The sequence below is a fragment of the Aquiflexum gelatinilyticum genome (assembly GCF_024741135.1).
Classification (GTDB): Bacteria; Bacteroidota; Bacteroidia; order Cytophagales; family Cyclobacteriaceae; genus Cognataquiflexum; species Cognataquiflexum gelatinilyticum.
Window position 1 is genome coordinate 461,373 of record NZ_JANSUY010000002.1, and the last position, 48,846, is coordinate 510,218.

At 41.2% G+C, this 48,846-nt stretch carries 42 protein-coding genes (1 of these 42 cut by a window edge); 19 read left to right on the forward strand and 23 right to left on the reverse strand.

The window, feature by feature from the left end; translation table 11 throughout:
* Positions 1–845: the 5' portion of an AEC family transporter gene (locus tag NU887_RS05940; RefSeq protein WP_258422444.1), read on the reverse strand. Its footprint begins 61 nt before the window's first position; only the first 845 of its 906 coding nucleotides appear in the window; it begins with the start codon at positions 843–845; its stop codon lies beyond the left edge, outside the window.
* Between the two features lie 139 nt (positions 846–984).
* On the opposite strand from NU887_RS05940, the gene NU887_RS05945 reads away from it, so the two are divergent.
* Complete coding sequence (locus tag NU887_RS05945; protein WP_258422445.1) at positions 985–1,215, forward strand: hypothetical protein; 231 nt, start codon at positions 985–987, stop codon at positions 1,213–1,215.
* Here NU887_RS05945 and NU887_RS05950 read toward each other — a convergent pair.
* A complete protein-coding gene (locus NU887_RS05950; protein WP_258422446.1) occupies positions 1,212–1,586 on the reverse strand; it encodes a UDP-glucuronosyltransferase in 375 nt (124 codons plus the stop codon). The genes NU887_RS05945 and NU887_RS05950 overlap by 4 nt on opposite strands.
* A 145-nt stretch (positions 1,587–1,731) precedes the next feature.
* Between NU887_RS05950 and NU887_RS05955 the strand changes: the two genes are divergently transcribed.
* From NU887_RS05955 to rpiB, 6 genes are all read left to right on the forward strand, one after another.
* Positions 1,732–2,094: a hypothetical protein gene (locus tag NU887_RS05955; RefSeq protein ID WP_258422447.1), complete on the forward strand. Its 363-nt coding sequence runs from the start codon at positions 1,732–1,734 to the stop codon at positions 2,092–2,094.
* Between the two features lie 78 nt (positions 2,095–2,172).
* A complete protein-coding gene (locus NU887_RS05960; protein WP_258422448.1) occupies positions 2,173–4,440 on the forward strand; it encodes a TonB-dependent receptor in 2,268 nt (755 codons plus the stop codon).
* 19 nt (positions 4,441–4,459) lie between these two features.
* On the forward strand, positions 4,460–5,143 hold the full coding sequence (locus NU887_RS05965; protein WP_258422449.1) for an SGNH/GDSL hydrolase family protein: 684 nt from the start codon (positions 4,460–4,462) through the stop codon (positions 5,141–5,143).
* A gap of 136 nt (positions 5,144–5,279) precedes the next feature.
* Positions 5,280–6,548, forward strand: a complete 1,269-nt coding sequence (glyA, locus tag NU887_RS05970) for a serine hydroxymethyltransferase (protein WP_258422450.1) — start codon at positions 5,280–5,282, stop codon at positions 6,546–6,548.
* 15 nt (positions 6,549–6,563) lie between these two features.
* On the forward strand, positions 6,564–7,424 hold the full coding sequence (tatC, locus tag NU887_RS05975) for a twin-arginine translocase subunit TatC (RefSeq protein WP_258422451.1): 861 nt from the start codon (positions 6,564–6,566) through the stop codon (positions 7,422–7,424).
* Positions 7,417–7,854, forward strand: coding sequence for a ribose 5-phosphate isomerase B (gene rpiB / locus NU887_RS05980; RefSeq protein WP_258422452.1), 438 nt, complete (start codon positions 7,417–7,419; stop codon positions 7,852–7,854). The genes tatC and rpiB overlap by 8 nt, the downstream gene beginning before the upstream one ends.
* A 246-nt stretch (positions 7,855–8,100) precedes the next feature.
* Here the strand turns inward: rpiB and NU887_RS05985 are convergent, their stop codons facing one another.
* Complete coding sequence (locus tag NU887_RS05985; RefSeq protein ID WP_258422453.1) at positions 8,101–8,436, reverse strand: zinc ribbon domain-containing protein YjdM; 336 nt, start codon at positions 8,434–8,436, stop codon at positions 8,101–8,103.
* Between the two features lie 300 nt (positions 8,437–8,736).
* On the opposite strand from NU887_RS05985, the gene NU887_RS05990 reads away from it, so the two are divergent.
* The gene (locus NU887_RS05990) at positions 8,737–9,528 is read left to right on the forward strand and encodes a M15 family metallopeptidase (RefSeq protein WP_258422454.1); all 792 of its coding nucleotides are present in this window, start codon (positions 8,737–8,739) and stop codon (positions 9,526–9,528) included.
* Between the two features lie 17 nt (positions 9,529–9,545).
* On the opposite strand, the gene NU887_RS05995 is transcribed toward NU887_RS05990, so the two are convergent.
* The 19 genes from NU887_RS05995 to NU887_RS06085 all read right to left on the reverse strand — a co-directional run bounded on the left by NU887_RS05995 (position 9,546) and on the right by NU887_RS06085 (position 33,868).
* Positions 9,546–9,938 (reverse strand): hypothetical protein, encoded by a 393-nt coding sequence (locus tag NU887_RS05995; RefSeq protein ID WP_258422455.1) that lies wholly within the window; start codon positions 9,936–9,938, stop codon positions 9,546–9,548.
* A 35-nt stretch (positions 9,939–9,973) separates the two neighbouring features.
* Complete coding sequence (locus NU887_RS06000) at positions 9,974–11,056, reverse strand: eCIS core domain-containing protein (RefSeq protein ID WP_258422456.1); 1,083 nt, start codon at positions 11,054–11,056, stop codon at positions 9,974–9,976.
* A gap of 61 nt (positions 11,057–11,117) precedes the next feature.
* Entirely contained in the window at positions 11,118–12,428 is a 1,311-nt protein-coding gene (locus tag NU887_RS06005) for an ATP-binding protein (protein ID WP_258422457.1), read from the reverse strand.
* 7 nt (positions 12,429–12,435) lie between these two features.
* The gene (locus NU887_RS06010; protein ID WP_258422458.1) at positions 12,436–13,980 is read right to left on the reverse strand and encodes a contractile injection system tape measure protein; all 1,545 of its coding nucleotides are present in this window, start codon (positions 13,978–13,980) and stop codon (positions 12,436–12,438) included.
* A gap of 11 nt (positions 13,981–13,991) precedes the next feature.
* Positions 13,992–17,813 (reverse strand): PKD domain-containing protein, encoded by a 3,822-nt coding sequence (locus tag NU887_RS06015; RefSeq protein ID WP_258422459.1) that lies wholly within the window; start codon positions 17,811–17,813, stop codon positions 13,992–13,994.
* Between the two features lie 2 nt (positions 17,814–17,815).
* Positions 17,816–20,797: a hypothetical protein gene (locus NU887_RS06020; RefSeq protein WP_258422460.1), complete on the reverse strand. Its 2,982-nt coding sequence runs from the start codon at positions 20,795–20,797 to the stop codon at positions 17,816–17,818.
* Complete coding sequence (locus NU887_RS06025) at positions 20,797–24,387, reverse strand: hypothetical protein (protein WP_258422461.1); 3,591 nt, start codon at positions 24,385–24,387, stop codon at positions 20,797–20,799. The genes NU887_RS06020 and NU887_RS06025 overlap by 1 nt, the downstream gene beginning before the upstream one ends.
* Positions 24,388–24,393: 6 nt before the next feature.
* Positions 24,394–24,810 (reverse strand): GPW/gp25 family protein, encoded by a 417-nt coding sequence (locus NU887_RS06030; RefSeq protein ID WP_258422462.1) that lies wholly within the window; start codon positions 24,808–24,810, stop codon positions 24,394–24,396.
* 3 nt (positions 24,811–24,813) lie between these two features.
* Positions 24,814–25,107, reverse strand: a complete 294-nt coding sequence (locus NU887_RS06035; protein WP_258422463.1) for a PAAR domain-containing protein — start codon at positions 25,105–25,107, stop codon at positions 24,814–24,816.
* Positions 25,108–25,112: 5 nt separating this feature from the next.
* On the reverse strand, positions 25,113–26,882 hold the full coding sequence (gene vgrG, locus NU887_RS06040) for a type VI secretion system tip protein VgrG (protein ID WP_258422464.1): 1,770 nt from the start codon (positions 26,880–26,882) through the stop codon (positions 25,113–25,115).
* A 10-nt stretch (positions 26,883–26,892) separates the two neighbouring features.
* Positions 26,893–27,609, reverse strand: coding sequence for a CIS tube protein (locus tag NU887_RS06045; protein WP_258422465.1), 717 nt, complete (start codon positions 27,607–27,609; stop codon positions 26,893–26,895).
* Complete coding sequence (locus NU887_RS06050) at positions 27,609–27,779, reverse strand: DUF5908 family protein (protein WP_258422466.1); 171 nt, start codon at positions 27,777–27,779, stop codon at positions 27,609–27,611. Before NU887_RS06050 ends, NU887_RS06045 begins: the two co-directional genes overlap by 1 nt.
* Positions 27,780–27,789: 10 nt before the next feature.
* The gene (locus NU887_RS06055; RefSeq protein ID WP_258422467.1) at positions 27,790–28,287 is read right to left on the reverse strand and encodes a phage tail protein; all 498 of its coding nucleotides are present in this window, start codon (positions 28,285–28,287) and stop codon (positions 27,790–27,792) included.
* 2 nt (positions 28,288–28,289) lie between these two features.
* Positions 28,290–28,721 carry a phage tail protein gene (locus tag NU887_RS06060; RefSeq protein WP_258422468.1) on the reverse strand — a complete coding sequence of 144 codons (432 nt, stop codon included), beginning with the start codon at positions 28,719–28,721 and terminating at the stop codon, positions 28,290–28,292.
* Positions 28,722–28,767: 46 nt separating this feature from the next.
* Entirely contained in the window at positions 28,768–30,183 is a 1,416-nt protein-coding gene (locus NU887_RS06065) for a phage tail sheath family protein (protein WP_258422469.1), read from the reverse strand.
* A gap of 31 nt (positions 30,184–30,214) precedes the next feature.
* Positions 30,215–30,832, reverse strand: coding sequence for a hypothetical protein (locus tag NU887_RS06070; protein WP_258422470.1), 618 nt, complete (start codon positions 30,830–30,832; stop codon positions 30,215–30,217).
* 2 nt (positions 30,833–30,834) lie between these two features.
* Positions 30,835–31,425 carry a Pvc16 family protein gene (locus NU887_RS06075; RefSeq protein WP_258422471.1) on the reverse strand — a complete coding sequence of 197 codons (591 nt, stop codon included), beginning with the start codon at positions 31,423–31,425 and terminating at the stop codon, positions 30,835–30,837.
* Positions 31,426–31,560: 135 nt separating this feature from the next.
* Complete coding sequence (locus NU887_RS21170) at positions 31,561–32,220, reverse strand: response regulator transcription factor (protein WP_275982341.1); 660 nt, start codon at positions 32,218–32,220, stop codon at positions 31,561–31,563.
* 241 nt (positions 32,221–32,461) lie between these two features.
* Entirely contained in the window at positions 32,462–33,868 is a 1,407-nt protein-coding gene (locus NU887_RS06085) for a hypothetical protein (protein ID WP_258422472.1), read from the reverse strand.
* Positions 33,869–33,960: 92 nt separating this feature from the next.
* On the opposite strand from NU887_RS06085, the gene rbfA reads away from it, so the two are divergent.
* The 7 genes from rbfA to NU887_RS06120 all read left to right on the forward strand — a co-directional run bounded on the left by rbfA (position 33,961) and on the right by NU887_RS06120 (position 42,589).
* On the forward strand, positions 33,961–34,335 hold the full coding sequence (rbfA, locus tag NU887_RS06090) for a 30S ribosome-binding factor RbfA (protein ID WP_258422473.1): 375 nt from the start codon (positions 33,961–33,963) through the stop codon (positions 34,333–34,335).
* Between the two features lie 17 nt (positions 34,336–34,352).
* Positions 34,353–35,576, forward strand: coding sequence for an FtsX-like permease family protein (locus tag NU887_RS06095; protein WP_258422474.1), 1,224 nt, complete (start codon positions 34,353–34,355; stop codon positions 35,574–35,576).
* A 757-nt stretch (positions 35,577–36,333) separates the two neighbouring features.
* The gene (locus NU887_RS06100) at positions 36,334–38,400 is read left to right on the forward strand and encodes a S9 family peptidase (RefSeq protein WP_258422475.1); all 2,067 of its coding nucleotides are present in this window, start codon (positions 36,334–36,336) and stop codon (positions 38,398–38,400) included.
* Positions 38,401–38,475: 75 nt separating this feature from the next.
* Entirely contained in the window at positions 38,476–39,468 is a 993-nt protein-coding gene (locus NU887_RS06105) for a formylglycine-generating enzyme family protein (protein ID WP_258422476.1), read from the forward strand.
* Positions 39,469–39,495: 27 nt separating this feature from the next.
* Positions 39,496–40,809, forward strand: coding sequence for a Gfo/Idh/MocA family protein (locus NU887_RS06110; protein WP_258422477.1), 1,314 nt, complete (start codon positions 39,496–39,498; stop codon positions 40,807–40,809).
* Position 40,810: 1 nt separating this feature from the next.
* Complete coding sequence (locus NU887_RS06115; protein WP_258422478.1) at positions 40,811–41,728, forward strand: hydroxypyruvate isomerase family protein; 918 nt, start codon at positions 40,811–40,813, stop codon at positions 41,726–41,728.
* Between the two features lie 285 nt (positions 41,729–42,013).
* On the forward strand, positions 42,014–42,589 hold the full coding sequence (locus tag NU887_RS06120; protein ID WP_258422479.1) for a hypothetical protein: 576 nt from the start codon (positions 42,014–42,016) through the stop codon (positions 42,587–42,589).
* Between the two features lie 72 nt (positions 42,590–42,661).
* On the opposite strand, the gene NU887_RS06125 is transcribed toward NU887_RS06120, so the two are convergent.
* Positions 42,662–43,810, reverse strand: a complete 1,149-nt coding sequence (locus NU887_RS06125) for a hypothetical protein (RefSeq protein ID WP_258422480.1) — start codon at positions 43,808–43,810, stop codon at positions 42,662–42,664.
* Between the two features lie 319 nt (positions 43,811–44,129).
* Between NU887_RS06125 and NU887_RS06130 the strand changes: the two genes are divergently transcribed.
* The 4 genes from NU887_RS06130 to NU887_RS06145 all read left to right on the forward strand — a co-directional run bounded on the left by NU887_RS06130 (position 44,130) and on the right by NU887_RS06145 (position 48,740).
* The gene (locus tag NU887_RS06130; protein WP_258422481.1) at positions 44,130–44,660 is read left to right on the forward strand and encodes a PH domain-containing protein; all 531 of its coding nucleotides are present in this window, start codon (positions 44,130–44,132) and stop codon (positions 44,658–44,660) included.
* Positions 44,661–44,789: 129 nt separating this feature from the next.
* Positions 44,790–46,466 carry a PQQ-dependent sugar dehydrogenase gene (locus tag NU887_RS06135; RefSeq protein WP_258422482.1) on the forward strand — a complete coding sequence of 559 codons (1,677 nt, stop codon included), beginning with the start codon at positions 44,790–44,792 and terminating at the stop codon, positions 46,464–46,466.
* Between the two features lie 278 nt (positions 46,467–46,744).
* Positions 46,745–48,091 carry a PhoH family protein gene (locus NU887_RS06140; RefSeq protein WP_258422483.1) on the forward strand — a complete coding sequence of 449 codons (1,347 nt, stop codon included), beginning with the start codon at positions 46,745–46,747 and terminating at the stop codon, positions 48,089–48,091.
* 292 nt (positions 48,092–48,383) lie between these two features.
* Positions 48,384–48,740 (forward strand): hypothetical protein, encoded by a 357-nt coding sequence (locus NU887_RS06145; RefSeq protein WP_258422484.1) that lies wholly within the window; start codon positions 48,384–48,386, stop codon positions 48,738–48,740.
* Positions 48,741–48,846: the final 106 nt, after the last annotated feature.

A 48,846-nucleotide genomic window follows, 5' to 3' on the forward strand; every position in this document is an offset into this window, starting at 1 on the left:
ACCAAAAGGGAGGCAAGTTTTGGTTCGAGATCATGGGTGATGGCAATTATCGACCCGGTAATCATCGGCGCCATTGCAGCTTCCATGACAGAAACCTGAAAGATCAGACCTTGCATTTGAAACACATATTTGAAAAGGATCAGAATCACAAAAGGAATCAGGACGAGTTTGTACCCCAATCCATACCACAAAAATTTTGACCTGAAGGCATCAAAGTCCATTTTTACCTGTAATCCCACCGAGGTCAAAGCTACTGGCGTCAAAGTGATGGTGATGAGTTGAAGGATAAAATCAATGTTCGCACCAATTTCCACTTCAAAGACGTTCAGCCCTATCGCTATCAAAAAAAATATGAATGGAGGAAAGGTGAGGATCTTTCTGCTGATGTCTCTTTTCCTCTTTTTCTCAACACTATAGATTGAGGCTACTATTACAGCGACGCTGCTGACAATGATAAAGGATCCTGCCTGATCAATCAACAAAGCAATCTGTACAGCCTCCTCTCCATAAAGTGCCTGTATGATAGGAATTCCGACGAATGAGGTATTGGCCAATCCTGCTGTGATGACCAGGCAACCTGTAACGGAATTTCCCCAATTATATATTTTGCCCAGTGTTCCAAAGATCAGCCAAGAAAGCCCAAAACCAATCCAAGCGGAAGCCACAGGTAACAATAGCTCTGGATTCAGATCGATTTTGGGTAGGTACCGTAAAGCCAAAGCAGGTAGGACCACATAGATGAGGTAGTTGTTCAGGTATTTGGATGTATTGGGAGGAACGATTTTGAACCGCTGAAAAAAAATACCCAAAAGTAAAAAAACAACAATGAGACTGATGTTTAGCATGTTCTGAAGAATGTTGGCCTACAAACAGATTGACTTACGAAAGCCAAAATAGGGTAATTCTAAAGTTAATACAATCGTAATTTATAATTAACCAGTTCCGGCTGAGATTCCATTTCATTTGTAATAAAATAATTGAGAAATGATGAAATTGATCCCATTAGTCATCGAAGGAAAAAGAATCGTTCAACTCTCCCAACTCACCATCGATCAGGCCAATGACCTGAGGAGTTGGCTGCCTTCCAACAGCATAAAAAAAGTAAATTTTCAGGGAATGGAAATCAGTGACTGTATTTCTTTTGAGACGTATGAATATTGGTTCAGAACTTACCATAGTATGACCCGTGCATACGAAACCATGTTGGATTTTTAATCCAATCCAAAACCTTTCCTTTTTTCGGAAAAATATTTTTTCAGCTCAGGATAATATTTACTGTCCACTTCCGGGATTCCCAAGAGTGTCAATCCCATATTTCCATGAGAATTTTCCCAATCAGCTTCCATAGTCTCCAGCATATAAATTACCTCTTGTGTGGACAAAGGATCCAAGCTTTTGGCGGGGCTTAAGTTGATGTCATTGCCATAAAAATCTACTGCTTCAAAGTGAATCATTCCGTCTAATAAGTTGGCATAGATACTAATGACTTCACCCCACTGACTTTCGGGGAAGTCCAATCGGATCAACAAAACTGAAGTCAATCCGGATTCGAAGTATTCTTTTGGTCTGTATTTGAAATCAATCATACCGGAAAATTACTCAAATTATGTCAAAAGGTCGTTTTTTTGACAGTTCTAAAAGTGAAATCTGAAAACCAAAAAAGTATGAATGGTAATTTTTGATTAACATTCTTACTTATATTTGTGTTATCTGTCTGTATTGTTGAAATAAGTGAAAAAATTTAGAAACATAGTCCCATTCCTCAGTCATTTCAGCTTGGCCCTCATGCTCAGCATTTTGGCTAATGGGGTATTGTTTTTTCACTCTCATGAGTTGAATGGGAAGATCATCACCCACGCTCACCCCATTCTGACTTTAGAACAAGAATCCCAACCTGACCATGGGCATACAGAGGAGGAACTGATCATCCTGGATCTTCTCGCACATGCTGATTATATTGTTTATCAGTTTGAAGTTCCAGTTCCTGAATCTATTGTTTTTGATCAAAGTTTTGAATCTTCATTAAATTCTATTGAGTTTTTTACCCAAGTCCAATTGGGATTTGACCATCGGGGGCCACCTGCTATTGCTTGATTTTTACCTTGTTGAGTTCATTATAACCCAACTCAATTTCATTTTAAATTTCTTTCTTACTTTCTAGCAATTCTAGCAATGCGACTATTATTCGTTATTGCCTTTACCCTGATTTCAGTTGGTGTATTGGCAGCACAAGATCTTACTATCACAGGACGTGTCCTTGATAAAAATACCAATTCTCCTTTGCCGGGTGTTTCTGTTTTCGTTCCCGAACTTAACCGCGGCGTGGTTACCGACTTAGATGGAAACTTTAAAATCACCTCTCTTCCTGAGAAAAACATTACTTTCCAAATTTCATTTATCGGATATTCCACTCAGGTACAAACAATCAGGCCTGGCAATTCGGCCAAGTCCCTGGTCATCCAACTGGAAGAATCCACCACCAATATTGACGAAGTGGTGATTTCCGGCGCTTATATCATGAGCAAGGAAAGTTCACCGATCAGCATCGAAAAGGTGGACCGAATGGCAATTCTCAAAATGCCTTCACCAAGTCTGATGACAGCATTGACCAGAACCCCGGGAGTAAATGAAATCTCTTTGGGACCCGGCATCAGCAAACCTGTCATCAGAGGCCTTTCTTTCAGCAGGGTTTTGTCAGTATACCAAGGAGGAAGGTTTGAAAACCAACAATGGGGCGCTGACCATGGATTGGGATTGACTGAAACAGGTATAGGAAATGTGGAGCTGATCAAAGGTCCTGCTTCCTTGATTTATGGTTCAGGAGCGATGGCAGGTGTGGTCAACTTGATAGAGGAAAAAGATGCTGCCCAAGGCGATGTTGACGGGTATGTCAACTTGCGTGGATACAGCAATAACCTTGGACTTCGGTCAGAGGTCGGAGTGAAAGGAGCCGGAGAAAATGGTTTTGTATGGTCGATGAACGGGGCCTTGGAATCCCATGCCGATTACATTGACGGTGATGGCAGGACTATGGGAAACACAAGATTCAATACCCAAAACCTGAAAGCAGGTGTCGGTCTTCAAAAGAAATGGGGTGATACCCGACTCAGGTATACGTACATGAAACAGAAGCTCGGAATTTTGGATGAAAACGCCATAGATGAGTTGGCAACTTTTAGAGGAGACCGCAGTACCCAAGTTCCTTATCAAAATGTAACTGACCATTTCTTTTCCTCCGAAACCAATGTGTTTTTGGGAGAGGATAAGTTTAAAGCTACTTTTGGATTGCATAAAAACCTCCGGGAAGAATTGGAATCCGGTGGGTCAAGTGTGGATTTGGGTCTGAACCAGACCAATGTAATGTATGACCTCAAGTACTTTAAGTCCTTGAATTCACATTTGGAGGCAATATTTGGCGTTCAGGGCTTTGTACTCAACACGATCAATTATGACGACGCTTTAGAATTTCTGATCCCTGATGCCAGGAAAGACGACCGTTCTGTTTATGGTTTATTGAATTATAACAAAGACAAATGGGTAATTCAAGGTGGATTGAGGTATGATTATAGAAAAGTAAATGTAGATGCAAGTGCTCCTCATTTTATCGATTTTGGGTTTATCCTGCCTGGAGAACCTGAAGACAGGAAACTTGAGAGGACATTCGATGGAGTGACAACGAGTGGTGGGGCTACCTTTAGACCGGATGACAAATGGAGATTCAGGTTAAACATTGCGCAGGGTTTCAGAGCTCCTGATTTGGCGGAATTGTTTTCCAATGGCGTACATCCCGGAACCAGAAGATTTGAAAAAGGAAATGCGTCCTTTGAAAGAGAACAAAACATTCAGACTGACTTTGGTATCCGTTACAGCGGCAAAGGATTTGCGCTTTCCGGAGAAGTTTTTTATAACAGCATCAACAACTATATTTTCTTTGCCCCAACCGGAGAAGTGCAGGAAGATTTGGATATTTGGTCATTTGAGCAGGCAGATGCCAGGCTTTATGGCGGCGAAATCGAATTGGATATCCAGCCAACATCCATCAAATGGATCAGTGGATCGACTTCGTACGCTATGGTCATCGGACAGAGAAGAAATGACATGACATACCTGCCTTATATTCCGGCATTCCGTTGGAATCAAAATGTAGATTTCAGGTTGAAAGATATCGGGATTATCCAAAAACCATACATCAGCCTATTGGGTTCTTTGGTTTTTGATCAGGAAAGAGCAGCACCTTTGGAGGAGGCAACTCCGGGTTATTTCCTTTTGGGGATGAATATCGGTGGGAACCTAAAAATCGGAAGCAACACCATGGATATTTATGTCAGTGGAACCAACCTTTTGAATAAAGCTTACTTGGATCACCTTTCCCTTTTTAGGCCTTTTGGCGTCAATCAGATGGGAAGAAATATTGCGTTGAATGTCAGAATTCCTTTTTGAAAGGAATAAATATCTATAAATGAACAAGATTGTCAAGGTAATATTTTGGGTTTTCTTTTTGGGACTGAATGCATGTATGGAACCAAGGGAAAACCCATCTTTGACAAAATCTGATCCCAAAATACTTGCTATCGGAAACAGCATTACCTGGCATCCGCCGGCTTCTGAAATCGGTTGGAACGGAAATTGGGGCATGGCGGCAAGTGCTGGGGACAAAGATTATTTTTCTGTGTTAGGCTCTTTGGTCAAATCTATAAAGCCGGAGGCTAATCTGAAAAGGGAAAACGTGTATCCTTTTGAAAGAGGCTTTGAATCCTTTGACTTTTCTTATTATGATCATCTCCGAGATTTTAATCCCGACATCCTGATTATCAGATTTGGAGAAAATATCGGAGAAACCGAGGTCAATGGGAATGCACTTGCAGAATCAATCAAATTATTTTCTGATTACCTGGCAAACGGCAGAAAGATGGAAGTCATCGTCACAACTACTTTCTGGTACAGCGAAAAAGTGAATCAGCAACTTATTTTGGCTGCCCAAACAAACGGTTGGGAACTTGTAAACCTGACAGATCTTGGATCAAAGGAAGAGAATATGGCCATTGGGCTATTTCTCCATGAAGGTGTGGCTAAACATCCTGGTGACTTGGGTATGGAAAGGATAGCAAAGAGGATATTTGAAACTTTGAAAAAGTTAATTTGAAATAAATTCCATTTGCAACAGATCAAATGAGGCAGATGCCTTTTCGAATGGTTTTATCCAAGCGCTTTTGTATATATTCCATTGGATAATCCATCGAATAAAACTAATTTTGGCCGACCTATTAAAATACCCCCCCATGAAAAGAGATCAGGCTATTTTTGACCTAATTACCAAAGAGGAAAACCGTCAAAAAACCGGAATTGAGTTGATTGCTTCGGAAAATTTCACTAGCAAGCAGGTGATGGAAGCAGCAGGAAGTGTATTGACCAACAAGTATGCAGAAGGCCTCCCGGGAAAGCGCTACTATGGCGGTTGTGAAGTTGTAGACCAAATCGAGCAACTTGCAATCGATCGGGCAAAAGCACTTTTTGGTGCCACTTGGGCCAATGTGCAGCCACATTCCGGCGCTCAGGCCAATGCAGCTGTTTTCTTGGCTGTCCTTAATCCGGGAGATCCGATTTTAGGTTTTGACCTTTCACATGGAGGTCATTTGACACACGGTTCTCCGGTTAATTTTTCAGGAAAATTATACCAACCGCATTTTTACGGTGTAGAAGAAGAGACAGGAGTAATTGACTACGACAAAGTTGAAGCTAAAGCATTGGAAGTAAAACCAAAACTGTTGATCTGCGGTGCTTCTGCTTACAGCAGGGATTGGGATTATGAAAGGTTGAGAGACATTGCGGACCAAGTTGGGGCATTGTTATTGGCAGACATTTCACATCCTTCGGGCTTGATTGCAAAAGGACTTTTAAATGACCCTCTTGAGTATTGCCATATTGTGACCACTACCACCCACAAAACCCTCCGTGGACCTAGGGGTGGATTGATCTTGATGAGAGATGATTTTGACAATCCTTTTGGACTGAAAACACCAAAAGGTGAATTGAGAAAAATGTCCTCTCTCTTGGATTCAGGCGTATTTCCCGGAACTCAAGGCGGACCGTTGGAACATATCATTGCGGCCAAAGCAATCGCATTTGAAGAAGCACTTTCAGATGAGTATATGGACTATGTCCTGCAAGTCAAAAAGAATGCCGCTGTCATGGCTGAATCATTTGTGGGCTTAGGCTACCAGATTATTTCAGGTGGTACAGACAATCACATGATGCTGATTGACCTCCGGAATAAAGACCTGACGGGTAAACTGGCTGAAGAGACCTTGGGTAAAGTTGACATTACTATCAATAAAAACATGGTTCCTTTCGACACCCGATCGCCATTTGTCACTTCAGGAATGAGAGTGGGAACAGCGGCTGTCACCACCCGTGGGTTGAAAGAAGAGGACATGCGCAAAATCGTATCCCTCATAGACAGGGCATTGACAAACCATAGTGATGAGGCAGAATTGGCCAAAATCAAATCTGAAGTCAACGGTTGGATGGTTCAGTTTCCATTGTATTAATTATTCTAAAAAAGCGTGGCCTTAGATCAGTATAAAGAAGAAGAGGAAGAAGAGGGCATGTCCTTTTTGGATCATTTGGAGCAGTTGAGATGGCACTTGCTGCGGTCTGCGGCTGCCATATTAATATTCACCGTTGCTGCTTTTCTAGCCAAGAGTATTGTATTCGGCGTTGTAATCCTTGGTCCTTCCAAAGTTGATTTCATCACCTACAGGGTACTTTGTCAGATTTCTGATTATTTTAATGTACCTCCTTTGTGTATAGATACACTTCCTTTTACCATCCAAAGCAGGCAGATGACGGGACAGTTTTCCATGCACCTGACCTCAAGTATGGTAGTGGGATTGATCGTCTCATTTCCGTATTTATTTTGGGAAGTGTGGAAATTTATCTCTCCCGGGCTTTATTCCAAAGAAAGACAAGCGGCCCGTGGTGCGGTGTTCTTTGTCAGTTTGTTGTTCTTTTTGGGGACCGCTTTTGGATATTTTATCCTTGCACCGCTTTCTATCAACTTCCTTGCAAACTACCAATTGGATCCAAGCATCCTCAATGAATTTGACATCACGTCTTACATCGGTACCTTGACCATGCTGGTATTGGCTTCTGCCATTATGTTTCAGCTTCCTGTTGTGATTTATTTCCTTTCCATGTCAGGTTTGGTGACAGCAGCGATGTTGAAATCTTACAGAAGACATTCTATCGTGGTCATCCTGATTGTTTCTGCCTTGATCACTCCACCGGACGTAATCAGTCAGGTTTTAATTGCAATGCCGATTTTGGTATTGTATGAAGTGGGGATACAGGTAGCAAAAAGGCTAGAGAAGAAGCGCGCCAAAAAAGAATTGGAAGACAACTTGAAATACAAAGACAATGGATAAGAAAATTGCAGTCGGAGGAGACCATGCGGGTTTTGAATATAAAACCAAATTGATCAATGTGCTTGAAGCTGCCGGGTATGAGGTAAAGGATTACGGTCCGTATACTTCGGCTTCAGCTGACTATCCTGATTTCGTACATCCGCTATGTAATGCCATCGAAGCCGGGGAATTCAAGCAGGGAATCTTAATATGTGGCAGTGGCAACGGTGTTGCAATTACCGCCAACAAACATCAGGGAATCCGGGCAGCACTGTGCTGGAATGAGGACTTGGCAGCTTTGGCAAGACAACATAACGATGCCAATGTATTGGCTTTGCCTGCAAGGTTTATTTCATTTGACCTAGCGTCAAAGCTTTCAGAAATATTTCTGACCACAGAATTTGAAGGGGGCAGACATGCCACTAGGGTGAATAAAATCGCCTGTAAATAACAAATCCTCCTCATGAAAATGGGGAGGATATTTTTTTTGTTCATTGTCCATGGTTGATAGGCCTTAGACGATGGAAAAAAAGTGAATTGACCACAGTCCACGGTTGACAATCCATTGCCGCTTCAATTGGACTTCAATCCAGGTTTTTCCAAGATTCCTTTAAAACCCACCGAGATACTAAAAATGCCCAAATGCTAGAAAAATGTCCGTAAATCAAAAATCGTACTTCGTAACTCATACTTCCTTTCAAGCTTTTTTCACAAATTCAGACTTCAAGGCCATGGATCCGAATCCATCTATTTTGCAGTCGATATTGTGGTCACCCTCTACCAATCTAATGTTTTTCACTTTTGTGCCTGCCTTAATTGGATGCGCAGCACCTTTGACGGGAAGGTTTTTGATGATGGTGACAGAATCCCCGTTTGACAATATTGCCCCGTTAGAATCTTTTACTACCAAACCCTCTTCAGCTTCTGCCTCCTCAGCTTCCCATTCAAAAGCACATTCCGGACAGACAAATTTGCCATCCAATTCATAAGTATATTCAGATTTACAGGCTGGGCAAGAGGGTAGATTTTCCATGGGGTGAATTTAAGGTAAATACTTAAAAATGTATGGTGGGAATCCGAATTCTTAAATAAAATTACTTTTAGTTTTTTTTAAATAGGTTGAAAAAATTTTATCCAATGTCAAAAAAGTTTGCCTTTGTCTAGGAATTTTCGTGGGTAAAAAATTTGAGTAATTATTGGCAAGAAGAATCAAAAATACTTAATAGTCATTTTCATTTTTTACCAGAAATGCATAATTTAAAATCTAAATAACTGAAAGGCAAAGTATTGTATTTTACCTGTCGAATTTTTGGAATCTAAATTATTTTGAAAAATGAGCACAACGGAATTGATCAAATTTGTACAGACTTGGTTAACCGAAAAAGGATATTTCCAAGGCGCAGTAAATGGAAACATGGATCCCTCGACCCTACATGCCATAAGTAAGTTAACTGAAATTCCATCTGACTGGTCAGGGAAGAGAAAACTCATCGGATCTGTCCAACTAATCTGCAAAGAATATGGAGTTGATCCTGGACCTTTGGATGGATATTGGGGACCCGATACAAAACACGGTTATGAGACCGTTATCTTCATTAGAAACAAGGGACAAAAGCCTCCGGTTTGGCGCCCTGAGGAAATCACCCTACCGGTCAGTAGATGGCCCAAGCAGTTTACACAGGAGTTTGACAATTTCTATGGTCCCAAAGGAAGTAGTCTTGTTATAGCCCAAAGTGCCTATCCGCTTAAATTATCCTGGAATCCTAGCCAAATTGTAAATCGGTTTACTTGCCATCAAAAGGTAAAGACAAGTGTTGAAAAGGTTCTGAAGGATGTCCTGGCCCACTATGGAATCGAAGAAATCAAACGATTGAGGCTGGATTTTTTTGGAGGATGCTATAATGACAGGGCAATGCGTGGAGGGACTAAACCAAGTATGCATAGTTGGGGAATTGCCTTGGATTTCGATCCAAAAAACAATGACCTGCACTGGGGAAGAGACAGGGCTACTTTTGCAAGACCGGAATATGAAGCGTGGTGGCGTATGTGGGAAAATGAAGGATGGACAAGTCTGGGACGTCAGAGAAATTTTGATTGGATGCATGTCCAAGCAGCCGGGATTTGAAGTAATTGAAAGGATGCCTAAGAATTTAAATCAGAAACATTGTCAGTTTTTGTATACTGAATTAATTCACCCTCTGGGGTTAATTTGACTATTGAACTTCCGACGACACTTTGGTTATAGGATTCATACGCAAGGTTTATAGTAATTCTTACAGCTTGGCTACCCTGATGAATGGTATTGTTGAATGAAACATTTATTGTTAATTCCCCATTTTGTTCACTCTCAATTCTATCCAATTTTGCATCCGTTATCCTTAAATTTTTTCCGTTGGATTCAAATTTAAAGGAAATGCCGATTTCAATTTTATCAATAAATCTAAATCTCAGTTCAGATATATGGGAATATGACTCTCCTGAAATTTTGGTCTGAAGTTTATGGCTATCACTTACTTTAAACGAAGTTTTTATCATTTTCTTATTTGTCTTATTGATAGACTTTTCAGCCTTTACCCGATTTCTGTAAAACCAAAATAATCATGAGATGTGATACTTAAGTCACCATCGCCACCTCTCAAACGCAATTGTATTGATCCTGGCTTTTCACTTACAAACCAAGAGTTGGTTTCATTGACATTTATAGTAAATCTGAAAGAAGCACTTCCTGAGGCCAAACTTCTTGGTGTGATATTGACATTTACGCTTCCTCCCCACCCCGGCCAATCGTAAACATCCAAAATTGAAAGTGAAATATTTCCTATGGCACCGGCGTCATCATATAGAAAAGTAATTCCGAATTTTATTCCCATTTTCCTGGAATCACTAGTTCCTCCCCAAACAGCAAACCTATGTGTAGCTTCATAAATCTGGGCGCTGGGATGTGCGGTTTTATGTGCTGCAACATCACTTCCACCGCTCGGCAACAATACTCCCTCAACTTCATCGAATGTATAGGAAACATCACCCGATGCCGCTGATGTCGCATCATTTGCTACTTGATATCCCAATGCACCTGCCGCTATCCACTCTGCGGCACCCATTGCGGCAACCACAGCTGGAAGGGCAAATTGGGTAACATTGTTTTGGCTTTGCGGGGAACTTCTCTTGCGATTATTGGATAGGGTATGTGGAGATTTAATTCCTCTAACTGCATTTTTACCCAAATCTCCGGCTTGGGATTCTAAATGATTTTGGTCATTTATGGGAGATCCGAATATATTTTTGGTAGGGTTTACCATTCCTTCCCTTTGTTGTTTGACATGGGTAAATTCATGACCAATGAGGTTTTTTCCTTCTTCAGATTCAGGGTTAAAGCGATTTGGAGCAAAATGAATCGTTTCTCCTCTTGTAAAAGCAAGTGCTTGGAATCGACTTGTTTCAACAGAATCTTTAACAATATCAACTTGAGAAAAATCTTCTCCCAATCCTTTTTCTAAATTATTCTGGAGATTTTTGGGAATTACATCTTTGGATTTCCCCTGGCTTCCATTTGGCTTAAAGAAGTTTCCCTGAGAGTTAAAAAAATCATTTTCTTCGCTTTTTTTAGAAAATAACCCTGTAACCTTTCGTGAGTTTGTTGGTTTTTTTGACATCAGTTCTGAATTTTTCATGTCTATCTCAATTAATTCCTGATTACTTTATTTTTTTTGCTTTTCACTTTCCTTCTTTTTCCAGTTCTCTCCTTATTCCTTTTACCATAAGTTCTTTTGTAAGAATGGAATTTTTGGTATCTAAGGATACCAAAGAAATATATTGGATAATATTCAAAATATGGGAGCCTGTGAGCTCAAAACCATCAGCTATATCTTTTAGAATAAGATCCTGACCCATTTGAAGATTTTCAGGGATAGATTTTTTCCACAAAGCCAATCTATCCTCGGCTTTTGGGGCCGGGAAATAAACAATAGAATTGAATCTTCTGATAAAGGCTGTATCAATATTGTTTCTGAAATTAGAAGCCAATATCACCAAGCCGTTATAGCTTTCTATCCTTTGAAGCAGGTAGGAAACTTCCTGGTTGGCATATTTGTCATGGGCATCCCTGACCCCGGTCCGCTTTCCGAAAATAGCGTCTGCTTCATCAAAGAAAAGGATCCAATCTTTGTTTTCTGCTTTGTCAAATAAGGCTGAAAGGTTCTTTTCAGTCTCCCCGATATACTTCGAAACGATCATAGACAAGTCAATTCTGAAGACTTCCTTTCCTGTATATTTTGCCAGTAAAGTGGCAGTGATTGTTTTACCTGTCCCCGGTGGGCCGTAAAATAATGCCCGGTACCCCGGCTTGAGTTTTCTTCCAAGATCCCATTCTGCGTTAAGGGTCTCTTTGTGCTTGAGCCAAATCTGCAATTCCTTTACCTGATGCCATACTTGATCGGGTAACACAAGGTCTTCCCATGTCATTTCCGATTGGAGATGCTCGGCTGGGAAATTGATGCTCAGCGAAGGCAGGGAGATTTTCCCTGTTGTCAAAACTTCCACATATTCGGGATCCATGACCAATTTTCCACCTAACCTAGGTTCTCCTATTTTCACTGGTTCCAAATAAAGAATGCGATGTTTGAAAAGAAGATTGCTCTTGTCTAGTAGAGGTAAGTATTTCAACCTTTCTTGAATATCCAACCCTGCCAGTATGAAAAGAATGGTTTCTCCTGTGGGGACCATTCCCCTGTGTTGATCTAGTTTGACTCCACCGAATTCAGGAAAATCCCCACCGTGGGGAAGAAATTTTTGAATGATTTTGTCAAAAAACCCGGGAATAATATGAGGCACCAAAGTCGTTGTCAACAGGAGGAGGTTTTCTTTGGTTAAGTTGTAAAGTCTTGAAAGCTTATATAATGTGCTTTGGTTGTCTAAGATCAATGTTTTGGAATTAAAGTCTTCTATACTTTTCCCTTCAAAAAAGTTTTCAAGTCTGTTTTTCGTACTGACCTCCAAAAAATCAATAATGGTTCTGATATCTTCCATAGCTTTCTTATTCCCATTCGACAAACATCATGTCCTCCATCCAAGGCAACTTGACGATGCCCATTCCCCAAGGTAGCTTGGCCAGCAGCACATCCACAGTCTTCCTTTCCACTTGAAGTTTCCAGCCTTTTTCAACCCGGCTGATTTTGCCGTTTCGCTGCAGGAAGGTTTCCCTCAATCCGCCAATACTTGTATTTTTCAATACTGACCAATGTCCGATTACTGCCTGAAGCAATTCCTCACATTCGGTTTTCGATGATTCTGTAATTTCCAATCCTTCTCCCAAAAACTGGGAAATCCCCATTCTGCAAAGGATTTTGTTGAGTGGATAGAAATTTTCGGTCAATTCATTTTCACCATAAACCAAAAATTGAAGCACTCTTGCAGCAAGGCCTTGGTCATATTCAGCCACAAACTTTCCGTTTTCTGTCAATTGAAGGTTGCTAAAAAGCCCTGTCAAAAAAGGATGCAACAAGACCAATCCGGCATTTTCCACGAATATTTCACCGGAAAATTCTGATTCAATCTCGATTTCTTGTCCCATTTCTTCCTTGTTTGTTATTTTCTCCAATCCTGAAAGGGACTCAGAAAAGCCCATTTCAGCTCCTTCTTCGGCAAGGTTTATTCCATTATGTGTGGCTTCGGTGAGAATCTGAAAATCCAATTCTGGCAAGGAATTTTTTAGCTTTAAAATAATTTCAGGATCAATTCGCAGGATTTTTTTCCACAGAATCATTTTCTTCTTCTGAAATCCAGGATTAGAAACTTCTGTAAAAAGTGCAGTGAATGCACCTAGGAGTTTTCTATCTCTAACTAATTCCTGACCAAAATATTCCGCCAGAGCGGACAGGTTTTCTTGTGAACATTGGTTGATCAATATTTTTAGAAATTGTCCAGATGAAGCAGGGTCTGGATCGGAAAAGGTAAGTTCCAAAGTTCGAATCAGGATTTTATTTAGAGCCGTATTCCTGCTCCTATTTAGGTATTTGACCAAATCTGATTCTTGAGAATTTAATTTCTGAGACCAGGCTATGATTATTCTGGAGATAAAATCTTCTGAAAATGAACCAAATAGCCGCTGAAAGGAGGCAGGAGATTTAATTAAGATTTTTTTGAGGTTCTCTAAAAATGACATTTCAAGCACCACTGAATCTTCCAATTCCCTTGGACTCGAAAAAGGGCTGTTCCATGGGAAATATCCTTTTTCCAAAAAGTGGGTAAATACTTCCTCAGCCTTTTTTTCGACAGGGACTATTTCCTTTTTTCCGAATTGTGGGAGTTTCAAATTTTCCTCTAGTTGGACAAGGATTTTTTGTAAAAACTCCTCTTCCCAATTGGAATAGGATAAGTTTCCACAATCCAGCTCAAGCTTATCCAAGACTATTGTTTCATTGGGATTTCCATGGCGGTCAAATACCTTCTCTAAAGCCGGTTTAATTTTTTCGTAGAAGAACAATCCAAGACTATCCTGCAAACCCAATCCTTCCTCCAACCCTTCAAAATCTACCTGAAGGGATGCAGTATATATTTTATGGTTTTGCAGCACTGACATTCAATTTCTATTTAGAGGATCCCACTGATTTTTTTGAGTTGGTTGAGGTATTTCGGTTTGGTGTTTACCTCGCCATTTTCCTCGGTCTGTACAATAGCCACGCCTGTGTCGTTGGCAATCCTGAGTACAAGCTGGGACTCAAGCCTTCCGAATTCTCCGCTCGACCTCATATCGGCCCAAATAACCGCGTGTTCTTCGATGACTTTGAAAATATTTTCCATTGGTATTTTAGCCTCATCAAAATCCTCTTTTTGGATGCACACTATATATTGTGCCAACAGATTCAATATCCTATAGAGCTCAAACCCAAAACTTCTGAATTCTTTTATCTCTAAAATTAAATTTTGAAGCCCCTGAAGCCATTCTACAAATTGGGACAGCAATCCTGTGCTGACAAATTCACTTACAAAAAAATCGATTTGTTTATCAGCAGTCTCATTTGCGATGACTCTCATGGCCTTAAAAAATCCCTGTATTTGGTCATAGGAGTCATACATTTCTTTAAACCTATTGAAAAGATCGTTGGAACCTGTACTGTCAAATCTTACAAATGCATTAATAATGTCACTAAGTGGACCACAGGTTTTGGTTCTGACATCATCTTCTCCGGTTCTCGCATCTACTTTGACATTGACCGAATCGGTACTGCTGTTTCCACTTGGATCAGTGACTTTCAGTCCAAATTTGTATTCTCCAACCAATAAACCGGTCACTGTGGTCTGGACTTTGTCAGGGCTCGTAATTGTAGGTGTCATGGTTCCTCCTTCAAATGTCCAGTTGAATGAAAGTGTTTCGCCCTCAGGATCAGAAGAATTACTCCCATCCAAAGTTACCGTACCTGGAGTATTTGGGTTCCTGATGACAAGGGACTGGTCCGGACCGGCATTTGCGATTGGGGCATTATTCTCAGGAATCGTTACCATAATGGTAACTGAATCTTGAGCAGAGGCACCTTTGTCGTCTGTTACTTTAAGACCAAATTTGTATTCTCCTTGCAGCAATCCAGTAATTGTGGTTTTGGCCTTATCAGGAATTGTGATAGTTGGTGTCATTGTCCCACCTTCAAATGTCCAACTGAAGATAAGCGGGCCTCCTTCGGGATCAGAAGAATTACTTCCATCCAAAGTTACCGTCCCCGGAGTATTGGGGTTCGCAATCCTTATGGATTGGTCATCACCCGCATCAGCAATTGGTGGTTTATTATCAGGTTCTTTTTCCTCAGGAATTACATAAGCGATCGGTGGACTCTCACTGCAGCAGAGGTATGGAAGGTAGAAATCTGCTATCACCGTACCTTTGGCGATCGGCGTAGCCTGGTCTCGAATCTCTTTGTCTCTGATATTGAGCGCATCAAGAACGCTTTTGGCTGAGTCTCCAAGATTCAGTTTTTTGATCAGGTCAGAGGCAAATTCAAATTCTGTGCGCTTGGAGGCAATCGCAAGGTCTTGCACATCCTTGCCAAAGCTTGTTGAAATACTGGCTTTTTGAGGTTCAGCTTTTACTGCCAAAGTCTCTTTAGCCAACACATTTGTCAAGGTATTTCTTGTAAATAAATCAAGGTTCTGGTTGGGTATTGTCAGGTCAGGCAAAGTCAAAACCCTTTCTACTTCACCGTTGTAGACTAAAATGAATGTACCCCCTTTGGTTACCCCCGCCTTATGTTCTAATCCGGGATGCTTTTTGAAATACTCATTGAAATTGATGGCTGCGTGGTATTGCTCCAGTCTTTTGACGTATTCTTCTTTGAGGGCAAAGAGTTTTTCATTGGCACATTTGAAAAGCAGTTCGCTGTTGCCTTCAGAGAAATACCTTTTGATTTCTTCATTTTCTGAGTTTGCAGCTTCTTTGATCAGACTGGCTACGGTTTTGGAATAGGGAGTCCATAGTTTATTGTAAGCATCTTCATCGAACTTGTCAAGTTCAAATGAAAGCAGGTACTTAACTATTTCTGCCAATTGCTGCAGGAATATCAGCAACTGATCCGGTTGTTTGATGATGTATTCGAAAAAAGCTTTTTGATCAATTATGAAATTGGAAACATCCTTAGACAAAAAATCCGCAAGCTTTTCACCAGGTTCGACATCCCTCAATGCGAGGTTTTTGATAATATCAGCATTTGAAATGCTGATAGCCTGGTTTTTGGAAAGGTCCGCCTTAATGGTTTTTTGCATATCCACCAGATTCTTGGAGATATAAAAATCCCGCTTTAGGGTCAATCCTCCCAGATCTCTACTTGGTTCAATAGGTCTTTTTGGACGGAGGTTTCCGACATAGGCCATGATTTGTTGCAACTGGCAGACGATGCCAGTGATCATCACCCTATAGTCAGATTCCAGATCCTGGACATGGCAGCGGATTTCTTTGCCGTTCAATATTGCCGAAAGGTCGATGGCATTGAGTCCCAAAACATCAAAGGGAAGGTTGAAGCGCTGCTTTTGACGGATGATTTCTGTTAGGGCTATCCGGTAATTTTTTCCGATATGACCTTCGATTCTGAATGCATTGTATCTCTCAATATCATACAAGAGTGGGTTTTTGACAGGTTCAGGAGCGTCTGTTTGGAGGGCGGCACGGTAACCGAGATTGTACCTTTGGTTGCCACTGTAGCTTCGGCTAAAGTACCAGGATGGATTGACTGCCTTCCAGTCAAAGTAATAAGGAATGGCCCTGTAGCTGATAAAGTCATTTCCCAAAGAGGTTGGGGTAATGGCGATTGCCTCGGAACTTTGGAGTTTGTCTCCCATAAATCCTTTGACCATCGCTACCATTCTTTCCAAAAGCAAAGTTGCCTCTTCGGCATTTTTTCCCTGCCCATTCAAAATTGGCGATGATTCGAAATATTGTCTATGGGCATTCCTTTTTCCCAAAAGGGTATTTTCATTTGCCAATCCCAAAGTCAGGTGCATAGGAAAATCCATTTCTTCGGGGCAACATTCCCCAAAAACCTCTCTCACTTTAGCCCTGAATTCAATATAAGCCTTGAGCAGGTCGTCCACAAAATCGTAGAAATACTGCACAAAAATTCTTTGGCCGGTTTTGCCTGAAAGCTTCTTTTTGACTGTGATGAGGTTTAGGCCTTTTAGCGGATTTTCGGCAGGAAGTCCAAGAGGTACTGCAAACCTGTCCCAACTTCGAATCAGATTTTCGGAAAGCTTGGTCAGCGTATTGTCGTCTGTGATTGCCAAAAAACCATTCAGAATATCCTCAGCGGTTTTTAAATCTGCCACAGGCACATTGTAGCGCTTCAAAAGTATTGAGTTGAAAGAAATGGTTTTGCCTGAATCAAAAAGTGTTTTTTTAACCAAAAGAACCCGCAAGATAAAATCCATCCGGCTTCCTTTGTCATTGCAATCTTGGGTATCACAATTTTTGAGATCTACTTGTTCAGCTTCAAGAAATAAAACAACGGCATAATCCTGGTTATTGATTGTACTTATTGATTTTTTCCCTTCAGTGTCTTTATCGCTGTCAGGGATGAGTTGGAGGATATCCTTGGCGCCATAATAAGGGATATTACTCCTGTCTTCCTCACTACACTGGGTCAAAAAATACAGGTCATTTGGAAGCACAGGTGGAGAATAGGGAATAAAATGGGTGAAATTAGTATCGCACAACTGAATTAAAAATCCCTGCGAAGTCAGTCCGGAGCCCTTGCTTATCTGGATAGCAGCATTGGAGGTGCTGATTTCCAACCCGCAGACGATACCTCTGCCTGCGAGTTTGATACGCGTCAGCCTTTCCTGCTGCTCCAGGTAGTTCAACAAGTTGTTCAGGTGTCCGTTGGACAAAACCTGATCAGCTTCAAAAACGGGGTATGATTGAATAGGCTGCATGATTATAATTTTTGAGTTCCTAGAATTGTTTTGCCCAGCATAACCGGGTTTTTGTCGGCATCACTTTCCTCACAGTCGTGAAGAGTGGCCTTTGGATACACAGAGTTGAGTTTTGCCAATATTGCCAGCATCCTGTCATTGGCCTCCTGATACGTGGCATGGTTGTTTCCTGTAGCCTTGTAGCTTGCCAGTTCTTTGATCCATGCCTTAAAACTTGTTTCAAATTCACGGAGCTTTTCATTGCTTACCCAACATACTTTGAGTTGGATGTGGGCTGGAGCTTCCTCGCGGATTTTCTTTTCGAAATACTGACGGAATGCCATATCGTCGAAATGTTTTGGCCAATGCGGCAAGACCACAGATGCCCTAAAGGAATAAATATCCTCCTCGCATGGACATTCGCAGTCATGAAGACAGACTTCCATCAATTTGAAATTCTTGCTTTTTGGTCTCAAAAGAAGATGTTCTATAAGGTGGAGGCCTTCCGGCTCATTGCAATCCTGGGTCAGTTCCTCAATGATTTCTTGTATTATTGTAAGGGCATCTTCTTCAGTGGCAAAGGTTTTTTCACTTTCCAGAATGATGATGTTCTGCTTTTTGAGTTTTATTTTTTTGGTGGTGTAATGGTAATTTTCCGGATTGGTTCCCAATTCCATCACTTCTACCAATACCGCTTCAGCTGTTGCTTTGTCTTCGAATTGCTTTGAAAGCATTTTAATCCCGTTTCTGGAAGTCAGAGAAAATGAATGCATACAGTGGATTGTTTCTCCGACTTCTTTTTCTTCGCAAATGATCTCCACGTTTTTGATACAATACAAAAACCGTCTGGTAAAATCCCCGATTCCGGTCAGGTAGCTGATCCTTTTTTCCAAGCCGGACACATTATCGGTATCCCAAAGCCTGGTTTCATCAAGTTCAAAATTTTCATCTTGAGGAAAATAATTGAATGCCAAGGATCTTGAATAACTGATTTCGGGATAGGCTTGCAGGGTCCGGATTTTGAGGTCAACGGTTTCTTGGGGCCCGATTTTTTCAAGACTGATGTTATCGAGGTTGATCCGGTACATGAGTAAGGCATAGTCGTTAAAAGACTCTGCAAACCTTGCCAGAAGGTGGTCAAGAAACTTGTTCCTTCTCTCAAAAAATAGGTTTTGGTTTTCATAAAGTCTTTGCCACAAAGCCTGACTCTCAGGATCGAGCGGATCGTTGGCAATGGCTTTTTCAAGGTTTGTATGAAGGATACCATCGATTTCCCTGATGCTTCCAAGGTATTGGGCAAAATAAGTTTGCCTGATTTCATCAGTCGAAAAAAGACTTTTGGCATTGGTGAGCTGTGCATTGAAGTCGGCCAAAAGCTGCTCATAGAACATCAGATAGCCTTTCAGTTGCTGCTGTTGGGCTATTCGGAGGTCATCTGCATGTGGCGGAAGACCAAATTCTCCTACACCATAGACCATCGGCAAATCATATTGGACCGGCCAATAGCTCATGGTATCTCTTTGTCGTCCTTTGGGAACAGGGAGATCGGCAAAAGTGGGAACCAACTTTCCGATGGATCTTTGGGCATGAAGCAACTGAACGGTATCCCTGACTTCCTCATATTGGGAAAGAAATGGGAAGCCGTCTTTGAAGAATAAGATTTTTGAAAAACTAGTACTCAGCACAGGCTTGTGCAATGGTACAATGGGCATGCACCAAGAGATGCCTTTTTTGCCGGGAACAGGTTTTCCGTCTTTGTCATATTTGGTCATGAGAAAATTTCTGATCCCATTTACTCCTTTGATGTCCATCAGTAAATTGATGATATCGGAGGCATAGATGACCGACCTCAGCTGCGCGTTTTCTATTTCTTCGGTATCGATAAAGCCATGTGCCAGCCTTGGTCCTTCAAAAATTTCTTCCGTTGGGATACCTTTTTCCATCAGTTCTTTTAGGGTATAAAAAGAAACAGGTGGATTGAGGTAATGCTCAATGGTAAAATAGATCTCCGCCTGAACCCGCTCGATATCAGTGTCTGCACTTACATCCACATCAAAGCAAAAGGCAACTTCCTCAGAATCGATCGGCTCAACACGGATAAAATCCTCGCACAGATTCCTGTTTTCTTGAAGGACCTTGATTGCATTTTTGAGAATGCCCTCAGCTTTAGAGATTTTTTCCAGGTATGTGTCAAAAATCAATTGTCCATACGCAGGGTCTTGGAGCATAAAAGCGACATGGCTGTCAAGAATTTTTCCTTTGGAAGGGTTTTTTGGGATGCTTACCCTGAATGGGATTTCGATGATTTCCCCGTCAGGCAATTCAATTTTGAAGTTGTATACCCAATTTTTGGAAGGGTTTTTTTCTATGGAAAAATTGGAAGGGTTTTCTGTCAGCACTTTTTTATTGACTTCCTTGATACTTGGAAGCTCGAATTTGACTTGAAACTCGCCTGCTTCGATATCTGTCATAGGAGAAAGAGGGAAAGCGATGTTTTCAAGTTCAATATCCCCGGTATTGAGATCACCGAGTTCCTGATCGATGGACAGGTCCAAAAGCACTGTGTATAGGCCTTTTAATACCAGCTCTTTATTGGTTTTTTCATATTGCAGTTTGTCTTCCTCACAGTTGAGATAAATTGGGACTTCCTGTTTTCCGTCAGTAAAAAGCCAGGCGTTATTGATTCCCTGGATGTCCACCAAGAGTTTTCTATAATCCGTAATCGTCAAGGGCGCCGAAGTCAAAATCTGCCTGGCTGTGAAAAAAGTCTGGCCGCTTGCTTGAGTGAGAAGGTCTTTGATTTCAAAATTGGACCTATAACCCAACTCGGTAATGGCATAGCAAAGCGCTTCCAACATGGTAATTCCCGGATCGTGGCTATTGTAATCCGTCCATAGATTGCTTGAAAGCTGTTCGATATGAGCCAATCCTTCCTGACGTAACCGCTCATAGTCCATGGAATGGGCCAGTGTGGGATTTTTTGGTATGGTCGGAGAGGTTTTCATCAGCAGTCGCAGGTTTGGATTACTTGGATGATATGACGGGGAGCACTTGTATTGGATTCTTCATAATGTGAAACCAATACCGATCTGGAACTTGAAGCAATGATCTCTTCCAAGTCATTTATTTTCTTGGAGATTTTTCCTTCTTCGTTTCTGATGATGTGGTGGATTTTGAAGCAACTCAAAAAATCCACATAAGGTCTTTCCTCCACAAAATTGATTAGCGTTGATTTGTTGATTTTTCCTCCAAATGTGATTTTTTGGCTATTGTGCCAAGCCCAAGGACAGAGGAATTGCTCGATTTCTATATCCAAAAAATTCCTGTAAAATACCTCGTCCATAAAGTCATGAAACCTGACCTCAAACTCCAGTTGGACCTCCTCAAATAGTGGGTTGACGACATGGAGTTGCGTAAAAGGATTTTTTAATTTTTCCAGAAAAATGGCTGTATCAGTAAGTGTGGCTATGGGAGTGTAAGGTCTGAGTGGATTGGAGTTTGATTTGTTTTTGAGATCGGGAATGCAGATGACAGTGACATGGCCAGGAAAATTTTCACAGAAAACATTCTCCCCGTTTTTTTCATAAAATCCGGTATGGTTTAGGCACTTGACCTGATACAGTATAGGAAATTCCTGCAAGATGAGGTGTTCATAATCCCAGATGCTGACCGCCCTTTGCTTGTGTCTAAGTCTCTCACTGACCTTTTGGTAATAATCAGGATCACTTTCTCTTACCCGTCCTCCGATCGAATCTGCAGGTTGGGTTATGGATTTGATGGCACTGTCCGAAAGCTTAAGTTTGCTGACAGTACCTGCAGGAAGTGTACTTCGGAATTCGATTTCTTCAGAATCTGATTGAACCAATTCAGCCAAAGCACCTTGGGCTTTGATATCAATGATTTTGCAGACTGCGTCGGTGTTGCTTGCGACCGATGCTTTGATCCAAATAAGTCCGGAAGTCAAGGCAGTATGTGCCAATCCTGCTTCTTTTGGAATATTCAAAGTCACGATTCCCGTTCTGGTGAGATTGATTGTCCCGTCGATGATCTGGTTATCTTCAAATTCAGACCATTGGTTTTCTTGAAGCAAAAATGACCAAGTGATGGTTTCCTGGTTTTTCAAGGGATTGGAACTGCCATCAGCAAGAAGAAAAAGCAAATTGATAGAAACGGGAGTAGCAGCTTTCGCTATTCCTATCAAAAGCTCCCCTTCTTGGCTGAACCGGGGGACAAGCGACATTTCTCCGGGTACAGGCATGTAATACCCAAATGGAGACAGGTTAAAAAATGCATGTTTTGGATTTGGATTGCCTGCGATCGGGATATTTTCGGAGGCAGTATAATCAATGGAAAACGATTCGGAAATGATTTCTTTTGGAACAGGCACAGAATTGCCGGAGACTTTGAGCAGACCTGAAATCTCAGCTACCTTTTGAAGGTTAGCAGTCAGATTTTGGTCGAATGTCAGGTTTTCAATTTCTATGGCTTTTGCCTCGATGGCTTTGCTCTCCACTCTAACAGCTTCAACCGGCTGAAAGCTTCCCTGCTGTGAATTGATTACAATATTGTCCAAGGCTTTATTGACCTCTGCCATGTGGGAAGCCAAAGAATAAGAAGAAGAATTCAATCTGATTCTCAGGAAGCCTTCATATGACTTTGCCTGAAGAAATTCATTGCTTCCAAAGCCAAGAGAAGCTTGTTTGAGAAGATTGCCTGCTGTGCTTTTTTGAACCAGATAGCCATCCCCATCTTTGGGAAATGGATAAGATTCCCAATCGTTTCCATGCAGATACTCACAATAGATCGGGACAGAAACAGGAAGGTTGACCTTGAGGTAATCCAGTTTTTTTTGGAATATTTCTTTGGAACCTATATAAAAACTGGCATTTAGTTTTGGAAAATCACCAAAAGGTTTGAAGGGTTTGGAAGCATCTATCGATCCGCCATCACTGCTGAGCGCAAGGTCTTTTGCTCCAACAACATTGACGGAAAGATTGATGGAATTGATTGTATTATCCATCAGGTCTTCATACCAAATGTTGCTTGCACTTTGGTCGAGAAGGGCCATCATAAGCGGCAATGCAGTATTGAAATTTTTCTTGTGGGTTTTTTCGGAATAGGGGAAAATCGGTGGTTCTTCTACCCCTAAAGAAAATTTTAAAGTCAACAAATTTTGATTGTCCGAAAATGAAGCGTCAACGTCCTTTGAAACCCAGTCCTTTTCTCCGGTCAGGGAAATATTGAAAGGAATGGATTTTGAATTCCCAAACAATCCAAGTTTGGAAAAGGAAGTCTTGGCCTTCAGCGGCTTTGCAAAAGTCACTGACAAGGTGATGCTCCTTTCGCCTTCTTTGAGATAAAGTAGATTGGAAGCTATCGCAAATCCGGCTTCTTGGGTTGGGATCATTTTCCTGTCACCGAATGCATACCAGCTTTTGTCATCGCCTTCAAATTTTCCGCCGATTCCGTCGGAACTATTCAGCACTGGGTAAGCCAACAGGTTTTTGTTGTGGATCTGAAACGCCTTGATTTCTTTGACTTCAGCCTGATTGAAAACCACGTCTTCGGTCAGGCTATAGTGCATTTCTTTTCCGTTAGGGTCTTTTCCTCCTTTGAAAAGCGTTCCTTTTGTCAATAAATGCTGAGAGATGTGTTTTTGGAGACTGACGGTAAGATGGACTTGATCAGGAATCGGATTTTGGTTTTTAAGCCGAAGGACATCTTTGTAATAAAAATCAAGATGCCTGAAACCAAAGTCATTGAGGCTGATTTGGGCGGCATTGAATAATTTTAAGAATGTCAAAAACAGCCCATAATGCGGTTCATGGCTGGAATAGTCAGTTAATGATTTTGTAAAAAGATTCTTGGCATTTTGGAGTATAGCTGAAATCCCGCTTAGCAGTAAGGAAATCTGATTATTGAAAATATTGTGGTTGATTACGTGGCTGATTTTTTCGTTTATAGCTGTACCGGGAATGGTAATTTTCAACCTTTCAGCTGTGGGTGAAAAATAAGTCAGGGACAAGGGTTGGTTTGAATCAATTGTATTTACGGGCGAGGTAGGATCAGTTTGGTTGGAGCCCGAAAAAAGCCCGAGGTTGTCAGCCCTGAAATTTGAAAGCTTAGAAAAAGGTGAATTGAGTTTGGTCTCGATGACTGATTTAATGGTCTGCCGGTAATCTGTCTCCTCCTTTAAAAATCGGCATTGTTCATCTACTGTTTTGACTAATGAAAACAGTAGATCATAGAGAAATTTGAATTGTAACCTTGCTTCGACCTCATCAGAGGAAGCTATTCCAAGCTTGATTCTTTTGTAGAGCAGCTTGTTGTAATCGGACACTTGGAGCATGTCGAGAGAAAGTAAAACTGCCAAAACCAGAGAAATATCGACTTTCATCAAAGGCTCCCAAGTGCCTGCATCCGTATTGTCAAGGGCTTTGAACTTCAGGTATGCAGCATAATTTTTTGCCCAAAGAATCAAATCTTCCATAGACCTTTCGTCCACCTTGGCAAAGGTGGGAGAGAGTGCTTCCAGTTTTCTTGTCAACCGGTCCACTCCTTCTCGGGTCAATGGGTTTTTGTCGTTGCAGGCCATATTGGTCTATGTCAATTCGGTTCCTTCAGTTTTATAAAATGGAAATACAAAGTTGAACCGTGAATTGGTGGCTCTCACCTTGTATGTTATGGTGATCAATATCCTTCCTTCAAGTTCCCCGGTATCATTGAGCTCGATTTTTTCGACTTCAATCCTCGGCTCATGGTATAGGATCGAAGTTCTGATCAGGTCAATGATATAGGTTTTGAATGTGGTGGTAAGCGGTTCAAAAACCAATTCGTGAAGGTCACAGCCATAGTCAGAGCGCATCACCCTTTCCCCTCTTTTGGTAGAAAGGAGAATTTCCAGGCTGCTTTGTATATCTGCCTCATCGCTGAGCATTTTGGTTTTGCTCCCCTCACTGTCAAAGTGTGGGGGGAAAGACCAGCCTGTACCAAGAAATGAGCGGTTTATGTTTTCCATATTTTATCCTCCAATGATTACTGTGGGACATCCGATGATAATCACTCCCCCATGAGCTGTGGAATCTCCCATTCTGGCGGCGGGTTTTCCTCCGATCAATACCGTCCCCGAACCCGCAATGATCGTATCAGGCGGGCCTGCACATGTTGCCATATCTCCGAGTCTGGCTGCAGGAAGTCCCCCGATCAAAACAGTTGGCTCGCCCGCCGGCAAAATCGGTCCACCGACGTGTGGCGTTCCTCCCGGCGTGAGCATCGGGCAAATATGCATATCTGTGATTCGCGCGGCTAAAGGCATAATTTCTAATTTATTTTGACCAGACTTCCTTTGATATTGACCATTGCTCCCTCGAGGTCAGCAGTGCCGCTGCTTTTTAAACTTAATCCTGCAGATGCCTCCAAACTGAGATTCATATCTGCTTTGATGGCAATCTCGGGAGCGGCAAAACTGATTTTGGTTCCTCCCTTCAGGGAAATCTCTTTTGGAGATTCCATTGAAATCCCATTGTCATCCATCACCATGACATTACCGATCGGATCTTCCACCTTAACAGTGCCTGAGGTATCATCCATCGTAAATTTCCTTCCCCCTGGAGTTTCTATCACTATGCTTTTGTCGCCGTCATGGATTGTAATTTTGATTTCTGACCTGGAGACATAGCCTTTTTTGTCATTGGAATCTTCAGGCTCCATGGGTGTAGGCTTAGCACTGCTGTGTACCATGCCCAAGACGACTGGATGGGAAGGGTCTTCATTGATAAAACCAACAATTACCTCATCATCTATTTCGGGTCTGAAAAATGTGCCCCTGTTGTTCCCGGCATCCAAAGTTGCCACTCTGGCAAAAATCCCTTCGTCATTTATATTGACCATGGGAAGTCTGACCTTGACCCTGCCCTCACCCAAAGGATCCATGATGTCTGTGACGACTCCGACTTGCAATCCATGGATTCCTGAGAATTGTCCACTTCCTGAACTGGCTGAGTGTGAATTGAATTTCTCGGCATAAAAATCTTCATGCCAGCCTAAAGTCGCTTCTGTTTCCCAATTTCCGTTTCTTACCTGATGCTGAACAGCACTTACAAATGCTTTTCCGCTAAATTGTTCACCTACTCCATTTAACTCGACCCAATCGCCGGGATTAACTTCAGAATTTCCCATAAAGGTCGCTTTACCCTTTATTTTGGAAAGAGCCTGTTTCTGTTTTTTTGCATCAGCCAGGGATTGCAAGGCTTCGTTTGAAAGTTTAACAGCAGTTTTGATTTCAAATTCCTGACCGTTGATTTCAGCCAAATCCGATGTCTGAACATTTCCCGGAGATGCCCCCGCGAGATCTTCCCCTTCTGATTCTAGTAAAGATTGATTGGTATAATCCCATGAAAATGCTCTTACCGAAGTGGATTGGGTCCTTACATCTGTATCCATTTTCATGGAAATGATGTCTTCTCCATAGGTAAGTGATAGGACCGCTTCTAGAGAAGGATCAGGTTTGAAAACAGAAAAAGTACTTCCGTTCATTCTCATTACCATACCATTGGTGTCAATCCTGGAGAGAATATAATCCCAATCACTGACTTTGGCCTGAACCAATTGCTCATGTTGACTCCCGAAAGTTGGAATATCCAAATCGGTCAGACCGTTTTCCTGGAGGATATTCTCTACAATTTCATTGTCACGGAGTTCATTGAAATGTCTGCTTTTCTTTGAAACAGTCATTTTCACCGATTCATGCTTGCAGGTAACCTGGAGCAATGTCTGACTTCCATTGATCACATGGGAGTTTCCGATGATGATTCCTTTAAACACAGATCGGTCCTCGGTATTGTAACCAAATTGGATATCAATGCTTTTTCCCAGTGCAAACTCAGCGCTGTTTCCAATCAAAAAATCCGAATCCGAAGCCGAACCATCTACGACCCTGATTACGGCAAATGGTATTTTGTTCAGTTCCTTGTAGACAGTCATGTCAATGACCTGGATCTGACCGGATACTTCCTGATCAGTCGGCGCACCTGGACCGTTGCCCAATAAGATTTTTGAGGTCACAAGTTCATGTCGGTCGGTTGAGATCATTGTCTTGGGTTTATTTTGCTAGTGGTGGAAAGAAAATCTTTGAGCCGGTTTTGATATTTCTAAAACTGTCAAGGGAGTTGAAACTGGCAACATTGATATAATGGATATCACGTTCATAGATTTTTTCGGTGAGAAGGTCGATCCTGTCTGTACCTTTAAAAACCCGTTCATGGGTAATGTCAGGACTTTCCCGGTTTTCCTCTGCTGCCCTTTCCACATCTGCAATACTCTCCGCAAACTGGCATTTTGCAATGGCTCTGATAGGTTTGCCATCGGGAGCAAAGACTTTGTATTCAATATCCATCTGCTTCAAGACACCTTTGAAGAGAAGTTCTCCCCAATGGATCTTCAAGTAATAAGGTCTGTGTTTATCAGACTGGTAATCAATGATTTTGTGCTTGAATGCTTCAATCTGCTCTGTGACATTGGCTGGCTTTTCAAAGGGATTGGCGATCCCGAGGCTCAATACCGACATGTCTTTGACCACTCCTGTCGCATCAAAAAGAAAATCAAAATGGAAATCACCAGGAAGAATCCTGTTGAATTTCATGTTGGCGCCTGATGTGCCCGGAGCCTGAGTAGCGTCAAATTCAAACTTATACGAAACGTTATAAGTGGCAGGATTTACCAATGCACTGAACTTGTTGTCAGGTACAGGATTTTGGAATTCTGCATCCGAATAGGCCTGTACGTATAGTTTTTCGGCTTTTTGGCCAAGATCGATCATTACCTTTCGAGTTTTAGCTGTATCATTCTCAAGACTTCTTCTGTCACTTCTTTGATTAATTCCTGCTTCATCTGATTCATATCAGGTGGACTGGAATTCTGAGGAGTTGAATTCCCGGCATTGTTTCCCACTGCTGCTCGGATCTGGAGTTCTTTGATTTCTATTGGCATAAGAAAAGGATTAAATTCCAACACTTCCTGAAGCGCTGATATTGCCAGCCATAGAAAGAGCAGAATCCAAGCTGATTATATTGAAATACTGGTAGCTCAAGGTAATGGACTCAATGACTATGGAACTTTGTTCCGCATTGAAACTCGAAACAGACCATTTTTTTGGGATGGCATTGACCACATACCATGATTGGATAGGAATGTGCTGTTCGTTAAGCAGGCTGATGATGATGTTGACCGGTTCAAAGACAAAGTTTTCAAATGCGTTTTTACACCACATCAATATTCCCGAACCAATGAACATGCCTCTTTTCAGCACCAAATCAGAGTATTTTGCACGGACTGGTAATTCCCACGTAAACCTGTTTTGGCCGCCTTCGATGACAGTTTCCATCATCATTTCCATATCAAGGCCACTGACTTCCTGAAACCTGAAATCATTTGGCGTTTGGGGAAACAGTTGGAATACAACTGAAAAATGGAAACCTACCGGTGGATATGAAAACATGGCTACTCGTTTATCATGGTGAGACCTTCATGTGCTATTTCCAGGGTTTCAATGGCTGTTTCATTGCCGGTAGCATTGAGGTCCGTAGATTGGACCTTGATGGGCCAGGCATTTTTTACCCGCCAAACGACTACCGGCGCATGGCTTTCATCCAACAAAGAAATGATCAGATCCCTTCTCTCTATGGTATTCAAAGCCACGGTATTCCACCATTGATAGAATTGGTTGTCGCCTTGGAAGGTGCCACGTTTCAGGGTAATGTTGGAGAAGCTTTGCATCCCCGGCATTTTGATTTTGGAATATTCGGGACTTGCGCCGTCTCTGTATTCAATTGGTTCGATGGTTACTTCAAGTCCGGTTACTTCTGTAAATCCGATTTTGGTTCCGCCCCAGTCAACCTGGAAATGGAACTTTGGAAGAGGATAATTGGCCATGATATTTTAGGTTAAATGATTTTAGAATTTTTTAAGTGAAAAGCCATTAGGATTCCTGCATCTTGTGAGAGAAGCGTAGGATGATGAATTCTGCAGGACGGACTGCAGCCATGCCGATTTCGACTATCAGCCTTCCTTCCAGGATGTCCTGTGCCGTCATCGTTTGTCCCAACCCGCATCGTACATAAAATGCATGCTCAGGTTTTGCACCTGCCAAGGCCCCCTGTCTCCATAGTAGTGTCAGGTAGTTTTCAAGCATGGCCCGAAGCTTGACCCAAGTGTTCGCATCATTAGGTTCAAATACGAATTGCATAGTGGCTTTTTTGGACGATTCCTCAACCATGATAAAAAACCTCCTGACATTAACATATCTCCATTCGTTGTCATTTCCTGCCAATGTCCTCGCCCCCCACACCAAAAATCCTTTTCCTTGAAAAAATCTGATGGCATTGACTGATTTCCCGGAAGTTGGATCTATGTTCATACTGCCTTGCTCTGCTTCACTGATTTTGGCAGTCAAGTCATATACCGCGTTGAGAGAAACATTTGCAGGCGCTTTCCATACACCCCGGGACCCATCCACTTTGGCATAAACCCCCGCCATAGCAGAAGAAGGTGGCAATGTTGGGCTTAATTTTTCTCTGATTTTAGCCAATGCAAAATTATATATCGCAGTTTCGGTGTTGACCAAAGTTGATAATGCTACCGCTCCTGCTGCTGTTCCGTCAGTAGTGATGGTGACATCTACTTCAGCTTCATCGAATGCAAAATCAAAAGTTGTTTTTAGCGATGGATAATATACAGCTCCATAATTGAGGCTGTCATTTTTTGTAAATGCATCTCTGAAGTCGCTGATACTTGTGGTATTGTTGGTACCCGGAGTATGCACATCAAGGATGGTAAATCTGTCCTGAAGTTTGGCACATTGGTCAATGGCAGAAGAAACCAAGGTATAATAATCAGCTTCATTTAGTGTATTGACCGCATCAGGAAATACAAGAATAGTAGGTTCATCTTCCGCTTCACAAGCCAAGAGGCCATCATCATAATCCCCGGGATCTGCAGCTCCTGTGGTGTCTCCTATAGAAATAATGTAGCATGGTCCTCCTCCGTTGGTAAAATACATCCTGAGGTTATAATACATCGTATACTCCGATGGATCTGTGATGGTGGCATCACCTGTCATCGAAACCCTCACGCCACTATTGGTGGTGATATCGACGGTTACAGCTATGCCTTGTTCATTTTCAGCTTTCCCAAAGTAATTTTCATATTCTTTGAGGGAAAAAATTTTGGTGGGAACATTCAGAAGGGATTCCCCGATTTCATTAATAGCAATCTGCGTATAGCCGATAAATGCCGGAATAGCGGTTTCGACTTGGGCTACTGAAGGAGGAAAGAGAGGGATTTCATTGATATAGACTCCCGGTGTCTTAATGGCGGATTCATTGATTTGTGACATTGGATAATGGTTTTATGGTTTCTTGATTTTTTCAGTTGTTTAAATGAATGGTGAACAAGTGTTCATTTTCATTACCATTTGCAGCAGTATAAAATAGAGATTGGGAAGGTACATCCGTAAATAATCGATGGGTGCTCGAGCCTTCAGTCACAAGGTCAATGACACCAAAACTTCCACTTAGATTGATTGTAGCAGTGGTCCAGGTTCCGGGATTGCCGGGAGTAAAAATCCGGACAGTATCCCTAGAAGTGAGCGTTCCTAAAGTAGCCCCTGAAAGTGACATGGAATTGGCAGATGCCCTGACATTTATCCGAAACCGGAATAGGTTTTCTTTGCCATGGTTTGCGGGAACCTGTGTTTGGTCTTTTAAGGAATTCTTGATTTCGAATAAAAATCGCGCACTGAAACCATTTGGGAGCCTAAAATAAGGAGTATCTTCAGCCGAATTGATTCTGATAAAACACAGCAACATGTCCTGTCTGATTCTGAAATGGATGTCATGTTTTTTGAAAAGTGATTTTGTAAGAAGGTCTGGTTCGATGCTGATGAAGTCTGTGAGAATACCTCCATTGGCAGCGGAAAAAGGGAATGCTTCATGGGCAAACCGGATAGAAAATAACTTTTCGAACTTCCAAAGAATCCTGTCCATAGTCAGCGTGGGATATTGTTGAACTGAGCATCGATTGATTTGACAAGTGGGATTTCCATACCCTCCTCCAAGCTGTCTATGTAAGCAAGCCTCATTTTATACACCACGGAAGGGATATATTTTCCCCCCATGATTCCCCATAATTGATTCAACTCCTCAAAATTTGTATAATGGAGGTCAAAAAGGATTTTATCCAAACCAAAATCGGGAAGAGTAGGGATTTCCGAGACTGTGAAAATTGAGTTTCTCTGGAAGAAAGCAATGACCTGGGAAATCCTTTGTAGACCGATATTATACTGTTCTTTGTTGGCCCCAATCAGCAGGTAGATATTTAGAAAAATTCCGGGATTCCGGGCCACTCCTCTTGGGAGTCCCGAATTATCGAAAATCTGCCTGTTGGCAGCCATATTCCTCAGTGTACTTTCTTGTTGGATATTCACCACGGATACTACCACGCGGTCAGTAATATTGCTTTCGCTTCCGGCCTGGGCAGAATCCACCATGGACAGATTACCAAGCATCACATCAGGTTCTGCAGTGCCGATATGGGCATTCAACAAAACAATTACCGTATTTAAAACCTGGTCTATCATGTTGCGAGATAAAATGTCAAAAATGAATCAAAACAATATCTTGGGGAAAAATCGATTGATCTAAAACCCCAAGATGGTGTGGTTATTCAAAGTTGACTATTAAAACCCGCAAAAAAATCCATGAAAATATGGATTTTAAAAAGTCATGGAATTCATGGATATGGGATAGATGTTTCTTGCGACCGCTTCCCTGACTAATCCGGCAGTATTGCGCACTCCCATTTTTTGAATCAGGTGGAGGCGATGGGTCTCTACGGTACAAAAACTTATGAAAAGTTTATTTGCGATTTCCTGTGTAGTGTATTCTTCTACGATTAGCTGCAGTATTTCCTTTTCTCTTTTTGTCAAAGAGTGTTTCGCCGGAACAGCGGGTACAATGTCTAGAATATTTTGGGTTAAAAAATGCCGGAGTTTTGGATCAATATAAATCCGCCCTTTGATACTTTGACTGATTGCTTCTTTGATATTTTTTGTATTGCAATGCGGAAGAAAATACCCTGAAATTCCTGCCTTTAGAAAATTTTTGACTATCAGGGGATCTTTGTTGTCACAAAACACGAAATTTTTTGATTCAGGAAATTTTTTATTGAATTGCTGACAGATTTTCAAAGCAGGTTTTATTTCGTTTGTTACATCCATCCATAAAAAATCCGGTTTTTCACTTTTGTTAAAATCCATTGTTGAAGATTCACCAAAGGTCAATAAAACCACCTTTGTCCTTTCAAAATTTTCCAACACCTGATTAAGTCCTTTGGAAAGCAATGTGTTGTTGCCGATGATGCAGTGATTTTCCATTGTCGTCTGCTTTTTAAAAGTGAGAATATCCTAAAATTTCAAAGCCTATTTAGAGTAGGTTGTTTTGGAATGGCATTTGAAATTCAAAACCAAACACGAGAATAATTTGATTCGGAATGTTCAATGCATGATAGAAACAGGGATTATAAACATAGCAATAAAAAATCGATTATTTACAATTGAAAAAGTGATAATAATAGAATTAAAAAAATAAAAATTATTTAATTATCAAGATAAAAAACTAGTTATTTTTTTTGAGAAAGTAATTTGTCCCTTGCTTTTCATATTGCTGAGAGAGAATCGGAATACTTTTCAAAAGTTCGGCAAAAACACCATCCTCGTCAATGACTATTTCCGGCTTTTCCTCTAGAAAGTTGTTATATACCTCCACCGTATTTTCCAAGTCCTCCTGATTCTGGATGATATTTTTTGATAAGCGATAATGAAGGTAGGGTGTGGCCAAAGAGGATTCATGATAATATCCCAAATCTTCCCCGAGAACAAGAATCCTTTTTCCTTTAGAAATCTGGTGTTTATCTTCGATTTTTACAGCATAAGTATCGATTTTACCCGTATTGATTTGCATCAAAGTCCATACAATGCCAATGGCAGGAAGTCCAAAGATGAATATTGCTGTAAGCACTTGGATGGCAATTCCTTTCTTATATACCACCAAAAGAAGTGAAATGAAATAGGCCAAAGCAGGCAAGATGACGATAAATTGGTAAGGTGTGCGCCTGTTGGTCAACAGAAGAGAGGAAACCGCAAAAATGGAAAAGATAAGATTCAGCTGAAGCTGCTTCTGTTGGTTGACTGTCTGGGATTTTACAATAAAACCTACAAAAAAGCCCAGCACTGAAAAGAATAAGGGCAATGCGAAAAGCAAAGCCAAATCTCGGTAGGAAACATGGGCATAGCTTTCGATAAGTCTGGGTGCAATGGTAAACTCGAAAAAGAAGGCCTCAAAACCATCAATCCAAAAGTAGTACAAGGCACAGAATACCAGTGGCATGGCGTATGCAATCAAAGAAACGATAATCTGCTGGAAGGAAAAACCACTGACTATTATGCCCGAAACCAACAAGAAGGGGAGAAATGTAGCCAAAGGGAAATGAAAACAAGCGGCAATACCCCCAAAAATACCTACCAACAATACCGCATCCGAACCCTCTTTTTGTAATACTGTCTGTGAAAACAACTGTCCCAAAGCAAGCACGATAAAGGTACTTCCCATCAATGCGGGCGAAAGCGTCACCAGGTCGAAAGAAACATAAAACAAAACCGTCATCACAAATGCCGGTATATAGGTATTGTCTTCAAATGATTTGTACCTGATAAACAGGTAATTGACATACACTACCTGGAAAAGGACAAAAAAAGCTGCAATAACTTTATAAGAAAGTAAAGATTTGCCAAATAAGAGGTACACTACCCAATAGACTCCTGCTGATAAAGGTCCAGTATCGTCAATGATATCAATATACATATGCTTGCCTTCGGCCATTCTTTCACCCAAAAGCATCCAGATCATCTCAGGCTGAAGGATAGGAATATCCACTATCCAGATATAGACTGCACTCATCAGCAGCATAATCCCCAAAATGGCGATTAACCTAAACGGATCGTTGATTCTAAAAAAACTTAACAAACTGAGGCTATTTCTAAGGATTGGACAAACTGCAGGGTCGAAATTAAGTGTTCCGCATTTAATTCACTAAATTTGTCACAATAATTAGAGATATGGAAAGTAAAAGACAACAGAAATTCAATAAACTTATCCAAAAGGAATTGGGTGGAATTTTTCAAAAAGAAGCAAAGCATATTATCGGATCTGCCTTCATCACAGTTTCGAGGGTGATTATCAGTCCTGACCTGAGTGTGGCGAGAATATACCTCAGTTTTTTGGTAGACAAGGACCGCGCTGTTTTTGAAATATTAAATGATAAAAAAAGCGAAATCAGAAAACATCTGGGAAATAGAATCGGCAAATCGGTGAGGATTGTTCCTGAACTGGCTTTCTTTATAGATGATTCCGCTACTTATGCCCAGCATATGGATAAGGTCATAGGAGACCTGAATATACCTGAGGCCACAGATGAGGATGAAGAAGAATAATTAACTTTTCACGATCCTTGAACCTCTCCTTTTTTATAGCCTATCGTTATTTCCGTAGTAAAAAGAAACGGAACTTTATCACAGTGCTTTCCCGCATTTCGATGATCGGGGTGGCTGTGGGAACCATGGCCTTGGTGATCGTTTTGTCCGTTTTCAATGGTTTGGAAGACCTGGTCAGAGGTTTGTATGCCTCTTTTGATGCAGAACTGAAGATTGAATCCAAGATGGGCAAATCATTTTTAGCCGAAACGGAATGGCTCGAATCCATTTCCGAAATTGAAGGGGTGGAAGTTTTGACAGAAGTGATTGAAGACAATGCCCTATTCAAATACCGCGATTACCAGCACCTTGCACGCTTAAAGGGCGTCTCCGAAAATTACATGCAGCAGGGAAGGTTTGAAAAAGGCTTTACTTGGGGAAATCTTAGCTTAGGCACCGAAAACCAGCCAAAGGCGATCATGGGTCGGGGAGTCGGGTTCTTTCTTTCTGTCGACCTCGACAATGATCTGGATTTGCTTCAGGTCTTTTATCCCAAAGCCCCAAGAAGTGCAGGTTCCATTGACCCAAGTCAGTTGTATAATAAAGGAATTCTAAAGCCGGGTGCTTTTTTTAGTGTGGAGAAGGAATTTGATGATAATTATATCCTAGCGCCCATTGGATTCGTCAGCAAGTTGCTCAATTATGGTCAAAAGAGAACTGCCCTTGAGGTGAAAGTCAAAGAGGGCGCAAACATTCAAGATGTCAAAGCCAGGTTGATTTCATACTTGGGAGAGGAATTTACGGTCAAAGATACCGATGAACAGCATGCCCAAATCCTCCGGACGATCAAGATTGAAAAGCTTTTTGTCTTTTTGACCCTGAGTTTCATTTTGGCTGTGGCTTCCTTCAACATCTTTTTTTCCTTGTCTATGCTTGCAATAGAAAAGAAGAAAGACAATGCCATATTGTTTGCGATGGGTGCCAAAGAAAGTCTCATCCAAAAAATCTATCTCAAGCAAGGAGCTATTATAGGATTGAGTGGAGCGGTCATCGGCTTGGTTTTAGGATTTTTGATCTGTTGGATTCAAGATAGATTTGGCATTGTCACTTTAGGGATATCCTCTTCGATTGTGGACGCATATCCTGTCAAGATGATTTGGTCCGATTTTCTTTGGACGAGTATTTCGGTTTTTGCAATTACTTTTTTCGCCTCATTCCGCCCTGCGTTTATTGCCTCGAAGGTCACGCCAACGGACCTTTGATGGAATGTAGTAAGTACAATTTAAATTGGGAATTAAGATTTACGAATAACGAGCTCGATTCTTTGCTCCCTCCAACTCCGTAGACTCTGTTCAATCTTCGGTAAAAAATTCCGATTGTTAAAAAAATAAAAAAGCTGTGAATACATGCTCACAGCTTTAGTCAATTAACAATAAACCCAAAATAACCAGCTGTAGGAGAAGGATTCGAACCTCCACAAGGCAGTTAGGCGAAACACGAGCTCCATGTTTGCTTTATCCTGAGATCCTTACCCCCGAGAAAGGAGGGCTTGTCTGCCAGTTTCAACACCCTACAATATAAAGTTTTCAATTTTTTGAGTGCCTTTTGCCCTCATTCTTATTTTGTGATCTATGCTGTAGGAGAAGGATTCGAACCTCCACAGGGCAGTTAGGCAAAACACGAGCTCCATGTTTGCTTTATGCTGGGATCCCTACCCCCGAGACCGGAGGGCTTGTCTGCCAATTTCAACACCCTACAATGTGTAAGAAGACCATTTGTCTTTCTTGATGATTCAAAGTTAGTAAAACATCCATTAGATTAAAATTAATTCAATAAAATAGCTAAAAAAATACATTATATTTAATAATGTACCATTAATGTTAATGATATGGAAAAATATCAATCAAGATTTATTTGGATGTTAAAAAATCGGCAATCAAAATTTGGTATGAAATTCTGGTTCCAAATGTTAAATTGAAATTCTTTCAACCTTTTCGGATCCTTAACCACACGAATTATATGAAATATTTCCTTTTGGCAGCTTTTGTTCTTGCCTTTACTGTTCAGGTTTCGGCCCAAAATGAGAAAAAGGACCCGACTTTTGAAGAAGTTATCTCTCTTAGAAGTGTTGGTGCAGTGGTCATGTCTCCAAATGGAGACCTTGTAGCTTTTACCCAACAGGCTTCTGACTGGAAAGAAAATCGGTTTGATACAGAGATATGGCTGGTCAAAAACGGTAGTGACCCCTTTCAGGTTACCAACAATCCTAAAAACAGCAGTTTTGCTCCGGCATTCTCTCCCGATGGCAAGTGGCTGGCTTTTTTGGCTGACAAAGGAAATAAAACGCAAATCCATGCGATCCGATTAAATGGTGGAGAGTCCATCGCAATCACAGAAGAAGAGGAAGGTGTAAGTGCATTTCAATGGCATCCTGACGGAAAAAGGATGATTTTTGCGAAAAGGGAAAAGGATGATCCCTCCAAAAAGAAAATCGAAAGCAGGTACGGTGGTTTCTTTATGGATGACAAAGATTATTCCTTGACGCATTTATGGGAAATCGCTTTTGATCCAAACCAGCCCAATCCATCTGAGTTACCTTGCTATGAATCGGCCGATTCTCTCAAAACTACAAATGAATGTATCACGAGAGCCAAGCCAAAAAGACTGACTGAAGGGAATTTCAATGTCAATGCTTTCAAAATTTCTCCTGATGGAAAAATGGTTGCATTCAATCATCAGCCCAATCCCCTGATCAATTCATTTGCTAAATCTGATATTTCAATTTTGGACCTGGAAAGCGGACAAAGTCAGATTTTGGTCCAAAATCCAAGTGCTGATAGCTTTCAGGATTGGTCACCGGATTCTAAACAGTTGCTTTATACCAGCCATGTGGATGACAGCGTTTCGAATTTCTACACCAATTCTAAGATTTTTATCATTGATTTGGGTACCAAAAGCAGCAGGCAAGTTGCTGCCAAACTTGATGAAAATCCATCAGGACTGACTTGGAATCCCAAAGGGATTTATGGACTTTTTTGGCAAAAGACCCTGAGACATCTCTATAGGATTGAACCCAAAGACGGTTCCTTCACGATCTTGAAAGGATTTCCGGAAATGGTGACGGGGGTTTCTTTTTCCCAAACAGGGGAAAAACTGGCTGTCAATGCCCGCAACGGAAACCAACTCAATGAAATCTGGGTAAGTAACGTCCAAAAATCTGCTGCAAAAAAAGTCACCAACCTGACAAAGCAGATTGAAAATTGGAAAGTATCCCAAAGCGAAGTGGTGGTCTGGAGAAGCAAAGACGGAGCCCTGATAGAAGGTGTTCTGCACAAACCTGTAGACTACGATCCCACCAAAAAATATCCTTTGATGGTGGTGATTCATGGCGGTCCAACGGGGATAGATACCCCTTCTCCAGTTCCGGGCTATGTCTATCCGATAGTGCAGTGGCTGAACAAAGGCTGCCTTGTCCTTCAACCCAATTACCGTGGGTCGGCAGGATACGGTGAGGCTTTTAGATCTCTCAATGTTGAAAATCTCGGTGTGGGAGATGCCTGGGATGTGTTGAGCGGGGTGGATAACCTGAGTGCCAGCAACCTGATCGACACGACTAGAATGGGTGTGATGGGATGGAGTCAGGGGGGGTATATTTCGGCATTTTTGACTACCAATACTGACAGGTTCAAAGCAGTGAGTGTGGGTGCGGGTATTTCCAATTGGATGACCTACTATGTCAACACGGATATCCATCCATTTACTATCCAATACTTGAAAGCCAATCCTTGGGACAATGAGGAAATTTACCGCAAAACTTCCCCCATGACCAACATCAAAAACGCAAAAACCCCTACATTGATCCAACATGGGGAGTTTGACCAAAGGGTTCCGATTCCAAATGCCTATGAATTGCTTCAGGGATTAAGAGATCAGAACGTCCCTGCCGAATTGGTGGTGTACAAAGGTTTTGGACATGGCATCACCAAACCCAAAGAAAGATTGGCCGCCACTTGGCACAACTGGCAATGGTTTGCAAAATATGTCTGGGGAGAAGAAGTCGAAATACCGATTGGAGAAAGCAAATGACCATAGATAAAAACCCATCCATCAATTTCTTTTGAATCCCATAATTAGCTTAACAATCTCAAATTAACCGATGATATGAATCATATATTGAAAAGAACTGGCATTCTTGTAGTGATGGTTTCCTCCGTATTGGTGACAATTGCTTCATGGAAGTTTTTCGAGCAAGAAGCTTTTATTCCCTATTCCCAAAAGATTCCTGATTCGGGTCAAAGTTTTGGAATGGTACCGATTCAAGGAGGTAAATTCATGATGGGAAGTGAGGGAATGACGCCGGATGAAAGTCCGGTCCATGAAGTAGAAATTTCTCCCTTTTGGATGGGAACGCATGAGATTACCTGGGATATTTTTGAACTCTTTTTGGACAAAAATTATGAGGTCGCCATTGCAGAAAAAGCCCTACCTGCACAGGTAGACGGTCTTAGCAGACCGAGTATCCCGTATCTTGACATGACAGCCGGGATGGGCAAAGAGGGCAAGCCGGCCATCGGAATGACCAATTACGGTGCGATTCAATTTTGTAAATGGCTGTATCTCAAGACGGGGATTTTCTATAGACTGCCTACCGAGGCAGAATGGGAATATGCCGCAAGGGCAGGTTCAAAAAGCAGGTATTTTTTTGGAGAGGATGAAAAACTCTTGGATCAATACGCTTGGTACGCTGCCAACAGCGGAAACATTACCCACAATATTGGGCAGAAAAAGCCAAATCCTTGGGGATTGTACGATATTCTTGGCAATGTAATGGAATGGACCTCAGACCAATATGCAGCGGATACCTACCAGAGCAGGAAGGATAAGCAAGTGAAAGATCCTACCATTGAAATCAAAAAACTATATCCCGGAGCGATTCGCGGCGGACATTACAACAGTCCTGCTACAGACCTGCGCACCGCCAAAAGAACGGCATCAAAGGCAGAATGGAAGAGGATAGATCCACAGATTCCCAAAAGCCAATGGTGGTTTCCTGAAGCCCCTTTCCTTGGTTTGAGGGTTGTTAGACCGCTCAACCCGCCAAGTCAGGCAGAGATTATGGCCTACTATGACAGGGCTCCGATTACAGATTATTAAAGCAAATAACCATATAACAATACACTCATGAATAACCAAAATCAACGCAGGGACTTTATCAAAACTTCCGCAATCCTTGCCGGAGGAATGATACTTCAGCCTTTTGGCATGCCGGGGGCTTATGCTTCAGGAACGGATCAAATCAAACTTGCCGTCATCGGCTGTGGAGGCAGGGGAACGGGCGCCGTTTTTCAGGCCTTTGACACAGGACACAATATCAAACTCGTCGCGATGGCAGATGCTTTCAGAGACAGAATAGATAAGAGTTATACGCCGATCTTTGAAAAATATGGAAAAGACAAAGTCGATGTTCCTGAGGACAGGAAGTTTGTGGGCTTTGAAGGTTACAAGGAAGCGATCAAGCTTGCCGATGTCGTGATATTGGCTTCACCTCCGGGATTCAGACCGGACCATTTTGAGGAAGCAGTAAGGCAAGGCAAGCAGGTTTTTATGGAAAAGCCCGTGGCAGTCGATGCAGTCGGCATCCGCAAAGTGCTGGCAGCAGCCGAAGAAGCCAAAAAGAAAAAACTCAATGTCGTGGTTGGTCTTCAAAGACATTATCAGGACAATTACAGAGAAACCATCAAGCGTCTTCATGACGGGGCCATCGGTGACATTGTCGGTGGACAAGTTTATTGGAATGACGGAGGTGTATGGGTCAATCCAAGGCAACCTGGTCAGACCGAGATGGAATACCAAATGAGGAATTGGTACTACTTCAATTGGCTTTGCGGTGACCATATCAACGAGCAGCACGTCCACAATATCGATGTGGCCAATTGGGTAAAAAACAGTTACCCTGTGTCGGCTTACGGTACCGGAGGCCGTCAGGTCCGAACCGGTAAAGATCACGGTGAAATCTTTGACCACCACAGCATCACCTTCACTTATGCTGACGGAACGGTAATCTTCAGCGAATGCCGCCACTTCCCGGGAGCAGCCAATAGGGTTGATGAGTCTTTCCAAGGAACAAAAGGCAAAGTATATATGAGTGCCGGAAACCACGGGAATATCACTGATTACAAAGGCAACTCGATTTATTCCCACAACAGGGAGAATAATCCCAACCCATATCAGGTGGAGCATGATGAACTTTTCGCTGCCATTGTTAAGGGAGAATATAAATTTGCTGATGCAGAAAATGGCGCAAAAAGTACCATGACCGCTATTCTTGGACGAAATGCAACCTATTCGGGCAAAGTAGTCACTTGGGATGAAGCGCTAAATTCTGAAATAAGTCTGATGCCGGATACCTTGGCTTGGGATGCGATGCCGAAAGTCCTTCCGAATGCGGACGGCTATTACCCTTTTGCGATTCCGGGCAAAACAAAAGTAATCTGATATGAAAAGGAGAAATTTTGTTAGAAATATTGGTTTGGGATCTGCAGTCGCTGCCCTCGCAGGTGGCACAAGTCTTTCTTCCTTTGCAAAAAGCAATGCAGCCGGAAAGCCATTTAACCTGGATTATGCTCCCCACTTTGGGATGTTCAAAGCCCACGCCGGAGACGGACTTGTATCCCAACTGGAATTTATGGCCGATCAGGGATTCCGGTCTTTGGAAGACAATGGACTGCTTGGCCGTCCGGTAGAAGATCAAAATCTCATCGGCAAAACCCTCGAAAGGCTCAACATGCGCATGGGGGTTTTTGTGGTTGATGGAGGTGACAACTGGAAGATTTCACTAGCTTCAGGCAAGCAGGAGTTTATCGACAACTTTGTCGCGACCTGCAAAAAATCCGTGGAGGCCTCCAAGCGTGTCAATGCCAAATGGGCAACTGTGGTTCCCGGCTTTTTTGAAAGAAAGCTGCCTATGGGAATCCAGACTTCGCATGTGATCGAAGCGCTGAAGCGTGGTGCCGAGGTGATGGAACCAAGTGGATTGGTGATGGTTTTGGAGCCATTAAGTGATACCCCGGAGCTATTTCTAAGGTTTTCGGATCAAACCCACGCCATCTGCAAGGCGGTCGACAGTCCTTCCTGCAAAATCCTCTATGACGCCTATCACATGCAGCGCAACGAAGGCAACCTCATCGCGATGATGGATGCCTGTTGGGATGAGATAGCCTATATTCAGATCGGGGACAATCCTGGGCGAAAAGAGCCCGGAACAGGTGAAATCAATTACCTGAATGTCTTCAAGCACATCGATGCCAAAGGCTTCAAAGGTGTCTGCGGTATGGAACACGGCAATGCCATTCCCGGAAAAGAAGGGGAGTTGGCCCTGATTGCAGCTTATAGAAAAGCGGATATGTTTAAATAAAAAAATCACCGCAGAGGACACTGAGACCACGGAGAGAAAGGAAAAAATAGCCAAGGCACGGAGATAAAAAGAAAAATGAAGCCCGAAAAGACGGCATTGGCGCAAAGAAGGTAGTCACAAAAGAGGAGAGGGAAACAGCATTGATTGCGGCGTATAGAAAAGCGGTTATGTTTAAGTAGAATGTACTTTCAAAAAAATGTAAAGAGGTGGGGTTTTTGACCGCACCTTTTTTTTCTAAAATAAACCCACGTGATGTTTATTATTGTCACCCAAAAGAAACAATAGATGAGATTATTTTACAAAGCATCAGAAAAAGAACTGCTCTTAATCAGGAATAGAATATTCCATGATAAATGTTTACCGGCACTAAAAAAGAACGGATTTGAGCAATCACCATTTTCAACAGCGTGGTTTGGTAAAAATAATTTAGGTGATTTTACTTATGAATTATGTAGAGTGCGAATAGATTCAATATTAGAAATTGTTGAAACACATGTATCAAAAGGAGATAAGTGGATAAAAGTATACTTAAACATATTCAAACTATCACCCGATTTGAGGTTTTTACAGCAATTACAGGGAGTTGACGGCCTTCAGTATCATTTGCCTCCAAATAGTTTAACAAAAATGCGATTGAGAAGTGATGATATAAAAGGAATGCCTCTTTTAGATTATCATTTTATGTTTGGAGGGCATAAAATACGGTCTTATCACACCAAGACAGGTTATGATAGGGAAATAAGAAAATTAAATAACAGAATTGAAAAAGACCTGAACAATATTGACTCTTTTGTAGAAAGGTGGCATGAACTTCACAAGCCTAATTTGACGGACTGGAAAGGGAATCGTTTACAAGATTGATTTTAGGATATATTGAGCTTTTTATTGCCCCACCTAGATGTAGAATTGGGTATCTCCCCCAAACTAAAACGATCAATTCGTTTGGTTTCCATCATTTAGCTTTAATAAATAATATGTATTCCAATCTTCTTCCCCAAGAAGCCTTTGATTTTTTTGGACAAAAATTTGTCCCTCTTTGTTTACGATAGGGGTTGAGATTGTTCCTGATGGCAATTCAATATCGTCTTGGAGCAATTTGTAATCTGAATCAAAAACTGCAGCATATATTGGTAAGGATCCTAAGAAATCCAACCACTCAGCTTGGTTTTCCCTGTCGTAATTCTTCACGATATTTTCGTCAGCGCCTTTTTTGTAAATAAGAATGATTTTGTCTTCGATCACATAAAGTTGTTCTATCATGGATGGTACTACCATTTCCAGCTTGGAGAATAACTCCGATGTGTTCTGTAAATTGGCCTGTGGAAAAGGGATTTGATCTTTCACATTCAGACTGATACTTTCTTTAAAAATCAGATCTTCGTCCTTTTCTTCATAGACATGAAACTTCATTTCAGCCATCAGGAATAAATACCAAAGTTTTCCTCTTTTAATGATTTTGGGATGAAATAAGAAATGAAAATTGCCGTCTTTGTAGATTGAAGTTTCAGGGATTTCCATTTTCAGCGCTACTTCTTTTGTAATTGGATCAAAAACTTCGAGCAGTGGTTCATTGTAATATTTTCGATAGAATCTCTCTTGGTCTTCCCAATCTTTTAGATCCCTCTCAGGACGGTAGTATGCTATTTTATTCCCCAAACTAAATGCCGGTCTATTGTATGGATGCATATATAGATAATCCTTTGGTATGGGGATTTCATTGATTATTTCTCCCTCATTTGAAAACTGGATCAATCCCTTATGTAAATCCATTATGGTAAATTTCCCATCAAAAAAACCTCCTGAATAGACCATGTTTATCGCATTTGGTCCGTCTGTTTTGAGCTCAATAGGAGAGGTGATGCTACCGGATTTGTCAAAAATAATGTAAGATGAATTCCCCTCTTCTTTTGCCAAGAACATTCCGTCTTCCATATCAATTAATGTCAATTCTTCCAGGTGATTGACTCTGATTGAATCTGAAATTTCAAATTTATAATTTGTTGAAATGGATTGATCTGTGTTTTTGTCTTTTGCGCAACCAATCAATGCTGCAACTAGAATCAGGCATATAAAATATTTCATGCCCTAATTTAAATCAATTGGAAATTTCAGGCATGTTAAGTTATGTTAGAAAGGAATGCATAACTCTTAATTTATCTATAATTATTACTTGGAATTGCCCCACCTAGGTGAATAATGGCATTTCTCTAGCTGAATTTGTAATTCAAGCTACCTAGAACTATCTTTCGTTTGAGTGTTTGGCTGATTAGTCCAATTACATCCCGATGGCTATCGTGGATGGAATCATAAAAGGGTGGAATTTCATGCCGATAGCTATCTACATACACTCAGTCGCAGCATCAGTCGCTAAACTACACCCAGGCGCAGGAAACTAAAAAATATGAATTTACTATATAAAATAACTTTTGAAAATTCATTAAGCCATTTTCGATCAGTTTTTTATTACCTGATTGCAATTGTCGTTTTTGTTTTGGTGATGGCATTTATTTTTGGTGTATCTGATTTACGTGCTTTTATCGAAATTGGTGTGTTCTTTTACGGAGTCTTAATGGTTTTGCCAACGATAATCATTCATTTAAACTATTTTTTTGTAAATAAAAATACTGAAATGGTAATTTATCCGGAGAAAGAATCAATTCGTTTTTTTGAAAAAGAAGCTTGGAATCAATTTGGGTTTCATGAAATAGAAAAGGTTGAAGTGTACATGAGTCCTCAATTGTATAGGAAATCTACTGGTTTTACTCCATGGGATTCATACCATTACACGAAATTATCCCTAAAGGATGGAAAATCTTTGTTTATTACATGTTTAATGGCTAACGAATGGGATATTCTATTAAACGATTTACCGAGACAAATTTTTCAATCCCAATTTCCAATAGTTTTTATGGATAGGTCTAAAAAGAATTAGGTGTTTTAAGTCATGTTGTATCTGAATTCGTGTAGAATGACGTTCGAAATAAGTCCCACCTCCAAAATATTTATATTTCAATCTTGACTAAAAATTTTTAGGTTTAAGGTAATCCCAAGAAATGCTTTAATGAAAAAACAAGCCCTTTCCATTGCTTTAGCTTTACTGCTGATTATTGGATGCAACTCAAAAAGTAACCATCCTTTTGGTCAGGATATCCCTACTGACTCAGAACAAATAGCCATTGGAAAGTCCTTGTTTGAGCAAAATTGCTCTTCCTGCCACAACTTCACCCAAAAGACTATCGGTCCCAATCTCAGTGGCCTGACTACCCAAATCGAGTCTGATTGGATCAAATCCTTTATCAAAAATCCACAGGATTTATTGGAGAAGGGAGATGTTCGGACTAAAGCGTTGTTGGATGAATACAAGGTGCTGATGCCGGCTTTCAGTCAGCTTTCAGAGGCCGAAATTGATGCTTTATTAAGTTACATGCATTCATTTGGGCCGGAGGCTCTATTAGAAAGTGCAGCCGAAGAAGCCTTGGAAGATCCGATTCCGGAGAAAACAATGGATTCAGGATTGGCTTTAGAACTTGAGTTTTTTACCCAAATTCCCGCCTCTGATTCTATTTCACCCTTGGCCAAAGTCACCAAAATGGAAAGTGAACCTGTTTCAGGGAGGCTGTTTGTGCAGGATCAGCATGGAAAAATGTATGAGTTGGTCAAAGGAAAGCCAAAGCTATTCTTTGACCTGAGAGCCATTCGTCCGGATTTTGTATCCAAACCGGGATTGGCTACAGGATTTGGCAGTTATTCATTTCATCCCGAATTTGTCGACAATGGATTGCTCTATACTTCCCATACAGAGAAGCCGGGTTCCAAGGCTGCGGATTTTGCCTATGCCGACAGCATCAAAGTCACAATGCAGTGGGTACTCACCGAATGGAAAACCGCAAACCCCTCCTCAAAATCCTTTGTTGGGGAAAGCCGAGAAATTCTCCGGGTAAATGTCGTCACACAGATTCATGGCATGCAGGAAATTGCCTTTAATCCACATGCCAAAAAAGGGGAAGAAGATTATGGCTTGCTCTATATCGGTATCGGTGATGGCGGCAGCGCCGAAAATGGTTTCGACTTTATTTCTGATCACAAAGGCAGTGCTGTTTGGAGCAGCATTCTCAGGATAGACCCGAAAGGGAAAAACAGTCAAAACGGAAAATATGGCATTCCAAAAGACAATCCATTTGTCGGTCAAAATGATAAAGCCCCTGAAGTTTTTGCTTATGGATTCAGGAATCCAAATAGGATTTTTTGGGATCCAAAGGGAAGGATGATGGCTTCAGAAATTGGTCACAAACATATCGAAGAAATCAATTTGATCGAGCCGGGGAAGTTTTATGGTTGGCCGCGGAGGGAAGGATCTTTTGTAATCAATCCAAATGGAGATATGGACAAAGTTTATGCATTGCCTTCAGATGATGAAAAATTTGGAGCGACTTATCCGCTTCTTCAGTTTGACCATGATGAAGGTTCTGCGATCATTGCGGGCTATTTCCCAAATTCAGGGATTTTCAAGGGGAAATTTCTTTTCGGAGATGTTCCATCTGGAAAAGTTTTTGTTTCCGATCTGAATGAATCGAGTCCTAAAATGCAGAAAGTCGGAATCAAATATGAAGGAAGGGAGACTACTTTGCAGGAATTATGTGGCAAGCCTAGGGTAGATTTGAAATTCGGTCAGGATAAATCAGGTCAGGTTTACGTTTTGACCAAAGCGGATGGTAAGATTTATAGGGTAGTAAATTGATACTGATTGATATTCATCCCTAAATGGAGGTTTTGCACAAGCTTTCTAATAGAGTTTTTATGCAGACTATGGGTAAGAACCAATAGGGTTTTTTAGGTGGGAGGACAGTATGGATGGTCATGTTATCTTTTGCTCTGTTCCACAAACTTTTCCCCCTGAAAATCAACAGTCTAAGATTTTCCTTTTTGTTAACAATCTTATTTTCTATTGATACAATGGTAATCTATTTTTTATTTCTCTATCTTTTTACTAACAAAAACCTAGTAAATTATTAACCTATGCCTAGAGCTAAATCCGATAAAGACCGCAAAATCTTTGTGTTGGATACTTCGGTGATCCTATACGCACACAACTCGATCATGAACTTTGCGGAGCATGATGTGGTCATCCCGATTACTGTATTGGAAGAGCTCGATCAGTTCAAAAAGGGAAATGATACCAAAAACTTTGAGGCCCGTGAATTTATCAGGCTGCTCGACGGGTTAGCCAAAGATAACATGATCCACAATTGGACTCCACTAAATGGGAAGACCAAAGGATATTTTCGGGTATTGATGAACCCCGATAATAATATCAATGCAAACCTCATCTTTGGTGAAGAAAAAAACGACCACAAAATCCTGAATGCCGCGCTTCATTGCCAACAAATGGAAAAGGGCAGGAAGGTGATCCTAGTCAGCAAAGACATCAACCTCCGGCTCAAAGCAAAGTCCCTTGACATACATGCGGAAGATTACGAAACAGGTAAAATCAAAAACCTTTCTGAACTTGAAAATACCGGAAAATATTACTTGGAAGGCATAGAACCGGATATTATCAACAGGCTTTATGAGAATCATTCGGTCGAGTCCAAGCATGTTTTGGGAAATAAAAAAAGAAAAGCCAATGCTTTCTATATCCTCAAAAGCGAGAAAAACTCGGTGTTGGCCTATTACAATTCTGATGACAACATGCTCGAAAGGGTAGATAAGAAACTTGCCTATAACATCAAGCCAAAAAATGCAGAGCAGGCTTTTGCTTTGCATGCCATCCTGAATCCAAGGATCAAACTTGTCTCCATCCAAGGTGTGGCGGGAACGGGAAAAACGCTTTTGGCGCTTGCCGGCGCATTGGAGCAAAGAAGGGATTATAAGCAGATTTTCCTGGCAAGACCCATTGTTCCCCTGAGCAACAAGGATATCGGCTACCTTCCGGGCGACATTAAATCTAAGTTGAATCCTTATATGGAGCCACTTTGGGACAACCTGAAGTTTATCCAAAACCAATTCAAGGAGTCCGATAAAGAATTTCAAAAAATCACAGAATTGGTAAATCAGGAGAAATTGGTCATCCAACCTTTGGCTTATATCCGGGGAAGGTCACTTTCCAATATTTTCTTTATCGTGGATGAAGCACAAAACCTCACGCCACATGAAATAAAGACCATCATCAGCCGGGCAGGTGAAAATACCAAGATCATTTTTACTGGGGATATCTTTCAGATTGACACCCCTTATCTCGACAGTCAGAGCAATGGTTTATCTTATTTGATAGATCGGGTAAAAGACCATCCTTTGTATGCCCATATCAAGCTAGAAAAGGGAGAAAGATCGGAATTGGCGAATTTAGCAAATGATCTTCTGTAAAAATTGATTTAATTTTTGTAATCCGATAGAATATTCCGAAATTCTATCGGATTTTTTATTTTTTTATCGTATTGGCGCAACCTTTGGCTCAGGTTTAAAGTTATCCAACTGTATCATTTCAGAAAATGTCATGTACGATATCGTACATATAATATCAATCATTTTGAATTTAAAAAACTGATAATCAATAAGATATAAAATTAGGATCAGAATTTGGCATAAGGCTAATACCTGCCACATTGAAAGCAGGTAAAGAAATTAAACCTTACACAATTACAAATAAAAGAAGAAAATGAAACCAACTATTTTAACTCAAAAAACAGTTTGTGCCTTTTTAGGATTAATGATGGCATTGACAATCTTGTGGGCTGCTAAGGCCGAGGCGAAAGTTGATCGAATCAACGAGGTAATCCCGATGGAATATAATTTGGGATTGGGTGAAGTTCAGGAGAATGTTATCCAAGAATTTGAATTGGATCTTTCTGATCTGAAAGAACTTCCGACTATCACCATTATCAATAAATATGGAGAAGTGGTAGCCGAATTTTATGGTGATAAAGAAGAAATTAAGAAAAAGTTTAAAGGATCTTTTGAAAAGGCACTATTCGTTACGGCCTCAGTAGGCCAAGAATTCTACCTTGTAAGATAGTTTAGTTGATTGTTTGGTTTTTTGAATAAAAAAAAGGTGAGCCATGCTCACCTTTTTTCTTTTTGGTAATGTGGTCAAAAATAGTTGGTGACTTTTACTAAAAAAT

What these genes read in the sequence shown, in the direction of transcription:
- NU887_RS05945 (WP_258422445.1), top strand. Translation starts at nt 985, where the DNA reads ATGATGAAATTGATCCCATTAGTCATCGAAGGAAAAAGAATCGTTCAA.
- NU887_RS05950 (WP_258422446.1), bottom strand. Translation starts at nt 1,586, where the DNA reads ATGATTGATTTCAAATACAGACCAAAAGAATACTTCGAATCCGGATTG.
- NU887_RS05960 (WP_258422448.1), top strand. Translation starts at nt 2,173, where the DNA reads ATGCGACTATTATTCGTTATTGCCTTTACCCTGATTTCAGTTGGTGTA.
- NU887_RS05965 (WP_258422449.1), top strand. Translation starts at nt 4,460, where the DNA reads ATGAACAAGATTGTCAAGGTAATATTTTGGGTTTTCTTTTTGGGACTG.
- glyA (WP_258422450.1), top strand. Translation starts at nt 5,280, where the DNA reads ATGAAAAGAGATCAGGCTATTTTTGACCTAATTACCAAAGAGGAAAAC.
- rpiB (WP_258422452.1), top strand. Translation starts at nt 7,417, where the DNA reads ATGGATAAGAAAATTGCAGTCGGAGGAGACCATGCGGGTTTTGAATAT.
- NU887_RS05985 (WP_258422453.1), bottom strand. Translation starts at nt 8,436, where the DNA reads ATGGAAAATCTACCCTCTTGCCCAGCCTGTAAATCTGAATATACTTAT.
- NU887_RS05990 (WP_258422454.1), top strand. Translation starts at nt 8,737, where the DNA reads ATGAGCACAACGGAATTGATCAAATTTGTACAGACTTGGTTAACCGAA.
- NU887_RS05995 (WP_258422455.1), bottom strand. Translation starts at nt 9,938, where the DNA reads ATGATAAAAACTTCGTTTAAAGTAAGTGATAGCCATAAACTTCAGACC.
- NU887_RS06000 (WP_258422456.1), bottom strand. Translation starts at nt 11,056, where the DNA reads ATGTCAAAAAAACCAACAAACTCACGAAAGGTTACAGGGTTATTTTCT.
- NU887_RS06005 (WP_258422457.1), bottom strand. Translation starts at nt 12,428, where the DNA reads ATGGAAGATATCAGAACCATTATTGATTTTTTGGAGGTCAGTACGAAA.
- NU887_RS06010 (WP_258422458.1), bottom strand. Translation starts at nt 13,980, where the DNA reads ATGTCAGTGCTGCAAAACCATAAAATATATACTGCATCCCTTCAGGTA.
- NU887_RS06015 (WP_258422459.1), bottom strand. Translation starts at nt 17,813, where the DNA reads ATGCAGCCTATTCAATCATACCCCGTTTTTGAAGCTGATCAGGTTTTG.
- NU887_RS06020 (WP_258422460.1), bottom strand. Translation starts at nt 20,797, where the DNA reads ATGAAAACCTCTCCGACCATACCAAAAAATCCCACACTGGCCCATTCC.
- NU887_RS06025 (WP_258422461.1), bottom strand. Translation starts at nt 24,387, where the DNA reads ATGGCCTGCAACGACAAAAACCCATTGACCCGAGAAGGAGTGGACCGG.
- NU887_RS06030 (WP_258422462.1), bottom strand. Translation starts at nt 24,810, where the DNA reads ATGGAAAACATAAACCGCTCATTTCTTGGTACAGGCTGGTCTTTCCCC.
- NU887_RS06035 (WP_258422463.1), bottom strand. Translation starts at nt 25,107, where the DNA reads ATGCCTTTAGCCGCGCGAATCACAGATATGCATATTTGCCCGATGCTC.
- vgrG (WP_258422464.1), bottom strand. Translation starts at nt 26,882, where the DNA reads ATGATCTCAACCGACCGACATGAACTTGTGACCTCAAAAATCTTATTG.
- NU887_RS06045 (WP_258422465.1), bottom strand. Translation starts at nt 27,609, where the DNA reads ATGATCGATCTTGGCCAAAAAGCCGAAAAACTATACGTACAGGCCTAT.
- NU887_RS06050 (WP_258422466.1), bottom strand. Translation starts at nt 27,779, where the DNA reads ATGCCAATAGAAATCAAAGAACTCCAGATCCGAGCAGCAGTGGGAAAC.
- NU887_RS06055 (WP_258422467.1), bottom strand. Translation starts at nt 28,287, where the DNA reads ATGTTTTCATATCCACCGGTAGGTTTCCATTTTTCAGTTGTATTCCAA.
- NU887_RS06060 (WP_258422468.1), bottom strand. Translation starts at nt 28,721, where the DNA reads ATGGCCAATTATCCTCTTCCAAAGTTCCATTTCCAGGTTGACTGGGGC.
- NU887_RS06065 (WP_258422469.1), bottom strand. Translation starts at nt 30,183, where the DNA reads ATGTCACAAATCAATGAATCCGCCATTAAGACACCGGGAGTCTATATC.
- NU887_RS06070 (WP_258422470.1), bottom strand. Translation starts at nt 30,832, where the DNA reads ATGGACAGGATTCTTTGGAAGTTCGAAAAGTTATTTTCTATCCGGTTT.
- NU887_RS06075 (WP_258422471.1), bottom strand. Translation starts at nt 31,425, where the DNA reads ATGATAGACCAGGTTTTAAATACGGTAATTGTTTTGTTGAATGCCCAT.
- NU887_RS21170 (WP_275982341.1), bottom strand. Translation starts at nt 32,220, where the DNA reads ATGGAAAATCACTGCATCATCGGCAACAACACATTGCTTTCCAAAGGA.
- rbfA (WP_258422473.1), top strand. Translation starts at nt 33,961, where the DNA reads ATGGAAAGTAAAAGACAACAGAAATTCAATAAACTTATCCAAAAGGAA.
- NU887_RS06100 (WP_258422475.1), top strand. Translation starts at nt 36,334, where the DNA reads ATGAAATATTTCCTTTTGGCAGCTTTTGTTCTTGCCTTTACTGTTCAG.
- NU887_RS06105 (WP_258422476.1), top strand. Translation starts at nt 38,476, where the DNA reads ATGAATCATATATTGAAAAGAACTGGCATTCTTGTAGTGATGGTTTCC.
- NU887_RS06110 (WP_258422477.1), top strand. Translation starts at nt 39,496, where the DNA reads ATGAATAACCAAAATCAACGCAGGGACTTTATCAAAACTTCCGCAATC.
- NU887_RS06115 (WP_258422478.1), top strand. Translation starts at nt 40,811, where the DNA reads ATGAAAAGGAGAAATTTTGTTAGAAATATTGGTTTGGGATCTGCAGTC.
- NU887_RS06120 (WP_258422479.1), top strand. Translation starts at nt 42,014, where the DNA reads ATGAGATTATTTTACAAAGCATCAGAAAAAGAACTGCTCTTAATCAGG.
- NU887_RS06125 (WP_258422480.1), bottom strand. Translation starts at nt 43,810, where the DNA reads ATGAAATATTTTATATGCCTGATTCTAGTTGCAGCATTGATTGGTTGC.
- NU887_RS06130 (WP_258422481.1), top strand. Translation starts at nt 44,130, where the DNA reads ATGAATTTACTATATAAAATAACTTTTGAAAATTCATTAAGCCATTTT.
- NU887_RS06135 (WP_258422482.1), top strand. Translation starts at nt 44,790, where the DNA reads ATGAAAAAACAAGCCCTTTCCATTGCTTTAGCTTTACTGCTGATTATT.
- NU887_RS06140 (WP_258422483.1), top strand. Translation starts at nt 46,745, where the DNA reads ATGCCTAGAGCTAAATCCGATAAAGACCGCAAAATCTTTGTGTTGGAT.
- NU887_RS06145 (WP_258422484.1), top strand. Translation starts at nt 48,384, where the DNA reads ATGAAACCAACTATTTTAACTCAAAAAACAGTTTGTGCCTTTTTAGGA.